Origin of the sequence: Nostoc sp. FACHB-152 (assembly GCF_014697475.1) — a bacterium.
In the GTDB taxonomy this organism is placed as follows: domain Bacteria; phylum Cyanobacteriota; class Cyanobacteriia; order Cyanobacteriales; family Nostocaceae; genus Nostoc_B.
Genome location: NZ_JACJRV010000044.1, coordinates 1 through 57,671, shown reverse-complemented (window position 1 = coordinate 57,671; position 57,671 = coordinate 1). Strand labels below are relative to the sequence as shown.

The window sequence follows — 57,671 nt, the reverse complement described above, 5'->3', positions numbered from 1 at the left end:
AGATATAATTAACTCCTGATCATCATCTAACCATTCTAAAGCAAAACCTGTTTTGCCACAAAAAGACGATACTCCTAGTAAAATTTTTAATAAACCTTGACTATTTTTAATATTATCAAAAATAAACTCCAATCTTTGTTTAACTTTTAAAGAATCTGCTTCCGCCTTAATAATTTGCTGAATCTGTTGTTGGAGCAATTTAGGTTGTAGTAAGTCTAATTGAATTTTTAAAATTTCTTCTGCTGCTTGAAATGTTGTCGGAATACTATCATGGGTAGCATCAATATTAAATTGTTTAACTAACTGAATATCACTTAATATATCCGCCGCGATCGCCTGAATCAAATCACCCCAATCAATCCAAACCTCTATTTTGGCTTGGATTTCTTCAAGGGTAATATCTACTGGTAATTGACCAAACTTTGCGGTGAGCAATCCTGGATAATCATACTTATACAGATAAACTGTAAAACCTCCCGAATTAAAAGGGTTGTGGGCTGTATCTCTACAAGCAAGTGTAGAAATAGGCGATTTTTCTAATTGGTTAGAGTTAACTTTTTGACTAATGGTTTCTTGGATATTACGTAATTTATCCTGAGCATTATTAATCATGGCAATTTGTTGCATGATGTCATGAGAATGCCCAATATTTAGCCTCAGAGTATTAACAATTTTTGGTAATTCATTTACCAGTGTTTCTAGATCAGCCATAAATATCCCTTGGGGATTTGCCGAAAGTTGAGATGAAACAATTAAAATGACTATGCTGCAAGGCTAGAGTTTAAATAAAACCTAATCTTGTCAGTGGTAGAAGCATCCTGATTAAAAAATCTGAGGAGCCATAAATTCATAGTTCCCGGATATTCAGCTTAAATAACAATTTCAGTTGAAAAGTTGGAAATAAATGCACAATTAATCACTAAAGTCAAATATGAATGAAACTGATTTAGCGTTTACCCCAGCAGTGGAGTTAGCGCAATTAATCCGTCGTCGGGAAGTGTCACCACTCCAGTTAGTGGAAATATATTTACAAAGAATTGAGCGGTTGAATCCTCAATTGGGAAGTTATTTTACGGTGACGGCAGAATTAGCGATCGCTGATGCCAAAGCAAAAACTGAAATGCTGGCAAAATCCGACCAACTGCCGCCTTTTTTTGGGGTGCCAATTTCGATTAAAGACCTGAATACGGTGGCGGGTGTACCCTGTACCTACGGCAACCCCGCGTTGTTAAATAACATTCCTGAATACGATGATGGGGTGGTAACGCGGATTAAACAGGCTGGATTCACTATTCTCGGCAAAACTGCAACTTCCGAAATTGGTTCTTTTCCCTACACAGAACCAACAGGCTTTCCTCCAGCCCGAAATCCTTGGAATTTAGAATATACCCCCGGCGGTTCTAGTGGTGGTGCCGCCGCCGCAGTCGCCGCCGGACTTTGTGCGATCGCCCAAGGTTCTGATGGTGGTGGTTCAATTCGCGGTCCCGCCGCTTGTTGCGGTTTGGTGGGAATCAAACCATCGCGGGGAAGAGTCACCAAAGCCCCAGTAGGCGATCGCTTGGGCGGAATTGCTGTCAACGGCCCTATTGCCAGGACTGTGGCTGATGCTGCGGCGATGTTAGACGCAATATCTGGTTACTTCACAGGCGATCCCTATTGGTTGCCTGATCCTGAACCGTCGTTTCTCGCCGCTACTCAAGAGAAAATTTCTGGTTTACGCATTGCCTTTAGCACTAACATTCCACCTTTAGGGACTGCGGATGCCAACTGTCAGCAAGGTGTATTGCAAACAGTCCAATTATTAGAACAGTTGGGTAACACCGTTGAAGAAAAATGCCCCGATTTTAGCGGGTTGGTGGAACCTTTTCAAATTGTTTGGCAAGCCGGGGTAGCTGCATCAGGAATTCCGGTGGAAGCATTACAGCCTCTAAATCGTTGGTTGTTAGCACGTACAGGTACGGTAGCTGAATACCTCCGGGCATTAGCGCAATTGCAGATTGTTTCCCGCCAAATTGTGGCATTTTTCGATAATTTCGATGTGTTGGTATTGCCAGTTTATTTACATTCGCCAATGCGGGTGGGTGAATGGGCGGCGTTGAGTCCAGAAGAAGCATTCCAAAATATTATGCGCTGGGTTGCCCCTTGCCCCGCCGCTAACGCTACTGGACTACCAGCGATCGCATTACCAATGGGTTTTGATAGTCACGGCGTACCTATCAGCGTGCAGCTAGTTGGTAAACCTGCGGCGGAAGCCACCTTAATTAGCCTCGCAGCGCAAATAGAAACAGCAAAACCTTGGATTCATCACCGCCCTGCTTTTGCTAGCTAATCATCGGGTAAAGATGAGGGTGTCAGGGTGTAGGAATTTTAAGAAGGTGCTTTCTCCCCTATCTTCTCTTACACCCCTATACCCCTACACTCTTAGTCCAAACTCCTGAAAATCAGTCCTCAATGTTAAGTTATCTTACAATTTCAAGGCAAAGAGCTTTGAAATTACCTCCAAAGAATTTTTCAGCCTGATCAAACGTCTCAGATCAGTTATGCACACGACATAAATAGCAGCCTCACGTATTATAAGAAAGGTATTTTAAGCATTTGAAAGATATAAATTATAAAAGTATCTATATTCGCTATATTGTCAAAATTAGTTTTAAAATGGCGTAAATCCAGATTTTATTCTAGCTTTATACATTGATCGGTTGCTCTCACAACAGGGGTTTTTACTAAGTATTTTTTCCTAATAAAACGGTAGTTTTGAGGGCAACAGTCTCCCAAAAAACACAAGAAATCCTGAAATCCATATAAATTAACGGTTTCATATATCCACTTCTGGCTGCTACACCTTAGAATGATTCATTGAAAAGTCGAGCCGATAGGATGTGTAGCGATTTTGAGTAGAAATACTCCTTAAGCATGACTTTTGTAATTCTGCAAACAGAGATTGGAGTAAAGATGCTACACGGTACATCTAGAAAAAATCTCAAATAAACCTGAAGGAGTTTATATGAACAAAGGTGAATTGGTCGATGCAGTGGCAGAAAAAGCTAGTGTGACCAAAAAGCAAGCAGATGCAGTATTAACTGCTGCTTTAGAAACCATTATTGAAGCGGTTTCCTCTGGCGATAAAGTCACATTGGTGGGGTTTGGTTCCTTTGAGTCACGGGAACGTAAAGCTCGTGAAGGTCGTAACCCCAAAACAAATGAGAAAATGGAAATTCCGGCAACCAAAGTGCCTGCTTTCTCTGCTGGTAAACTCTTTAGAGAAAGAGTGGCACCCCCAAAATCTTAAGTTTTGTTTTCGGGATTTTTATTTTGATGCAGCAACCAGCACACGGGGGAAATTTAGCCTGGGCAGCAGCACTGGCTGGCTGCCCTCGTGATGCTATTCTTGATTTTTCGGCTAGCATCAGTCCTTTAGGGCCACCGGATAGTGCGATCGCTGCGATTAAGTCCCAAATTGATAGTTTGAAGCACTATCCCCAGCCAGAATACCGTGAACTGAGACTCGCTCTCAGTCACTTCCATCAATTACCACCAGAGTGGATTCTGCCGGGTAATGGTTCAGCAGAATTATTAACTTTGGTGGGTAGGGAATTAGCAGCATTATCTGCAACAGTCTTGCTTACTCCAGCCTTTGGTGACTACTACCGAACCCTAGCGGCCTATAACGCTAAAGTCCTGGAGTTACCTATTAATTTCAGTCCTTTGTCATTTGTCAATAGTCATTTGTTAATCAACAATGACACGAGTCTGAATGTTGGCAGCCAACGTTTAGAAATTCAAGGACAAAGGACAAGTGACAAAGGACTACTTTTAAACAATCCACACAACCCAACAGGGAAATTATTTTCACGGCAGGAAATTTTACCACTGTTAGAAGAGTTTGCCTTGGTGGTGGTGGATGAAGCGTTTATGGATTTTTTACCACCTGATGAAGAACAAAGCTTAATTGGGGTGGTGCAGGAACATAAAAATTTAGTCGTATTGCGATCGCTCACAAAATTTTACAGTCTGCCGGGGCTGAGACTGGGATACGCGATCGCTCACCCTGATTACCTATCGCGGTGGCAGGCGTGGCGTGATCCTTGGCCTGTCAACAATCTGGCTGCGGCGGCTGCAATTGCAGTAATTAGCGATCGCAATTTTCAAAATCAAACCTGGCAATGGCTACCACCTACACGAAACCAACTGTTTCAAGGTTTAGCGGCCATTGACGGATTGCAGCCTTATACTAGTGCTGCGAACTTTTTACTGGTGGAAACACAACAGTCTAGTTCGCAGTTACAGCAAAAATTACTTCAACACCATCAGATTTTAATTCGGGATTGCCTGAGCTTTAAAGAATTAGGCGATCGCTTCTTTCGGGTGGCGGTGCGTTCTGTGTCTGATAACCAGCTTTTATTAAACGCACTGCAAACATTAGTCTAAAATTGATAGTTCGTAGTTTTGCTGCTTGTAGAGACGAGATGATGAACGTCTCTACAATTAACTAATGACAAATGACAAATGACTAATGACTATTGACTACGATGTCGTGATTATTGGCGGCAGCCTTGCCGGACGCTATGCTGCTTTAGCTGCAACCAAACTGTATGCCAAAGTTGCCTTAGTAGAACCACAAATAAATTACGGGTTTATTTATCATCAAACGTTTAGCGAAATCGCTAATATCTTAAAGTCTTTCAAAGATGCTGCTGGCTTTGGTATTCATACTTCTCATACCGATATTGCCGAAAAATGCCACGTATCTGTCGCATGGCAAGAGGCAATGCAATATGCTTACGGAGTTGCTGAAAATATTCATGAAATTAATTCCCCTGCTACACTAGCTGCACTTGGAGTTGATGTGATTGTTGGCCGGGGTGAATTTCAATCTAAACCAAATTTAGCATTTGCTGTTTATGACAACGACAGCAAATCTTCAGATTCCCAATCAAATTTTTCTTCGCAAACTAATATTCTCCGCTTGCTACGCGGAAGGACTTATTTACTAGCTAGTGGTTCCAGTCCAACAATTCCTAATATTGACGGCTTACAAGCCACTGGTTATCTCACCTTAAATAATATTTGGCAATATCTCACCCAACCCACAATCCCCCAAAATTGGGTAATTATTGGCGGTATTCCTCAAAGTATTGAAATAGCGCAAACTTTAGCCCGTTTAGGTTGTACTGTCACATTAGTAGTTAAATATCCTTATATTCTCCCCAATATTGATCCAGAAATTGCCCAGTTACTTCAAGCCCAATTAGAAGTTGATGGTGTGCGCGTTCTGGCTCAAACACTCACCACTCAAGTCAGACAAATTGATGATAAAAAGTGGATTCAAGCCGGAGATAAAGCTATTGAAACTGATGAAATTCTGGTTGCAACTGGACAAACACCAAATTTTGCATCTTTAAATTTGGCAGCCGTAGGTGTCAAATGGTATAAGCATCGCTTAGTAGTCAATAATAAACTGCAAACTACAAACAAACGCATTTATGCTTGTGGTGATGTGATTGGTGGTTATGAGTTCGCTAACATTGCTAATTATGAAGCCAGGATTGCGTTAAATAATGCTCTTTTCTTCCCCAGATTAAATGTTAATTATCAGCATATTCCTTGGGGAATATTTACTCACCCAATGTTGGCACGAGTGGGTTTAACGGAGGAGCAGGCAAACAAGTTTTATCACCATAAAGTTATAGTTTTACGACAGTATTTTAAATCTCTAACATCAGCCCAAATTCAAAGCGAAACTACAGGTATTTGTAAATTAATTGTGTTACGCAATGGTGATATTATTGGGGCTACTATTTTAGGAGCAACAACAGCAGAATTAATTAATTTAATTGCTTTCGCTATGGTACAAAAAATTAAAGTCAAAGATTTAGCGAATTTAGCTCCTGTCTATCCTAGCTTCTCAGAAATTTTGGTACAAACTGCACAAACATGGCATCAGCAAAGATTAAAGAGCAATTCAAATTTGCAAGATAGATTAGAAGGCTTCTTCCATGTTCGACGGAATTGGAATTTGTGAATATACCAGTATAGTAGGGTGCGTTGTTGTGCAGCGCAACGCACCATCGTAATATTATGCATATGGTGCGTTAGCCTACGGCATAACACGCCACTACATTTACTACGTTTACAACCGAATAATATCAACTACCTCAGTGCATAATCTGGTTGATATTCCACCAACTCAATTTCATTGCCATCCGGGTCATTGACATAAATTCTGTGTTTAGTTTCTGGTGCTGTGAGGGTGTAATATTCAATGCCTTCACTATCTAGCAATTTTTGCATAGCTTCGCCATTCTTAATTACAAAGCCAACGTGATTAATGCCAATACTTTCGTATGCTTGATGCACTCGATTTTGCTCTGAATAATCATTCAAAGTGAGATAAAATTGGTCATTACCAAAATGCATCCAACGGCTACCGTTGTATATACCTTCCGCACGCACATACCAGTCAGGAAACAAAGTTTGATAGAATTTCTGGCTGAGGTCAATATTTTTGCAACCAAGGTTCAGATGTTCAAAGCGAAGGAAGTTCATAATTCGCTCCTTTAATTTGAAATAGAATTAGTAGAAAAAACTAGAAATTAAGCGCAATACAAGTACACTCCTCAACACTGCTTTAACCTAAAGCAATATCTAAAAACATCATGACTACAAAGCCCAACATCACACCAAAGGTTCCTGCTTTTTCTAAACCTTGACGATGAGATTCAGGGATAATTTCATCACTTTTATCTAATCCTTTAGATAAATCATACTCGAAATGACTATGAGTTGCAAGTTACTGTGATCAAAAAATCATAGGCTATTTACACCCAGACTAACTCCGGAGACGAAAAATCAAGGGTTTAGACTAGGGCGCAGAGGTATATGGGTGTAGGGTGTGAGTGAGCGAAACCCTTACCAGCACCTGACTTCGGCTCATCTTGTCGCTGACTCTTCCAAATTTGATTATGGGTATCTATAGGCAAGAACCTGATTCTTGGAATTTCGCTTGGCTTTAAGCATGGCTTGATTTGCTCGACTCAGCAATTCCTTAACTGTGATCCCCGGCTCTGATACTGCTATTCCAAAAGACACGGTGATACTTTCTAAGGTTTGCTCACCATCTTTTAGTTCCATTTGAGAAACATCTACCCTAAGTTGCTCTACTCGTTCACGCAGCTTTTCTAGCGTTACATTAGGCATAACAATTACAAATTCGTCGCCTCCCCATCTACAAGGAATGTCAAAGGAACGAATTGAATTTAACAACAGTTTTCCTAATGCCTTGAGGACAATATTGGCAGTCAAATGCCCATAACGTGAGTTGTAAGATTTGAAGTTATCGATATCAAGAAAAACAAGCCCAAGAGATTGCCCTAAGCGTTGAGCCTCCGCTAACCTCTGCTCAGTTATAGTTTGCATATAGGTAGAATTGAATAGTTGGGTCAACCCATCTCGCAAGTTGTCATGGGTTAGCCGTTGTTTTATCAAGAGATTATTTAATGCAAAGGCTAAATATCTAGCAATTACCTCAGCAATTTGTTGTTGTTCTGAGTCTATTTCTTCAGGGGAATGGATATGTAAAAATCCCACTACTTCAACTTGTCCTAACAATGGGACACATAAATGTGCGCCGTTCACAGGCTGTCTTATGTGGTTGCAAACCAGTCCTGGGTGATGAGGCGATAACAAGTTTAATTTACCTCTCCGCAATGCCCAACAATCGGATTGAGAAAATATTTCTTTACTTTCTTTTTCGCCTCCCCAAAAACTCTTCGTCTCAACATAATGTTTGGAGTTAGCAATTATGTTGATACAACCACTCATATTAGAAAAAAGCTTAGAACAGGTTAAAGCAACCACTTGATATACTTCATCTTCAGACTCGCAGGTATACAGCATATTAGCCATGTCTGATAGATATGTAAGTTGCTGATTTTTAGAGTCTAATGTTAGAGTTTTTTGTTCTAGCTGCCGACTTAGATCCGCAATCACTCGCTGTGCTTCTACAGTTTCGGTAATATCTATGCTAATCCCACCGATGCGTCGCTCGCCTGTGGTAGGGTCGCTGAATGGAAATTTAAACGATAGCCAATAGTTTGGCTGTTCATTATTTGCTGTCTTTACCTCTTCAATCAACTTCAATGGGCGTAGAGTTTTCAAAACGATTTGATCATTTTCCATGACCAGTCGCCCTTGTTCTGGGTCTGGCAAGATTTCACTATCTTTTTTTCCTAACCATTCTTGTGGGCCGACCAAAAATTTAGACTGGATTTCTTGGTTGTAGTAAAGTATTCTCGATTGCTCATCTTTGATATAGGCTCCAAACGGGCCTTGATTTAAAAAGAGCTGTAACATTTGCTGGCTACGTTGAAGTTCGCGTGCATCTGCTTGAAATTTGGCAATTACTTCTATAATCTGAGAAGTAGTTGGCATCAACCACAGTAAGGTGGATAAAGAAACAAACGCCATGATGTCGATTACGCCTAAGTGCATTGAGGAAATGGGCGTATGTGACTCAAACATCATCAAAAAGTGATGAAATCCGCAAAAGAATATAAATGCACCTGATAAGAAAAAGGCTAACCAAAATTTAGAAGGAATGGTTGCCTTAGTTTTGCTAAATAAAGCTGCTATTACTATAGGAATACAAAAGTATGAAAATGCAGTGATGCCATGAGCAATTATAGAATTCCAGTAAGTAATTTCCATTTGCTATTTTATATATATAAAATTATTAAAAATAAATATATTATACTTACATAATTGGTTAATTACTTGACTCATCTATGTTTATTTATCATCAAATTTTGAACAAGGTTAAGCATATGCGGTGAAATAAAAGTATCTCACCAATTCGTCTTTGTTATATCTCTTGTTGTACTAAAAACCTATCTACACACAGATAGATTTTATTTTTATTAATATTTATAGATAAAGTTTAGCCAAAATAAGTTCCTGTGTAAGTATAGCGATATCTGCCAAGATAGGCTGGTAGAAAAGAAGTCACAACAATTAGTATTGCAGCTATGGCGGTAAATTTGTCTTCAATAATATTGATCTGACAGGGTGAAGAGTATTTTTTATAAAAAATCGTAGGCATAAACAGCCTACGATTTTTATGATTAGTCAGCAATAGTTTATATAACTTTACGAAGCCTATTTTTGGAGAAATGTTAATACTTTAATTATGCCGATGAACGAGAGTTGCACTAGCTTGATCTACAGGCATGAGTATGACTTCGTTAATATTTACATGGGGCGATCGCGTGGTGCAAAATAAGATGACATCAGCGATATCATCAGGCGTTAAGGGTTTTACGTCTTGATAAACCCGCTTGGCGCGTTCAGCGTCACCATGAAAACGCACTTCACTAAATTCTGTTTCCACCATTCCAGGATCAACGGAAGTGATACGTACTGGAGTCCCTAAAAGGTCTTGTTTCAAGCCTTCAGATATGGCTTTCACCGCCGCTTTGGTGGCACAGTAGACATTACCGCCAGGATAAGTTTGATGTCCGGCTATGGAACCAATATTTACCACATGACCGCGACCACGATTTACCATTCCGGGAACGACATAGCGGGTGAGGTAGAGTAAACCCTTGATATTGGTATCAATCATTTCTTCCCAGTCTTGAAAGTCGCCTTCGTGCAATTTATCTAAACCGCGACTCAAACCAGCGTTATTGATGAGAATGTCTATATTAGACCAGTCAGGAGGTAGGTTAGCAATAACAGATTCTACCGCAGGGCGATCGCGCACATCCAACTGTAACAAATGAGTTGCTGTCCCAAACTCTTTATTTAGATTATCTGCTAGCTGCTGCAACCGTTCTAGCCGTCGCGCTGCCAAAATCAACTTTGCACCAGCACCAGCAAAGACTTTAGCGCAAGCAGTACCAATTCCACTGCTTGCACCAGTAACCAAAACGATTTGATTTTGTAGGGAAATCATTGTTAGTCAAGAGTCAATAGTCCAGTGTTAATTGTCCAATAATTCTGAACTATTGATATAGCTCTTTGAATAGGAAGTAGGGAATGGTGAGTGGGGAGTAGGGGATAGGAAAAAAGCCCCCGTTCCCTTCTAACAAAATGAAGCATAAAGACTGAAATTTCATACTTCATACTAGCCTGCGGCAAGCCACCCAAAGGGTGTCTACATACTTCACACTTTATTTGACTACTTGCAAACGCTGAGTCACCATTGCCATACCTTCACCCCGAACAATCACTGCTGAAATCCAATGGCTACCAGGAGTTGAGGGGGCGCGTCCTACTTTAAATAATCCGCCGGAGTTGAGTAATTGTAATTCTACAGGTGAGGGATTGAGATATTTTTCAACTTTAACGGGTTCTTCTATGGCTGTTCCTAGCAGAAAATCATCCCCTAAAGGTTCTTTAACAATCGCATCAAAACTATACTGCTGTCCGACTTTCACTTGCTGGGGTAATTTCATATCAATTTGGGGTGGCTGTTTCCCAGAAGTAATGAGGGTGCGTTCCGATAAGATGTCTTGACGGACGATTTTTCCGCCTGTAACTCGTTGGCGGGATGTAATCGTAGCATTGAGCGCGTAACTATTAGTGTTAGCAGATGGCAAACTGGAAATATTTGTCACTGTTGTTGCAATGATGGCATTACCTTCAGATTTCCAATCTTGCAGCTTTGTACTATATCGCAGTTGCGGATATTGTTTCCAAAGTGTCACCAAAGCTTTCTCTAGATTTGGGCGGTTTAACCCATCCCCATTTGTAAAATTAGGGCTATAAAATTGGAGGACGGCTTTGGCATTGCCTTTACTAGCAGCTGTATCAATTTGCGTTAGTAAATTATTCAGGTCTGCGGGTGGATTTTGGGCTGGAGCAGCTTGCACACCGTGTAAACTACTAGTTAAGCCCAGTGTTAGCAGGCATAATAAGAGCCAACTGTTAGTGGCAAATTTTGGTTGCCGTTTTAATAATGCCGCAATAATGTTAGTCATTGGTAACAGTTTACTGATTTTATTCATGAGTGTGGGGAAATTGTTTTATCTTAATGAAGCTAGGCGCTAAACGGTAGAGGTTTGATGACAAACGCACCGATAAAATTACTTATAGCTGCCAGTGGTACTGGTGGACACTTGTTTCCAGCGATCGCACTGGCAGAAAAACTGCCAGACTATGAAATCGAATGGTTGGGTGTCCCAAATCGACTAGAAACGCAACTTGTTCCCAAACAGTATCCCTTGAATACTATTCCAGTTGAAGGGTTCCAGCAAGGGTTCGGTCTTGCATCTGTTCGGATTTTGGGTAAACTCATTGGTTCGATTATAGAAGTTAGACGACTTCTCAAACGGGGAAAATTTCAGGGTGTATTTACTACAGGCGGATATATTGCTGGGCCTGCGGTAATTGCGGCGCGTTCTTTAGGTTTACCTGTAGTTTTTCACGAATCTAATGCTTTACCAGGAAAAGTAACTCGGTTTTTTGGCCCTTGGTGCAATGCAATGGCGTTGGGGTTTGATGCGGCAACTAAGTATTTACCCCGTGCCAAATGTGTTTGCGTTGGTACACCAGTGCGATCGCAATTTTTAGATACGGAACCACCATCACTGGATTTATCGATTCCTGATGGTGTGCCGTTAATTGTAGTATTTGGTGGAAGTCAAGGTGCAGTTGCTATTAATAAACTAGTACGTCAGGCGGCGACAGCTTGGTTAGATGCTGGTGCTTATATCGTCCATTTAACAGGCGATCGCGATCCCGATGCCGGTATTTTTAAACATCCGCAATATATAGAGTTACCCTTTTATGACAATATGGCTGCACTGTTGCGACGTGCAGCTTTAGCAATTAGTCGTTCTGGTGCTGGTAGCTTAACAGAATTAGCGGTGTGTGGCACACCAGCAATTTTGATCCCTTACCCCTTTGCGGCGGAAGATCATCAATCTTATAACGCAGAGGTATTTACTAAAGTTGGTGCAGCAATTACTGATAAACAATCAGAGTTAACAGCCGAAATATTGCAAACTCAGGTTTTACAGTTGTTGCAAAATCCAACCGAGTTAACAAAAATGGGAGAAAATGCGAAAGCGATCGCAGTTCCTGATAGTGCTGATAAGTTAGCCTCTCTAGTAAGAGAAGTAATAGAAAGCTAAAATCCAAATGCAAAAAATTATTAACAGACGTGAAATTTCGCGTCTTTTTTTATATTTGATTAATTAGCCCACAATTTTATCTAGGCCTTTGTCTATGTAGATCACGTAATTGCTCTATTATGTAATCTTCTAGTTCTTGTTTTTCTCTGCTACTGGCCTTGCGTTGATATGTTCTGCCTGTTTCTTGAATAAACTTACGTTTTTCTAGTTGAGAACCTTTAGATTTACTTCCCCCTTGCTTGAGGTTGTTTTCTAATTCTTCCCAGGTTTGTTCGCCTATAGATTCACCAAGCTTTTGCAATGCTTGAGGTAGTAGTTGTTTTGCCTCTGTTTTAAAATCTTCTTCGGTTTCCAGAGCGTCTAAATCTACACTACTAAAATCAATAGTAATTGGAAATTTACTCATTAAATTTCTAATTGTAATAACTTACCAATTATTGCATAAAGACATAATTATTCAAGCTATAGCAATCCTACTTAATTTACCAACTAGTCGTGGAGGCAGGCAATAGGCAATAGATTTGTTTGGATATCCTACACGGTTTGCTATGTTAGTTTTTCACACGAAACCAATTTTATGCTAATCATGACCATTAAAATTGCAAAACCTTGATTTTGCTAAAAAATCAAGGTTTTTATCCCTTACTAATGAATTACAATCGCTATACATTTTTGATGCTCGAATAACTAGAGGCTGATATGGGCAAATTTGCTGAAGAAGATTTACCAGACATAATCAGCACATTAATCCTAGATAATTTTGAAGATGGCGGTTGAATCTACACAAAGATACAGTTAATATAATCATGTTTATGCGGATTATATTTGCGCCAAATCACGTATAAGCAAAGTTTTAGAATAAATGTAAGCAGTTAAATTGCTAGTCTCTTCATGATTAAGGGTTGTTTTGCTCTCAATCTGTCTTAACAATAGCTTGACTAAATCTGTATCATTGAGTCCCAGAAGCGTGCTGCTTTGAGTTTGCTCTACTACAGACCAGAACTGACGTAAGATTGTGGAATTGATCAGGTTGATGTTCATTACTCTGTTTCCTGTGGAGGAAAATGTATTAGGGTGTTTGAGAATCTAAAGAAAATATTAAATTAAAAAGACTAGTTAAAAACTCAAATATTACAAAAGCTTATTAAATGTATGTAGATTTATATGTTCGATTAACTTTATTAATGGAAACAAGGTCAGCTTTTGTCAGATTGCATGGTATATGGTGGTTTGAGTGCGATCGCCTGTTCCCAAAACTGTGATACTTTTCTTTACAAAGCCTCAGCCTGTATAGATTTTGAGAAATCCGAAATTACCAGGACTGCACTCGCAAAGCAGCCCATCAATACTATTTAGTTGTTTTCAACACCAGCAGGCTTCTCGTTGAGCAATTCTGAGTCTACTTCGGTTATTGTTTTGTTGAGGTAAACAGCGCGTTCATCGACAGCGCGTATCCACTCAACAGGAAACCAGTGGTGTTGTCCATCTGGAGAACTGTGCTTTGTTAATTTGAAATACTTATCCCCTTGAATAGAATCGATATTTCCAATGTGGGTGTCAGATACGCCTGCTAAACCACCAGGTCCTTCTGCATAGACTGGCATATTTTCGTAAATTTGTGATATGTCCATAATTAATTTCCTCATTAAATCCATCAAAAGTCTGACTCAATTTTTACTGAATTGCTTTTTTGCTGAGTAGACTAAGTTACACTCCAAGATACGTTGAATACTAAAGAATGTGCTTCGTTCTACAGACATATGAGATGGTTTTAAAAGTAAGCTTTAGGTAAGATATTTATGAAGTTAGAAGTTTTGTTTAACTTGAATTAACAAGCTTTTTATTAATAATACTGATCGCGTAGTAAATCTTAAAAATTATAGAACTTTAGCAATAAAAAATTTTAAAGGCTATTAACAGTTTACTATTTATTACCAAACTCAGATTTATATATGAGACAAACAAAAATTTTTTGGTTCATCTTGGAAATCTTACTTTGGGTAGTTTTTGGAGCCTTGATTGGCGGGTTGGGCGCATCAATTGTAAACTACACCTCGGTAATATCAGTTATTGGGTATAGGGCTGTTATTGTGTCTGTGGTTGGATTAGTGGTTAGTTTAATTGGGCTAGCGATCGCATCATTGGTTAGGTCTAAAAATATCATGAGGTGGGTAATATTGGGGTCAATTACTGGCTCAAGTATGGGATTTCAAACTGGAATTTTAATTGGTGGCTATCCTCAAAGAAGCCAAGCTGATTTATCTTTTATAACTTTTGCTTCGATTGGTTTAATCATCAGTGCGATATTAAGAATATTAATGGGAGTAGGGATTTGTAAATATCGCCAGCGTTGACTATAAATAATTGCTTACTTAGGAAAATTTCAAGCATTTATTTCTAGCTATACCTTACCCAAATGTCTGCAATTTCTTCATTACTAAAAAGCAGTGTACATCTGTACGCGCCTAGAGTCGATTCAAAAATCCTCCCTACTGCCTTCGCGGAAATTGTCAAAACCCTCTATATTAACGATCGCATCGTCATATGTCTTGAAGTTATGAAAAAATTCCTGAAATATTTCAGTTTAGGGCTAATATCTACACTTTTATCAGCCGCACCTAGTTTTGGAGCCGAGCGCATTAGCTTTTTTTATGCTCCATTCGGAGAATTTTCGTTATCTACCAAGTCCTTAGAGACTTTTGCTAAAGAAGGTAAAATTACTAGTGATTTAGAACTATATGCCAGAAGAGCTACGCCTGAACAACTAGCGCAACTACGGCAATTACTGCAACAGCGTTTTAATGTTACGCCTACTTTAGTATCCCAGTTTACTTATTCACCGATAGGTGAACAGGTGGTACGGCGTTTAGGAGAATTACTATTAACTGAAGCTCACCAAAATGGTTTTTATGCCCTGCGGGGTGCATTGATTATAGCTGCTAATGATCCCCAAGGATTAACTGTTGTCAATATAATACGTAGGTTTCCTTCTGCAACTATTCGCCTGAACTTTACAGAGGGAGTCAAAATAGTTAATAACCTATCAGAATTGCTCAAAGATAGGGATGCTGTGGTTGCATATTTGCGACAACAAGCACTCTTGGGAACTATAACGACTGCAAACATCGACTTTTCTCAAAAGCCAGATTTACGCCAGCCAGGAAAATTTAGTTTTGAAAAAGTCTATTTTGAGCTAAATGACGTTAAACGCTCTCGCCGTCTACCTGTAGATGTTTATATTCCACAAGCAAAAACCCAAGGCTCAAATAATCAGCCTGCGTCTCCTTTTCCTTTAATTGTAATTTCTCATGGTTTAGCTTCAGACCGCTATGCTTTGGCCTACCTAGCTCAACATTTAGCTTCCTATGGCTTTGCGGTTGCAGCTTTAGACCATCCTGGTAGTAATTCCCAACGCTTTCAACAATACTTTGCAGGTTTAGCAGGGCCACCAGAACCTAGAGAATTTATCGACCGACCTTTAGATGTTAAGTATGTACTTGATGAACTCCAACGTTTAGCAACCGTCAATGCTTCCCTCAAAGGAAAAATAAACTTTCAGCAAGTTGGCGCAATTGGACATTCCTTTGGTGGCTACACTGTTTTGACTTTAGCAGGAGCCAAACTTAACTTTGCTCAACTGCGTCGAGATTGTTATCCCAATAGATCCTTAAACTTGTCTCTATTGTTGCAATGTCAAGCATCTGAGTTAGCACCAAAAGATTATTCACTGCAAGACAGCCGAATTAAGGCTGTCATGGCTATTAATCCAATTAACAGTTCCGTATTAGGTCAAAGTGGCCTCAGCCAAATTAAAGTTCCTGCAATGTTGGTGACGGGTAGCCAAGATATTTTTGCCCCAGCCATCCCAGAACAGATTCGCCCCTTTACTTGGCTTACTGATACTAACAAGTATCTACTTTTAATTCAAAATGCTACACATTTTACGGCTCTGGAAGAATCTACTCCTTCAGGTAATGTGTTACCCGTACCGTCGGGATTGCTCGGACCTGAACCGACAGTAGCTTATTCTTATTTGAAAGCTTTTAGTGTGGCTTTTTTAGAAAGTAATTTACTTAACAATCCTGAATACCAGGTTTATTTGCAACCAGCTTATGCCCAATATGTTAGTCAAAACCCTTTAAATCTCAGCCTGCTAACTTCTCTAACTACAGAGCAATTTACACAAGCATTAAAAAATGATCCTAAACAGAAATAAAATAAACTTTAATAGTTTTTGGCTGAAGAATAAGCTGCGATTGATGGTTTCTAACTTCACACTTTCTTGACTAAAGTCAGAGTTAAATTCATTAGTATTTGACAGCAATTCTTCACTAATTTTTGCTATTGCCCTGATAGCTGGGCTTCCTGATGCGTCAATAGCCGCAATGATTACTATTTTTAATAAAATATCATTTTCATAGCGACATTTGGCAATTAAACTATTAGCCAGGCGACGAGTTTTTAGAGTTTTATTGCTCCCCATAAATTTAAGATAATCACTAGATTGCATTACCTGATTTATCTCTAATGTTTCTAAATATTTGAGATACCCTCGCCAATAGCTACCATCTTCAACTGAGTAACTATTCACTGTTTCTGGCCCAATATGAGAGTTCAATCCATCATTGAGGAGGTCATGATTCAAATCTTGAAAACTCATTGCCAAGTCTGTGAGGTAAGGAAGCAAACTTAGCCTCTGAATAGGGTCTATACCGCTATTTGTTAAAACCTGAAAAAATTTTAACTGTAAAAATTTATTTTCTTGGTTTTTAATATATTTTATAATGTCTTTCATTAGTTAATTTAATGTCTGCAAGTATAGCAGTCTTAAATCAAATTTAATTCAAACAAATCTATTTCCTCTTATGAGGAAGAAGTTTGTAAATCTAATAGGATTGCTATACTTAAGTATTTATTATTGCATATTGTTAATATAAAACTCTCTCAGGATAAATATCAACTATTTTTGCGTGTCTTTATATAATTTTTACACTGCTACTTAAGCATTTACGTAACTAAATAATGAACATCAAGTAACCAAATACAGCGTTTATCGGTTTACAGTACATTTAGATAGAGGCTAGGGGTTAGAGGCACTGAGGACTATACCTCATTGGGATGAAAACTGCTGTAAAACAAGATACCCTACTTCTTTGATAAGTCGGGTATCTAAGCAAACGCACTTTTTTCGATTAAAGTTGAGTACCCACTACTCAGTACTTTAGCTATAGGTGGCCTTGATTAACATTTAAACAAAACCAGAAATATCCTATCTAGGAAAATATATTGACAGCTAATAACAGCACTTTACTTAAAAGCGATCGCATCGTTGAAAATAGTGAAATACTAGTCACTAATACGATACAAATATTAGGATATCTGACAGTATCGCGCCAATAAAAATGGCATTTTTTGCCTCTATAGCAACCCGTGTAGGAGAGCCAAACACATTTGTTGCAAGAGTGCCTATTGCTTGCCTCCATGACTAGTTTGTAAATTAAGTAAAATTCTTAGATTCCTATCTATTGATTCAAATTAATCAGATTAAGAAGGACGGCTGGGAGTGTTCGTAATCTAAATCTAGTAAATCTACTGACGACAATCTAGCCGCAAATGTTCCTGAATCTGTATGGCTTTGATAAATCAGATATGGCGGGTGATTGATATATCCAACCGTCATTGATTGTCAAGAAGTGAAGATATTTATCTAGTAGTATTCATAAAACTTATTTTCCAAAATATTCCCTATATATATATAAACTTTGTTAACAACTATTAAGAAATTCTTATGAAAAAATGTGGCAGGTACTTGATTAAATTGTTAAGGTATGTGTAGCAAGCTTGCTAATTAACACTCTGAATATAAAAGAGGTAAAAAGTATTAGCCATATCCATACAGCCCATTGGTTGAAGTATGGATTTGCAATCTGGAATAAGAAACATCAATCTCATTTTTCAAGACTTAGTTTCCTCTAAGTTAAATGAGGAGCAATGAATTGTTTTACCTGCGGTAAACGAATAGCTGTAATTGTGTCTATCAACAAAAAAACCTGCGGTAAGACTTAAATTTTAGAGGTGAAAACCGATGAAGATTCAAGGTAACATTGCTCTAATTACAGGGGCATCTCGTGGTATTGGTAAAGCGATCGCTTTAGCTTTAGCACAACAGGGTATGAAAAGGCTAATCTTAATAGCACGCGACCATCAAAAGTTAGCCCAAGTCGCCCAAGAAATCGAAGCGATGGGTGCAGAAGCCGTAATCATGTCAGTAGATTTAACTCGCGCCACGGAAGTAAATATTGCTGTAGCGCAACTATGGCGCAATCATGGCCCAATTCATCTACTAGTAAACTGTGCAGGAGTTGCATATCAAACTTCATTCTTGCGTTCTAAACTTCCCCAAGTGCAAGAAGAACTCTCAGTAAATTTATTGGGGATGTATACCCTCACCAGTCTGATTGCCCGACGTATGGCTAGCCAAAGACAAGGAACAATTGTTAATGTCTCTAGCTTAATGGGGAAAGTCGCTGCACCGACGATGGCAACATATTCAGCTACAAAGTTTGCCATCTTAGGATTTACCCAAGCCTTGCGTCAAGAACTAGCCCAGTACAATATTCAAGTCCAAGCCTTATTACCTTCCCTCACCGACACAGATATGGTGCGGAACTTGCAACTATTCCGTTGGGTAATTCCCATGACACCCCAACAAGTAGCACAAGCATTAATTGCTGGACTGCAAAGTGATAGACCAGAAATTTTAGTCGGATGGCAAAGCCATTTAGCAGTGTGGTGTCAACGCCTTGCCCCTTGGTTGTTAGAGTTGATTTTAAAAATCGCCGCACCGCCAGGCCTAAACCAGCATCTGGCAGAAAAACCAAGTTTATTGAGCAGAATTAATCGTTTCTGTGATGTTGTGCTATTTAGAAATGTGATTCCGTTGGTATCTGCACGTAAGTCTTAAGAGATTCTGGGGGGCGATCGCCTACCGCAACAATAAAGATACAGTATGAGGGATGAAAAGTTTTATTCCTCATACTTTATGCAATCTTTTCCTGCTACCCTCCCACCAGAAATTATTGATGGCTTACCAAATATATCTGGATGGGAAAAAGAGGTTCTCTCGGTAGTCAACCACAATCAGCAGGTTTTTTTACCCTCAACCAATCTCAAGTTAGAGGATGTCAATGCAGTATTTGCGATCGCATTACATATGCACCAGCCAACCATCCCCGCAGGTTATGGTGGCGAACTGATCAGCAATCTGCAATATATGTTTGAACATCCCCACGAAGGCGATAACCACAACGCCGGGCCGTTTGCTTATTGCTATAGTCGCATGGGCGATTTCATTCCCGAATTAGTCAGCCAAGGCTGCAACCCCCGCATCATGTTAGATTACTCTGGCAATTTGTTGTGGGGATTGCGCCAAATGGGACGCAACGACATCCTCGACAACCTCAAACGTATTACTTGCGATCCTGCTTATCAGCCTTACGTCGAGTGGTTGGGAACTATGTGGAGTCATACTGTAGTCCCTTCCACACCAATACCCGATATTAAATTGCACATTATCGCTTGGCAACAACATTTTGCCGCGATTTTCGGTTGGGAAGCCTTGGCGCGAGTCAAAGGCTTTTCACCACCAGAAATGCACCTACCAAATCATCCTGATACTCTGTTTGAATTTGTCAAATCGCTTAAAGAATGCGGCTATCGCTGGTTGCTTGTACAAGAACATTCTGTAGAAACAATTAACGGCGAATCTCTCGCTGACAAACATCTACCACACCGTTTAATCGCTCGTAATTCCCAAGGTGAAACAATTAGTATTACAGCCTTAATTAAAACTCAAGGTTCAGATACAAAATTAGTTGCTCAAATGCAACCTTACTACGAAGCTAAAACTCTCTCAAAACAACAACTAAGGAATGTCTTAATTCCACCAATAGTCAGTCAAATTGGTGATGGTGAAAATGGCGGCGTAATGATGAATGAATTTCCCAGTGCTTTTAAACAAGCTTGGTGGGATATGGTAAATAATGGCGGTGGCAAATCCGGCGTTGTAGGGATGTGTGGCACAGAATATTTAGAGTTAATCGAAGCCGCAGGCTGCAACCCACAAGATTATCCTGCCTGTCAACCAATAGGCCAACATCAAATTTGGCAACGAGTTGCACCAGATAATTCTCAGCCGGAAGCTGTAGAAAAGGCTATCCAAGAATTAAAACAAATAAACCCTAACTTTCATATGGACGGAGCCTCATGGACTAATCATATCAGTTGGGTCAAAGGATATGAAAATGTGTTGTCTCCCATGAATCAACTTAGCAGTTTATTTCATGAAAAAGTAGATAAATTACTTCTATCTGATGCAACTAAAGCCATTACAAAACAATCTCAATACCGCCAAACATTACTCTATAACTTATTACTGCAAACTAGCTGTTTTCGTTATTGGGGACAAGGTACTTGGACAGACTATGCCAGAGAAATTTATCAACGAGGCGAAACTTTGTTACAAGCTAATTTCCTAAATTGTGTCTAGTAATTCAAAATCCAAACTACAGTATGGTGGGTATTATAATGTCCACCATTTAAAATTTTTTTAAGTAGATTCTAATTTCTACAATATTGGCCTTTATACCAACGGCAAAAGTATTTCAAATTCTGTCCCAACTCCTACCTGCGATCGGAAATTTAATTTACCGCCATGTCTAGCTGTAATAATGCGGTAACTAACCGCTAAACTCGTTTCAACATCAGCCCGTTTCTCTACAGAAAAAGATTCGATAATTTGCTTTTGTAATTTTTCAGACATTCCTAAGCCATTGTCAACAATGCTAATACAAACCCAGCGAGAATCTAAGGTATTGAGTTGAGTAGGTGCTTGAGAAATAACTGCTGTACTAATAACAATTATAGGTTTTTCACTGTGATGATTATATTCTTGCTGAAACTGCTGTCTTACTGCTTCATCTAGTAAACCATCTACAGAGTAACTTAAAATATTCATTAATACTTGATGAAATTGTCCTGTAAAGCAAGAGACTGGTGGAATTTTGCCGTACTTTTTAATAATCTCAATATCACCTTTTACCCGACTATTAAGTAATAAAACAATTCCATCTATACAAGCATTAATATCTACTGGCTTAGGATAAATTTCATCAATATGACAGAAATTTTGTAAACTAGTGACGAGTTTTTTCAATCTTTCTGCACCACTGCGGGCGCTTGCCAAAGCTTTTAATAAATCTTCTTCTAAAAAATCAAATTCAATTTCTTCTTTAAAATGATTAATTGTGGCTGACTCTTGAGGTAAATCTTGAGAGTAAGTAGATATTAACTTGAGTAAGTCTTGACTGTAATTAGATATATAAGTTAAGTTGCCCCAAATAAAACCTACGGGGTCTAAAATTTCATGGGCGATCCCATCAACTAAACGTCCTAGACGTGCCATTTTATCATTTTGAATCATTTGGGCTTGGCTGCGTTCGTAGCGTACCTGCGTTTCAATGCCACGAATTTGCCAAGCAGCGAGATTTAAGTCATGAATATCTAATAATTTATATGTATTAGCTGCTGTTTGGACTACGACAGGTTCCGCAAAAAGTTCTGGCGATCGCTTGAGGGTATGTTGCATGGCTGTTAAAATCGTCGTCGTTTCCGGTAGCAACAAAATTCCTGTTCGCGCGTAGCTATAAAGAATACCTAAGGTAGCTTTAGCAAATAACTCTTGCCCGTAAGGACGAATCAAAAATTCTGCTAGTCGCCGCCGTGAAATCATCCCTCTATATTCTCTGCCTTCCAGTAAAATCACTCCTGGTAACAGTGGATATTTTTCTAAATAATTCGCCACTTCTGCCCCAGAACAATTAATATTTACCCCAAATTCATACATGGGAAGTTCTTGGAGGTTTGACTCTAGGCTGAGGTCGCGATCGCTAGATATAGAGAAAACTGGCGGTGAGATGAGAGGAATAATTTCTTCTGACACTGGCAACCCTGATATATACAAAGGCTAACAAGCAATAAGCTGATATTTTATACCCTAACCATTTCTGCTTGCTTAATAGCGGCAGAAACAGAGATTAACTAACAATAACAAATCTGATTATTTTCCACGGCAGCTTTCACAATGCTTTAGAGTATTCTAAATAATCCTTTCTAAAAACTTACTAAAATAATTCCCAATTGGTATTGCAGTTGGCAAATTTTTATAGTAAAAATCAACTACATCTGATGCCCACTTTGCCAAAAATACAGCAAGCAACAGGTTTGAAAGTTTATTGGTACATAGCTTTTCTGGAAATTTGGATCTTATTCACTGCAATCTGCTGTAGTTTATTTAAATCATCTAAGCAACATAAAGCGATCCCCAAATGTTTAAAAAGTGTGAATCCTTTATGAAAATGCACTGAAATTAACCCGTTAATTTGTTAATTACAGTAAGTATAAACATCAGGTAATTAAACCTCACCTTAGCCTATGACCCCTAACCTAGAATTCGGAACAATTTCGGAAATTAGCCAATCTCAAACATAGGTGATATCAGTAAATGCACTCAGGTAAAATGACTATAATAAAACACAGGGAGGCTAATCAGCGATTAAGCAAGTCTAAGAGCTAAACATACAACAGATTTCAGCTAAACGAGGTACAAATTTTCTTCAACAAGCCTATATCAAAAGCCTTTCAACACTGTTCCCTGCTGTAATTCTGGTTATGTAAATGATATTTGATAGCCCATACATAATTTTGATCCCCCTGCTCGATAGAATGACTAGGCATAACCTCAAAACTTTAAACCGCTTTTGACTGCGACACCCATGAATCAACTGAGCAATGGTTTTACTATATTTCTGAGTCTGCTAGTCGAAGCGATGCCGTTTTTGCTGCTGGGGGTTTTATTCTCTAGTTTGCTGCTGTTTTTTGTTGATGAGCGCAAATTAGTCGAAAAAATGCCTACAAACCCACTATTGGGTGCTTTAGTTGGCAGTCTAGTTGGCTTTTTATTTCCGGTGTGTGAGTGTGGCAATGTGCCAGTAGCGCGGCGATTGCTGATTCAGGGCGTACCCACATCTGTAGCGATTGGTTTTTTACTAGCAGCACCAACGATTAACCCCATAGTAATTTGGGCAACTTGGACGGCGTTTCGCGATCAGCCAGAGATAGTAATTTTACGAGTCGTATTTTCCCTAACAATTGCTACCATTATTGGCTTTATCTTCAGTTTTCAAAAGGACTTGAGTCCGATAGTTCAACCGGCGATCGCTCGTTATATGAAGTTTAATCCACCAGCCAAAGTGGAACCTCAACGCCGGGGAAAACGTTACCAAATCCAACAGGAACCAACTACACCCAACTTGTTGCAATCGGGTACTTATATTTTGGGAGGTAAAGCAGGTATACCCACCCGTTTAGATGGCAATGTATCACCTGTAGATGATCCATTCGCCAACCCTAATAAACCATTGGCTGCTAAACTGCGGCTGTTGGTAGATAATACTGTCCAAGAATTGCGGGAACTGGGAGGAGTGATAGTGATTGGCAGTGCGATCGCAGCTGCAATCCAAGTTTTGGCCCCGCGCGATTTAATCCTCAGTCTCGGTGCTGGCCCTATTACTTCCATCATCGTCATGCTGGTTTTGGCAGCAGTCGTCTCGATTTGTTCTACAGTCGATTCCTTCTTCGCTTTGTCCTTTGCTTCAGCATTTAGTAGCGGCTCTTTGTTAGCATTTTTAGTATTTGGCCCAATGATCGACATCAAAAGCGTTGGGTTGATGTTATCTATTCTGAAACCCAGGGCAATTTTTTATCTCTTTGCCTTAGCCGCACAATTGACATTCCTGTTCACAATTTTTATTAACTTGCACGTTTTGTAAATTAGTCAATGGTCAATGGTCAAGGGTCAATAATTATTTCTTTAACCAACTCAGACTATTGACTTTAGACTTTTGACACTTGACTCTTAACCAATGGCTACTCAAACTCCTAAACCTAAACTTATTACTCAATTACTCCCTTGGCTGGATGTACTAGCAATCACAGCTTGGGGCATTTTGATGCTGAAATACTGGCTAACAGGCAAGCTAAACTTGTTGATTCACCCGAATTACTTTGGTTTGGTGGTGGTGGCTGGTATTTGCTTGATTATTGTCGGGTTATTCAAAATTCATGAACTTTGGCAGCGTCGTCGCCGTGATGTGATGCCAAATATCCAGCATATGACTTTGTTTCCGCCTGGTTGGGGTGGTGCTTTATTGTTGACGGCGGCAATTTTAGGTTTTATTATTACACCCCAAGTTTTTGCCAGTGATAAAGCACTAAATCGCGGTGTAAGTGATTTACTTGGAACCTCACGCATTAAGCCTCAAGCCTTTCGCGCTTCGATTCGTCCAGAAGAGCGATCGCTTGTAGACTGGGTAAGGACACTCAACGTTTATCCCGAACCAGACGCATATACAGGACAAAATGCCAAAGTTCAAGGATTTGTGATGCGTCCCCAAGATTTAAGCAAAGAATATTTATTCATAGCCCGATTTGTTCTCTCATGCTGTGCTGCGGATGCATATCCCGTAGGATTACCCGTGAAATTACCAGCAAATCAAGAACAATATCCCCCTGATACTTGGCTAGAAGTCGAAGGACAAATGGCTACCGAAACTCTTAACGGCAAACGTCAACTAACCATTGTGGCTAACTCTCTCAAAAAGATTCCGCAACCCCAAAATCCTTATAGTTATTAGTCAATAGTCAACAGTCCAAAGTCTATTGACCATTGACCCTTGACCCTTGACCCTTGACAAATGACTACTAAAACAATTATCCAACCACTAGACCGAGTAGCGATCGCTGTAATGCTGCTGCTGAGTTTGCTGATTGGCTTCATCATCTTCCAAGGTGATGTCGTTGCCCCCCGCGTCCGTGACTTTACCTGGAAAAATCAGCAAATTGGCGCAGAAGATATTGCTTTTAGCCTCACCTTTAGCCGTCCAATGGACACCAAAAGCGTTGAGGATAACTTAAAAATTGAGCCGCCTCTAGCAGGAAAAATCAGTTGGGCAGGCAGGCGGATGGTTTATACACTGTTAACACCTGCTCCCTATGGCACAAATTATAAAGTACAGCTACAACAAGCCAAAGATAAATTTGCTCAAAAAGAAGGTAAAAATAAACCTATACAGCCCTTTATTGGGAATTTTCGCACACGCGATCGCGTCATTCTGTATATAGGGGCAAACCCCGACGAGCAAGGGCAATTAGTTCTTTACAACTTAACCCAAGAACAAAAAAAGGTACTTACCCCCAAAGACATCACGGTAATGGACTTTAAACCATTTCCATATGGGGAAAAAATCTTATTTTCGGCCCGCTCTGCCACTAACGATGATTTACTTTCAGCCCAGATATACACCGTCACAACAGGAATTGCTGGAAAATCAGACACCAAACCAGAACCCGCAGGTAAAGTTGACCTGATTTTAGATAATAAAGACTACCAAAACCTAAAATTTGACTTATCCCCGGATGGAGAAACTATAGTCGTTCAACGCGGCAATAAAAATAATCCTGGTGACTTTGGGTTGTGGTATATGCCCACCACCTGGGATAAATCAGCAGCTAAACCCACTCCCCAACGCCTGCAAAGCCAACCAGGGGGAGATTTTATGATCACTCCTGATAGTAAAGCCGTTGCCGTAGCCCAAGGTCAGGGTGCTGCTATCTTGCCACTACAAGGTGATGCGAATAAACCCTTAGACTTTTTGCCCCAATTTGGTCTAGTGCAAGCTTTTTCTAAAGATGGCTCCCAAGCGGCAATGGTCAAATTTAATACAGATTACACCAGGGATTTATTTTTAGTTACCAATCAAGGTATCCAAAAACCTTTAGTAAAAACTACAGGTTCGATTATTAGTTGCCAATTTGATCCCGCCTCACCTACCCTGTATTGTTTGTTGACACAGTTAATCACAAAAGCAGAGTATGTAGAGCAACCTTACTTAGTGGCCATCGACCTGACAAGTGGACAGCAAAAACCCCTGCTAGTGCTACCTGTCGATCAGCGAAATGTCGAAATGAGCTTATCACCTGATGGACTAGGTTTGTTATTCGATCAAGTAGTAGCACATCCTGATAACGTACAAGCACCTGCAAATACCCTAAAAACAGATGATGGGGAAGCGATCGCAACTAGCAGTCTGTGGTTAATGCCACTGTTACCTATTGCTGATGCCGCAATCACCACAATCAGACCAGAAAAGCTCCCTCTAGTTGGCTTCTATCCTCGTTGGCTACCGTAATAGGAAGCAAGGGGGCTAGGGTGCAGGGGTGGAGGGGAGAAATCAAGAGCTATATTGCCATCTGCCCCTCTGCCCCTCCGCTTCTTATGTGATGTCTCATATCATGTCCGGCTAAATACAAGTGATTCGATACATCTGTGCAGACAATGCAAAACCTTCTCCTCTGCTCCCCAGCCCCTCTGCGTCCTTAATGATATGTCTTTTACCGAACACGATATCAAACCCCTGTTCCCTTACAAGCGAGGTGTTTGCTAAATTATATACAGCGCAGATATTTATCTAGCGCGTGAATTTTTGCCAGGCAGCTGTTACTACCAAATAATTGTTTATCTAAGTCAATTCAGATAAAACCCTTGTCAAGCATCTATGCTGAAGTCCGTACATTGTAACATTTAAACTATAAATCCTTGTCTAGCCTCAGGTTGACGGGTAATAAGTTCTTAATGTTATAACGTCATCAGTCCTAGATGCAAAATCGGAACATTGACTAATGACTGGTGACTCATGCTTGGGGAAAATTCAACTTGGTTTCTAAATTAAACACTGAGCAAACACAGTTGAGCGGCAATGCTCAATTTAGCATCGCTGATTATCTTTAGGCGGGTGGGTCAAGAGTGATGAATGAAGCTGACACCTCAAACAACAGGGCTGTAATGGAATCTCTCAATTCTGCTAACTCGCTACAACCAGAGCAGGCTAGCTGTCCTTTTTACTCAGTTGTGCCTTCTGAAAATCTGGCTATGAGGCAATTGCCACTCCTCAAACCCGCACCAGAGAAACAACCTGATCCGCAAAATCCTCAATCTCCTGAAAATGTTACCCAACAAGAGTGGGTAGCAGAACCAGACAGTAGGCAACAGGCAGTAATTGATGATGAATTTCAAAAACTGCTGGCATTGAATGAAGAACTGCGTTCAGCTAACAATGAGTTGTATGAGCAAGTAGAGCATCTCAAAGATGACTTAGCTGAGTCAGAAAAAGCATTGCAGTGGCAAAAAAGACGTTATAGCGTCACTGAATCAATGCTCAATCAGCAAGCGCAAGAATTAATTGCTGCCCAAGAGCAAATTCAGTCACTATTTCAACAGTTAGACACTGCGGCACAAACCATTCAACATCAAGATACTCTGATTGAGACGTATAAAGCACAGCTACAAATTAGTCAACAACGTCTTGCTCAATTAGAACGAGAATGTGCGTTATTACAAACTAACTATAATGAACAGTCTCAGCAAGTATTGCAGTCAGAAACTACTTGTCGAGAGTTACGTACTCGGTTGATGCGCCAACAACGCCAAACGCTGCAATTTAAAGCAGCTTTAGAAAAATGTCTAGAACCTCCGGCTGCCAAAGACGACTCCCCAGAAGAGACAGGTACTAACTCTTACAACAGCCCTACTAAGCAAAGCAGATTTTCGAGAAAAGCACGGTCTTTATTCCCTAACGTGCAACCAATTAGACCTTGGTCAGCAGAACCAGAATCTACTGCTGATAATATTGCCAATTCTTGGGGTGAACCTTCAACCCCACCTTCACCCAGCCATAGTAGCCCTGTGCCACCGACATCCTCACCTTGGGACTGGCCGACTCAGGAAGAAACACCCGACCCTGTTGAACCTGCTGCTACCTCAGAAATCGATGATGAGCCAACCACATTAGAAACTACTTCATCAGGAAGTTCAGCAAAACTAGATGAGCAAATAGATAGTCTCATCCAAATGTTTTTTGCCTCTCAGCCTGGAACTTCAACCTCTGCTACTAGTGAAATAAATGTCACCAGTAATGAAGCTGATGTACCCATTTGGGAGACTAGGAAGGAAAATGATGAACAATCAGAAATTCCTCTAGAACAGCAATTGGAAGTTTTAGTTACAGAAAATAATGATCTGATTACTGTGCAGAGTTCAGTAATAGAAGAGTCTACAATTTTACCGGAAAATAATTCGCCAATTTCTTTTACTTTGCCGTTGACCAAAAAGATGCCTGAAGATCCAGAAAATTATTGGTCAGAAACCGCAACCGAGAGTACTGAGGAATTATTAAACACAGAATTACCTCAACAGGAGACTGATGACTTGAGCAATGAGGCTCAATCACCGTCACCAGTGGTGTATCCTCAACGTCCGCCTAAGGGGCGTAAATCGTTGGCATCGGTGGAATTACCAAACTTTCGTCCCAATAGTCAAAATAATTCGTAATTCTTAATTGAGTTTGGTAGGGTGTGCGATCGCGTCAGTGTAATGCACAATCAGATATTTGCGGCGCGTTAGGACTAACGTCCATAACGCACCCTACTCAATTACGAATTAAGAATTACTGCTTCTGGGTTCACTGTTGACGTTTGATTTGACGATCGCGGTTTTCCTGTGGTAATGGCGTAGCGAATTGTTAATAATTGTAACCACAATGCCGGATTACGGGGTTCTAACCAAGGTTTAATTCGGCATAAAAAGCGGGGGAACCAGGAACTCAGCAAGGCACGAACTAACGCATAGCGACCAAAGTTAAGATAATTACCTACCCATCTAAATAAATCTCTAGGGCCAGCTAGTTCCCAAATCCACAACAGCAAGGCGGGGTTTTTGCGGGCGGCTTTTAGTGCCAAGCGGTTAAAGGTTAACCAATTACATCTATCTTTGATGAAGTTATCCGCAACCTCTGGCGGTTCATCGGCTAATAGCCCAAAGAAGGTATTCAGCATGGAGTTAATGCGCTGGGGAGCAATGAATTTTCCTGTCGGAACCATCATGCCTTTAGAAAATAGCCAAGTAACTGAAACATTACTTTGGTAAGCCCGAATTTTATTTAAGTGGCGGGAACTTAATAAATCATGTTTGAGTGCGGTATCCAATAGCGTTGTCAAACGTTCTAAGTTCCGCACCAACGAACCAAAACCCGTAAACACTAGGGGAGACTGAAGAGACGCAGCATCACCGATCGCAATTAATCTATCAAAGGCAACTTTGCGATCGCTACTACTTAAACTAAAATGCCCTGGTATGTAGCCAAATGTCGGTTTTTTCCACACCAGTTTATCCATATCGCAACGGCGGTACTCTGGCAGAATCGAGAAAAAGTCCTCATACATTTCCAAAATAGAACCAGGATTATCGGGGTGAACTTCGTGGTAATGAAATAAATAAATTGTTAGTTCCTCACCTGCACCGGGAAACAATTCCCAAATTAACTGTCTACCGCGCGAGATATCGCCGTGGCTGTACAGAACATCACCATATTGAGAATCCCAAACTTGTGGTTCAAATCCCCCATCAATAACTGCGCCCACCGTGGGACATACGCTATCAAAAGCACGACCGCCATTTAATTGCCATGCGATAGGAGAAGCGGTTCCCATTGCATCGACTAATAATCTTCCGGTGACTTGCTTTTGTTCTTGGGTTGGTAAATGCTTGAGTGTAATAACAACTTGGGAGTTGTCAATATCTGCACGTATAAACTCAGTTTCGTCCCAAATGTCGCCACCCGATGCACGCAGCTTTTGACCACATATTTGCAGCAATTTTTCGGAATCTAAAGCTACATTTAATACTGTGGGTGTGTGGAGAATAGGCGATCGTAATTTCGGCGGATTATTCCCATCAAAAAATTTATTAAATCCGTCTTTATATTCCCTAACAATAATACTTTCTAATTCTGTGGTTGTTAGCAATCCCAAATTTAGTAAGCTTTGTAATTCATCACGAGAAATATTCCATTCGCGGTTCATGCGTCCAAAAGGCAGACGTTCCACCAATAGCACTTTATAACCCAGTTTGGCCATAACTGCTGCATGAATTGCCCCTAGTGCGCCACCGATATAAATCAGGTCGTAATCTAATTTTGGATTTTGGGTTTTAGATCCTGGATTAGAAAAGATTACCTGACGCGGTGCTTTTGGATTAATAACACCTTCTCGCCAGCGTTGCTCCCACCAATAGGCACGTTTCAGGTCATATTCCCCATTGGGCATTTTCTGAAAGTATTTAACTGTAAGTGGGTAATATCCAGCTAGTGCTTCAAAAATGGATTTTTGGGATAAATCAATTGCTGGTGGTTTTGGGTATTGATGCGGAAACTGCCTTCTAATATCTATCTTGAGACGTAACAATATTTCCTTCTCGTGAGGGAAAGGCTGATCTGACCAACGGAAGACCTTTAAATAAGAGGTTCTCTGCACTGACCAGACAAAAATAGAAAGTTCCGTCGGTAATTTTTCGGAAATCAACTGGTCAGATGTTGTATAGTCTGTAGGTAATTTCAGGCACAAGCCGTCTGGAGTCAGTGATTTCTCCCCAAATCCTGGTTGAAAATCTACTTGCAACCAACGACGTACAACTGCCGTATCTGAAATTGGAACTTCTAAATAAAGGATTTCTTTCATGTGTTGCTGACTTCTCCGCTCAAAATACTCATTTCGACAGATTTCTTAATGGCGAAAGAATCGATACAATCCGCCCTACTACTCAAATAAAGACTCTGTAAAGAAATTTTAAAAAATTTTCAATTTTTTTTCATTTTGTAACTTTATAAACCCACGCCATGAATTATCCCATTCCAGACAGTCCTCAAGACATTCTTGCCTTACAACAAAAGCCAGTTGATGAAGAACTTGTTGCTTCTGCGATCGCAGGAGTAATTAAAATTGTCCGTTCTCAAGGTAAATCTTTAGAAGACTTAACAGCGCAAGTCCTTGAAGATGATCCCTTATTAGATCGTCAGCAAAGACGCTGGCTGAGTCAACTGCTGGCTCAAGCCTGGGAAAGTTTTACATAGAGGTTAGAGGTTAGAGGCTAGAGGCTAGAGGCTAGGGATTAGCATTCTGACACTTCCGCCTCAAAGGCTCAACGTTCCAGTAAAAAGACTGAAACTTCACCCTCAAAGGCTCAATGTTCACCCTTTGAGGCTCAACATTCGAGTAAAAAGGCTAAAATTTCACCCTTAAAGGCTCAACGTTCAAGCAAAAAGGCTGAAACTCCACCCTCAAAGGCTCAATATTCACCCTTTGAGGCTCAACGTTCAAGCAAAAAGGCTGAAACTTTACTCTCAAAGGCTCAAAAAATTAATGGTGTTAAATAACTCTTCAGTACACAAGATCCCTGACTTTTTTAAAAGTCGGGGATCTAAGCTTTCTAGTTTTCTGCTATTAGGCAACACTTTGAAAAATTTGTGCGACAGTTAAATTTAGTTCTGGGAAAGTTTGTGAGATGATCCGCTCATTATTTCGGAATTGCTGAACTTGGTATTCCTCATCAACTAACGAGTAAACCGAGATAGTGGGTTGTTTAGGATTGCCAATAAATCGCCTCCCGCCTAAAGCAGCATAATCGACAATCCAATATTCGGGGATACCTACCGCTTCATAATCAGCAGCTTTTTTTAAATAATCATCTCTCCAGTTGGTACTCACCACTTCAATTACTAAGGGAATTGATTGAGCAAAGCTGACAGTTGATTCTTTTTTCCACCGAGGCTCATTGACTAAATTAGGCTGATTTAATATCAGCACATCTGGTGAGTAAGCTGATTCACCTTCTAATGGTTTGACAAACGCTGTTTTGGGAATAAAGTAAGGCAGTTTTAAACGTTTATATTCTGTAACTATTTCTCCAACTAAAAATCCAATAAGCTGTTCATGGTCGCCTGTTGGTGGGGGCATCTCAACAATTACTCCGTCATGCAATTCATAGCGTCGCTGTGGGTTTTCTGGATACCAAGCGATAAATTCATCAAATGTAACTAGTTTACGTAAGGTTTGAGTCATCTGTTATTAGTTCCTTGTCTGACAGCATTTTTCAGTTGTGTACAGTACACGTTTTAAGGAGAGAGGCTAGAGACTAGGGACTAGGGGCTAGACTCATTTAGATGAGAGAGGCTGTATTACTTAGTGCGGAGTGCCGAGTGAAAACACTAGCCCCCAGTCTCTAGCCTTTAACCCCTAAACCTGTAATGCCGCCTCTGCTTGGGAATGTAATAACAAACCATATTCCAACCCCTCAACCACTGCTTGATAAGAAGCTGCCAAAATATTGGTTGAAACCCCAACAGTCGTCCAGCGTTGATGGCCGTTTCCTGACTCTACCAACGCTCTAGTTTTTGCCGCCGTTCCCGCGTGTCCGTCAAGAATTCGGACTTTATAATCGGTCAATTCAAAAGCGGCAAGTTGGGGATAAAAATTAACCAAAGCCTTGCGTAATGCTGCGTCTAAAGCTGCAACGGGGCCGTTACCTTCTGCCGCTTCTAAAATATTCTGACCGTTGACGGCGACTTTCACCGTGGCTAAAGCACTGCTGGCTTCCTTACCTTCCACTAAGTCACAGTGAACTTGAAAGCCTTGAACTTCAAAAAATTCTTGGCGCGCACCCAATGCTTCATACATCAACAGAGCAAAACTCGCTTCGGCGGCTTCAAATTGATAGCCTTGGCTTTCTAATTGCTTCAAGCGATGGAGAATTTGCCGTGCTTGGGGTGTTTGCTTATCTAATTCAATGCCAAAAGTCCGGGCTTTGGCGATGACATTACTGAGTCCTGATTGTTCAGAAATGACTATGCGCCGACGGTTTCCGACTTGTTCGGGCTGAATGTGTTCGTAAGTCAGAGGATTGCGTTCTACTGCTGAGACATGAACCCCGCCTTTGTGAGCAAAAGCAGAACGTCCCACAAAAGGTGCGTGTTCATTAGGAGCAAGATTTACTACTTCACTGACAAAGTGACTTGCTTCTGTGAGTTGAGTAAGCTGGTGTTCTCCAATACAGCTATAACCCAGCTTTAGCTGTAAGTTGGGAATCAAAGAACAAAGGTTGGCATTGCCGCAACGTTCACCATAACCATTAATTGTTCCTTGCACCATTGTTGCCCCAGCCATGACAGCAGCTAGGGCATTTGCTATTGCTAAATCTGAATCATTATGAGTATGAATGCCTATTTGGGGAATTGTTCTTTGTTCTAGGTCATTTGTCATTAGTTTTTGACAAATGATAAATGACAAATGACTATTGACTGTTGCTACACTTTCACTCACTTCATGAGGCAAAGTCCCGCCATTTGTATCACATAAAACTAACCATTCAGCCCCAGATGCGATCGCTGCTTCTAATGTCTGTAAAGCATACTCAGGGTTTTGCTTATAACCATCAAACCAATGTTCTGCATCATAAATCACGCGTCGCCCATGCGTGCGAAAATACTCGATAGTATCGCGGATCATTGCCAAATTTTCTTCTAAAGTTGTCTTTAGACTTTCTGTAACGTGTAAATCCCAAGATTTGCCAAAAATCGTCACCCAGCGAGAACCCGCAGTTAAAATTGCTTGTAGCATTGGTTCAGCCTCAGCAACCGTATTGGGACGACGCGTAGAACAAAATGCAACAATTTCTGCTTGTTTTAGCGGATCTTCTTGGAGTTGCCAGAAAAATTGAACATCCTTCGGGTTAGCACCAGGCCAACCACCTTCAATAAAAGGAATCCCTAGTTGGTCAAGTCTCTTGGCAATGCGTAACTTGTCTTCTATGGACACCGACAGCCCTTCGCATTGAGTGCCATCCCGGAGTGTAGTGTCATAAAGCCAAATTTGAGGAGAGGGATTTGTGGTCATAAGACAAGATCATGCGAGACAACTATAGAAGAAATGTGCCAATATACAACAAAAAGGCAGTTTGGTAATTCAAATATGCCCAAGGTACTAGCTCAAGGTCAAAAATCAGTGTGCTGGGCTATATGTTCTACGCCGCTTTCAGATTAGATTGGAGCATATAGAAACAATTTAGGGTCAAACTACAAAAAACTTTGCAGCAAAATGGGATTGACCTCTCAAACGACAATGCTAAATTCTGCACTATTCTTAGCAAGGCGGTGATGGTGCTGGTGCGGTCGAAACAAGATAATGGATTGAGGGCTAATTAGCGTCACAAAGACAGCGATCGCTTTCTTTTCATTCTCATACAATAGACCTGCGTTTAGCCCGTCAAACAGAATATTTTACAGATTATTAGGTCAGGGCTATCGAAGAGTTTGGAAATCAAAAGGTTAGGTTTAAAAGGAGCAAAACAGTATGGGTAGATGGACACCGCTTATTCTGATGGGTGGAGGCTTGGCAATATTATTGGGTACATTGCTAGGTATTAACTTTCCAATGGGACAACAACAAACAGCCAGTAATAATACTCCAGGCGGCAAAACATCACGAGTTCTCCCAGCCAATATTAATGTTAATAGCACTGCTCCCAGTAGTCGCAGCGCAAGCGAAGACAGAGCCAGCACTACCCAAGAAAATAATACTACCCCTGAAGCTAGGGGCGGCAGAAGTGTCAGGCAAGAAAATCTAAGTCCAGCTGAGCGCAATACATCTGAGCGTAGAACCAGCGTTGCTCAAAATACCACTCCCAGCGAGTCATTTTCAACTCCTGACAATACAGATACAACCACTAGAGAAGTACAGTCAACAGAAAGTCAATCAAGTGATACATCTGTTAATGATAACGAGTCGGCTAGAGAGCCAATTCGGGCTTTGTGGTAGGAACGAAGGCAGGAGGCAGGGGGCAGGAGGCAGGAGTAAATTTATAACTCAGAACTTCTCACTCCTAACTCAGTTAAAATTAGTCATTGGTTACAAGTTATTAGCTATAAGTTATGTAGTTGTGTACTAATGATCAATGGCTAATAACCAATGACTAATGACTAATGACTAGTGACATTTTAATTATTGGTGGCGGTGTTATTGGCTTGGCGATCGCCGTCGAACTCAAACTGCGCGGGACAAATGTCACCGTGCTTTGTCGTGATTTCCAGGCTGCTGCTACCCATGCTGCTGCGGGGATGTTAGCACCAGATGCAGAAATTATCCAAGATCAGGCAACGCGGGAGTTATGCTGGCGATCGCGTGCCTTATATCCAGAATGGACAAGTAAACTAGAAGATTTAACTGGTGTAAGTACTGGTTACTGGGCTTGTGGAATTTTGGCTCCTGTTTATCAACAACCCACATCTCCTACGCCGCATGAATCACCAGCTTACTGGTTAGATCAGCCAGCTATTCATCAATATCAGCCAGGATTAGGAAATGATGTCGTCGGTGGCTGGTGGTATCCAGAAGATGCTCAAGTTGATAATCGCGCATTAGCACAAGCACTGTGGACAGCAGCTAAATCTCTGGGCGTTGAATTCAAAGATCACATCACAGTAGAAGGAATAATCCAAAAGCAAGGGCAAGTAATTGGTGTCCAAACAAACACAGGCTTAATTCGTGCCAATCACTATGTTTTAGCGGCTGGTGCTTGGTCAAACCAATTGTTACCTCTGCCCGTGAGTCCTCGCAAAGGGCAAATGCTGAGTCTCCGATTACCCGATTCTGTCCCGGAATTACCTCTCAGACGAGTTTTATTTGGGGAAAATATTTACATCGTGCCGAGGCGGAATCGCTCAATTATTTTGGGTGCGACTAGTGAAGATGTCGGTTTTACTCCCCATAACACCCCAGCCGGGATTCAAGCTTTACTTCAACAAGCCATCCGCCTCTACCCGCAATTGCAGGATTATTCTATTCAGGAATTTTGGTGGGGTTTTCGCCCAGCTACCCCTGATGAACTACCGATTTTAGGAACTAGCCATTGTGAAAACTTGACTTTGGCTACTGGTCATTATCGGAATGGCATTTTACTCGCGCCTGTCACAGCAGAAATCATTGCGAATTTAATCTGCGAACAAAAATCTGATTCTTTGCTGCCAAATTTCCATTATTCTCGCTTTCATACCAAGCAATCTACCGCCCCTATGCTCACTCACTCTGCCAATTTCACCAACGGCCATCGTTCAATATCACCACTCCCCATTCCCAACTCCCCACTCCCCGACTCACCACTCATCATTGCTGGCAAAACCTTCCAATCTCGCTTGATGACGGGAACAGGGAAGTACCGCAGTATCGAAGAAATGCAGCAAAGCATAGTTGCTAGTGGCTGTCAAATTGTTACCGTAGCAGTGAGGCGGGTGCAAGCTAAAACCCCTGGTCATGAAGGTTTAGCAGAAGCACTAGACTGGTCAAAAATTTGGATGTTGCCAAATACTGCTGGTTGTCAAACTGCCGAAGAAGCGATTCGGGTTGCTCGTTTAGGACGAGAAATGGCGAAACTGTTGGGGCAGGAAGATAATAACTTTGTCAAATTAGAAGTTATACCAGATTCAAAATATTTACTACCCGATCCGATTGGGACGCTGCAAGCTGCCGAACAACTGGTGAAAGAAGGGTTTGCTGTATTGCCATATATCAATGCTGACCCGATGTTAGCCAAGCGTTTAGAAGATGTTGGCTGTGCCACAGTTATGCCTTTAGCATCACCCATCGGTTCAGGACAAGGTTTAAAAACAACTGCCAATATTCAAATAATTATTGAAAACGCTAATGTGCCAGTCGTGGTTGATGCTGGTATTGGTTCCCCCTCAGAAGCCTCTCAGGCGATGGAACTAGGTGCAGATGCCTTGTTGATTAATAGTGCGATCGCTCTAGCGCAAAATCCACCTGCAATGGCTTATGCTATGAATTTAGCAACAGTCGCCGGACGTTTGGCATACCTAGCCGGTAGAATGCCCATCAAGTCCTACGCTAGTGCTAGTTCGCCTGTAACTGGGACAATTCACACTTAACAGTTAATGGTCAACACTCAACAGTTATAGTAGTGGACAGGTAACAGGTGACAGGGTTAAAAGTCTTTTGCTGTCTAGATTGTATCCTTGTACCAGTGTCCTAATAAAAGTGGTTATTGCTATAACTGTTGACTAAATGTAAACATTTGTCGCTGATAGAGAGAGCAGACAAGACCAATTTCTGTAACATTAGATAATAAATGTTCAGAATTGAGAATAAGGAACTACTTCATGCCCTATACAAATGAAGAAGGCGGTCGTCTTAACAATTTTGCTCAGGAACCAAAGGTTTATCGGGCAGAGCCTCCTACAGCCGCGCAGAAGCGTAACTATATCATCCTAGGGGTAGCCGCCACTGTTTTGGTTGGCGGCTTAATTTTTGTCGCCTTCTCCGTTTCTAATTTCAGTTAGCAAGAACTGTTTACGAAAATTGAATTTTCTTGTGGTGTTGCAGGTTCCCCTCTTCAGGGAACCTGTTTTTTGTATATAAATTAACAAGTTTAATAAGTATATTTGTGCAGCTATCGTTATATTATATTGGCAATACTTATCCTTAATATTGTTTGAGTGCTATATATTTTAATTCTGGTTAATAACTCCTTAAAGATAAAAATAAGAGTTAATTTTGCCAATGTAAACATAGTGGTAGTTAAGTAGTTTAGTTCATAATAAAATGCCTCAAATCACGGTAGTTTAGTAACAGCCTTAGCTTATCTATGATTTGCATAATCAAAATTTATCAACTTAATATCAAGCTACTACAGACCAAATAGTATGCTATTATAAAGTCGATATCGAAAATTGCTAAAAAATATTTAATAAACTTTAGACCAACATTCTCTGATATCAAAACTACGAAAAAAAATTTTATTGTTATCTAATTAAAAATTTTAAGCTGCCTAAAAAACAAATATTAAAAGTCTTTAGTTTTACGGTTCAAGACGTGAAATTTTTCCATTCTAAACACACAGGCAGAAGTTTTTTGCCATTGTTGGTGTACGCGATTAATTAACAAGAATTTGATAATTCCAGTGTATTAACTAAGAGAATCCACAATATGCCTTGGCAACTATCCTCTCAAATTCCGATTAATCCTGTCCATGCTGCTGTGGGAAAAACAGGTAAGGTATTGTTCTTTGCTGGTTCTGGTAATGATCCGAGTCCAGCAGCATATGAGAATTCCCCGGAAGGGGCTAGGCTTTGGGATCCTCAAAGCGGAGATTTCACCGCTCCCACGATTCCACGCGATAGAAATGGCAACCCGATTGACATTTTCTGTGCAGGCCATGCATTTCGACATGACGGAAGATTGTTGGTGGCAGGTGGCACGCTACAATATGATCCATTTTATGGTATAATAGATGTCTTTTTATTTGATTTTACTGGCAATAACGGCGACGGAAGTTGGACAAGAGTGTCATCAATGAATAGAGGCCGTTGGTATCCTACCGTATTAACGCTTGGTAATGGTAGAGTTTTGGCTCTCTCAGGTTTAGATATAAACGGTAACCTCGATCGCAACCCAGAAATATATAGTGCTTTTACTGGGTGGAGCATTTTTACACAACAAACCAGTAATTTAAGTTTATATGTACATTTAATATTGTTGAGTAGTGGAAAAATTTTTTATACAGGGGCGCAAGTGGGGGTTAATAATGGCGTATTACCACGTATTTTGACTTTACCCGCAACATTTGATGAGGCGATCGCCGAACAGCCAGTCTCTGGATTAGAAGTTCCAGAATATGGCAACCAAGCCGCCAGCTTATTGCTCCCACCAGCGCAAGACCAAAAGGTGATGATTATCGGCGGTGGTGATATAGGTGTAGCAACAAACAGAGTTAATATTATAGACTTCAAGGATAGTAATCCTACTTATACAACAGCACCATATCTCAATTATGCCAGAATGCACCATAATGCTGTGATCTTGCCTGACCGCACGGTATTTGTGTGTAATGGTAGCGGTAAGGAAGAAGATATAGGAGAATCCACACTCCCAGCAGAAATTTACAATCCACAGACGAATACCTGGACGGTGGTAGAGACACCCATTGTTAACGGCCGCGTCTATCATTCAATCGCGGTGTTGCTACCAGATGGCAAAGTAGTTGTAGCAGGGGGAAATCCTCAGCGTGGTGTTTACGAAAATCGCATAGAAATTTATAGTCCGGCTTACATATCGCAGCCAAGACCTTCAATTATTAGTGCGCCAGCGACAGCAAAATATAGAGCGACAATCATCATCGAAACAGATCAACCTGCAAGGAACATTAAATGGGTGCATTTAATTAAACCAATGGCTCCTACTCATGGTCTAGATACAGAACAACGGCTTGTAGATCTGCCGATTAATTCTAGGAGTGGCAATTCTCTCAGCGTCTATGTAACAAAAAATCGCAATCTGGTGGTGCCTGGCTACTATATGCTATTTATCGTCGATAACAATAATGTTCCTTCGGTGGCAAGTTGGATTCAAATAACCTAATGCTTTATAGCCCAATACGGTTCGGTTAAAGGGGAAAGGCGAAGGGGGAAAAGGGAAGAAAAAACCTTGAACCCAAACCCAGTAACCTTTTCCCCAAACCAATTCTGAGTTCAAAATGCTTATCCGAACCGTATTGCTTGATAGCCGAATTGCTAGTAAGAAAGCCAATTGCATGGTGAGCAAGTGCTGTGAGAGGATTAGACCAAACCATGCTGCTGATAAAAAGCTTTGCTGACTTGAACGCGCCCCCATAAGGGATGTATACTTTGTTAGGCTGTTTAGCCTCCATGAGCGTGAATGATCCGGCACACACAGATAATTTTGTTTGGAATCGGCAAGTATATCACCGTTTAAAACTTGCCCTAAGTTTAGGGTTAAGAAGACAGCTGTTTTTAGCAGTATGTGACGATTTACAGTTGCGAAATCAAGTAGCAGCGCGTTTACACTCTACTTTAGCTTATCCAGTTGGGCAAGTGCTTTATCAGCCCCAAGATGGGCAAGAAGCCAGCAGCACTTCAGCCTATCCACGATTAGTCACTTTGCGGTTGAACCTCAACGAGCCTAATCCGATATCCCAGATCAATCAATGGTTGGCTAATTATCCTCCGCCAATTGTTGGCGCATCCAAAGACAACCCCGGACGACCTTTGCCAGTCCCGACATTTCAAATTGTGGGTGTAGAACAGCTAACTAAACAGCCAGTAGCAGTTCAACGTTTATTTCTGCACCATCTACGCCTCACCGAAGAATCTTTATCGAGCGAAGAAAAGAGCGGTTTTCTAGAGTCTAGTGTTCTGTTGTGGATATCGCGCCCTTGGTTGTCTGCTATTCAGCAGTCAGCACCACAGTTTTGGCGTTGGCGAACTGGTGTGTTTACCTTTGCTGGAGAACCAACACCAGCGCGCAATTTAAATTATCCAGAACGCTTTCCTAGTTCCCGAAATCTAGATTTCGGGAAACTAGAGGGATCTAGTTTCAACGAATCAGCTATTGAAGCAAAACCCAAAGCAGCAACGACAACAGACGCAAAATTAGAGGAAAATACTGTGGTTTCTCTAGAAAGCCCAGTAAAGCCAGTAAATAGAGTGTTGGCAATTCCCCCGCCACCGCCAGGATTCTTGAAAACAGAGACGAAATTAGCAGATCCTAGTCAAGCTAGTGAGGTAACTAGCCCATCGCTGTCGTCGTTGTCGCATATTAACAAGGAGTTAAGCGAGCTAGTAATAGCAACTATTAATACTAAGATTTCTCAAGAGGAGGATGACTGGCAACCGCAACAATTGCTGTTAGAGATTGAAGAACTACACCTCAAGCAAGCTGCAAAGCAGGATTTAGCAGTAGCGTATCATCAGCTAGGAAACACATATCGCCTGCGGATTGAACAAGGACATTCAACCCTAGAAAACCTGATGGTAGCAATTCTTGCATATCAGGAAGCGATCGCCTACGATGAAGCATCACCAGAATTGCCAGATATTCTCAATGATTTAGGCACACTCTACTGGATGCTATACCGCACACCACCTAATGTGGAGGCGGGACAAAATTACATTGAACAAGGAATCGAATTTTATCAGCTGGCGTTGAAGATGATTTCACCGCAGACTCATCCAGAAACTTATGCCCGTGTGCAGAATAATCTGGGAACAGCTTATGGTGATCTAGCTAAGTTTTCTAACCCGGCGGAAAATTGGCAACAAGCCGTTGCAGCTTATACAGAAGCATTGCATTACCGCAGTGCCGACATGGATACATTAAAGTATGCAGCTTGCCAAAATAATTTAGGTACAGCTTACTGGCATCTGGGACAATATAATCAACCAGTGGTGCATCTAAAAAAAGCGATCGCCGCCTATAACCAAGCCCTCGCTCACTACAATCCCGAACAGGAACCTCTGAAATATGGCATGATTCAAAACAACATCGGTACTGCTTACTGGAATTTGGCGCAATACGAACAACCAGCCGATAATCTTCAGCAAGCTATTGATGTCTACTGCGAAGCATTGAAATATCGCACAGCCGCTAACGTTCCTAGTGCTTGCGCTGCTACGCAAAATAATCTGGCTACAGCTTACTGGCATTTAGCAAACTTGCCGCAAACCACGAAAGACAGCAAGCAAAAGTTATTAAAATTATCCATTATTGCTTATGAAGAAGCCATTGCCTTGGCACATTCTCTAAGTGGAGTTCCTTTAAGTTTTGATTTATTTGCGGCTCATAATAACTTAGGGTTAGCCCATTATCAGTTAGTTACAGATAGTTCATTTAATGGCGATAAACCGACGCGATCGCACCACTTAGAAGTAGCATTAGATCATCATTTACAAGCCTTGAACGGATTAAATAAACAACCAGAGGCTTATCAAATGACCTTTGCTTATGTAGTAAAAACAATCCGCGCCTTCCACAACGAATTAGGCATCCACGGGCAAAATATCGCTTTATCAAAAGTTCCTGGTCATTTGCTACCCGAAATTTTATCAAAGCTTTAAAAGAGTTTACCCTAATGCTTCCATTCATCCCATTTCTCTTCAATTTTTTTGATAACTTGCTCTTTGTCTATATATTGAGATAAACGCTTCCAAGCACGCTTGATCTCTTCCTTTTGGGTTATTGTTAACTTCCAAGAAAGTGGTGCTGTATATTTTTTATCAATATCAATAGGAAAGGTAATAGCAAAATCCGCAATGTCTACTTTGTCTCGCCATTTTTCCTGTAATAATTTAACACTCACGGTATTGTTATCAGTCTGAGTAGAACTGCGAACATTTAATAATGCTTGTAATGAACCAATAACTTCCATTATCCACCCTGGCGCACTTGGCACCTGATCACTAGCTACAGGTTCGGGAAAAGCATTGACCCGCAAAAATATAACTTTGTTAATTTCACAACTTTTTGCTGTTAAGAATTCATCGAGTAATTGTACATTAGTACAGACTCCAAAATTATCAAAATAGCCACCATCAGCAACATGAAAATTTTGCTGTGTTTTGGGATTGTCGGGACGGCAAACAGGAGATACATAAGGAAAAGTTGCTGACAGTCTAGCAGATGTAGCTATGTTAATATCAAAATCAGGATAAAGTTTCTTAAAACTAATAGACTTAGATTGAATATTATCTTGCAGAGTAATCGGGCTAATAGAATTAGCTGGATTATCTTCTTCTAGAGTAATAGGACTGATTAAAAAACGCCGACCGTCTTCTACTAAAGTCGCATTAAAAATAGGAATTGGTAGTTTTCCTTGTTGCACCTTGATTCGCCAAGAGGCTAAAGAAGCTTTTTTATGTTTTAGTTCTCCTCTCCAATCTTCTTCAATTGCTGTACCTCTATCTTCCATTTTAGGTACTAAAAAAGGTAAACCAATAAAGCGTAATAAATCTGGATAAGTTAGTCCCCAACCAACAGCATCTAAACTATCTTTAACCGCACTGTCAAATATACTTGACAAATCTTTTTCTTCTGGATAACCATGTTCACCAAAGCGGTCTAAATAGTACATAGTTCCGATTGAACCACCAGAAACTGCGCTTATCCAACCAATTGCTTGGGTAAAATTAATGCCTAATTTACTTTGTTCTTGTAACCCAGCTAAAACTCTACTTATCCATCCCGCAGCTTGAATACCCCCACCACTAGCACAAACAACCACTAAAGTTTTAATTTCATTGTCGGCTTGATATGTTTTAATACGGTTACAGACTATATCTTTCCAATCTTCTTGTTTTATTGCATCACTAGGCTCATCATTGAGTACGTAATAATGATCTACGCCTAAAAACAAGTATCCAGAAATTGAAATAATTAAAAATAGCAGAAGTACGGGAATACGTGAGTAATCAAGAAAGAAAGACATTCCACTTAATAACAACACTAATACTGTCAGAATCAGCGTGACATAAAATAGTGCTGGAGCCTCAAAACGATTAGAATCTGCTTGAGGTTTAAGGATAAAATAACAAGCAATATAAACACCAAGCATTACTAACAAAAATGCAGTTACAGCAATTTGTCCTGGTGCTAAGTTATTACTATGATCTATATAACCATTGCGTACAGGCTCAGGTAACAGATAGATTAAATTTAATAGAATCTGCTTTGGTAAAGGATGAGATTCTAAAATATATTGCACAAAGTTGCTGATAGTTAACAGCAATGCGGCGATACTTACCCCTAAAAAAGTTCCTATCAAAATAGGAACATGGTGGTTTTTGATAGAATTTGGATGTTGATTTTCTTTCTTAGTTAAAATAATGCTTGTAATAGAAATAGGAAGACTTAATATAATACCGTTTATATAAAGTAGCCATTCTGGCAAAGCTTGTTTTTGTTGGACTTCAAATCGCAGATAAGCATTAGTTAAAATGACGTTATAAACCAATATTGTCGCCATTCCAGCTAATGTCGAACCAACAATCACTAAAATTAACTGTCCAATTAACTGTCCCTTAACATTTGTACGAAGTACAAAAAGATTTTTCAGCGTGCTTGGTAATAGTTTAACTGCAATCAACGGGAAGAAGACGAGTATTAAGCCCACAATAATAGGCATTCTTAAAAAGAAGATATATTGCCATTTATCGTAAAAATTTGTTAATAAAAGCCCAAGTACTGTAAATAACAATGACAATACAATTCCCTTTGTGCGTCTATCTATGTTCAGCATAAAACTCATGCATAAATAAAAGGTCAGCATGATATATTCATGACATAATCTTCAAAATAAAAACAATCTTGAGTTAGAAATTTAAACTAAAGATTTTTTAAGTTCCTAGGTAGCCAAACATAAAATGTAGAGTGGGTTATGCCGGAAGCTAACGCAACGTTCTAAATATAGCAATTGTATTTGATTTCACTGCTGGTTGCTTGAGACAAGCAGTAGAGAGTAAATTTGTTTATATATTATTTAAGAATCTTAATATAAAGATGGTGCGTTGCGCTATGCGACAACACACCCTACTTGTTCAAATATTAGATATATGTTCTATAGAAATGATGCTAATAATAATGTATTCAGCAATTTACTCTGCGCTCGAATCGCCCCATTCTTTAATAGCTGAAAATATCGAGGAGTAATCATCATTAGCGTAGGACATTTTCATGGCTGTATACAAGATGTGTCGCACTGATTCAATACTGCTGAGATCTAAACCTAAGGCCTTTGCTTCTGAGATAAACAAATCTGTATCTTTGAGCAAATGTTTTGTCGGAAAATTGGGATTAGCATAATTTTCTTCCAACATTCGTTGCAACTTTGTGTCAAAGGTAGGTGCATAAAGCGAACTTTCGCGGAGAACTTGCATAAAGGATTCTATATTGACACCTTGACGTTGCAAAAAGGCCAGACTAAGAGCAAAGCTAGTGGTAAGAGATGCAATTAATTGGTTCAGGGCTAATTTTAACGCTGCTGCACTGCCTACAGGGCCTATAAGTAAAGGTTCTGGGCCAAATTTTTGTAGTAGTTGTAAATGACTTTGATATTGTTTTGGTTCTGCACCTACCATCACAATTAACTTGCCAGCTTTTGCTTCTGGGATGCTACCTAATACGGGTGCTTCTATATATTCGCCGCCACCGCCAACTACAGCATCTCGAATTTCTTGGCTTTGGGTGGGTGTAATGGTTCCCATTTGGATGATAGTGCGTCCTTCTAGGGTGCGCCAAGCGGTATCTGAGAGCAAGACTTGATAAATGGCTGCGGCGTTAGTGAGCATTAAAATAATGCAGTCAGCAGCACGAATAGCTTGACGGGGTTGCGTCGCAATTTCTGCGCCAGCTGCTTGTAATGGTGCTAGTTTTTCTGGGGTGCGGTTGTAGGCAACTACTTGTATATTGGCTGCTAACAACCTTTGCGCCATTGGTTGTCCCATCAGTCCAGTTCCCAGAAATGCCACCTTCATTGTTCACTTTCCTTTGTACAGCTGAGGCGAAGCCTTTGATAGACATCGCGTTTCCATCGTTTGATTGTAATTTAAGGGCGAAGAATGATTTGAGGTTTAAGATGCTATCTCAGATATCAAGTTCGCCCAAGAGTTGAGAATTTAGCCACCTGCGGCAAAAGTCACCATAATGACAACAGACAGTAAAATACCAGGTGTTAGCAGCATTACTAGCATTAACAGGTCATGAGTACTCATAATTATGATTTTCCTAACAATGGATTTCGCAGTAATCAATAGTTATAGTTATGCTAGTCCAAATAACCCTGATGCCGCAGGCTTATAGATAGTTTTAACTTTTCACCCTACTTTTACTTTGGCACAGTTAGCCCTTTGAGGGGATGCGAAATTTCTTGATTTTGGAGTCCTTTGCTTTGAACTAAAACTCCAAAACCACCTAGTCCTGTGGAGTCTAACAGTTGGTGGAGTGACTCGCGGCGTTGCAACAACTGGGAAATCGAAATTTCTTGATAAGAGAGAGAGGCAATTCTATCTCCCAAACCTAACGCCATCAAAAATAAACCCTGTTGTGTAAACCCAACTGTAGTTAAACCGCATTTTTCACCCTGACGCTCTAAGGCGGTAAAGTCAACATGGGCAGTAATATCTTGTCGCCCAATATTAATATAAGGGTTGTCATGGTAGCGATGCTGATAGTAGCACTGTAACGTGCCTTGCGATCGCCGGGGGTTATAGTAGCGGCTAGCAGGATAGCCATAATCAATTGTTACCACATACCCGCGCTGTAAGCGGTCTGCTACTATACTCAACCAACTCATAGCCGCTAAATTAATTTCGCTGCGGTAGCCATCTGGGTAATTTCTCGATAAATCAATACCGATTAAATCAAAATATTGCTTTAGTTGTGACGTAGAAGGTTCTGCCGCTAATTCTCCAAATTGAATTGACTCTTTCCCTTTTCCAGCAGCAGGTTCGGGATTTATGTTATCCAGTGTAGTCACATAAATTTCTCGCAGTTCCCCAGCTTCTAAAATAAACTGATGCACTGGCAAAGCATCCACCAATTCGTTAGAAAAAAAACAGCCTGTAATTGAGTTACTGGGTATCTCCTCTAAATTGCACCAACGCACTGTAAAATTTTGTAACCGTTGCTGTTGTTCTTGTCTCAACCCTGGAGACTTCTCGACTATGACATACTCCAGTGCTGCTAAAAAACCTGGGTAGTGCAGTTGATAGTGGTCAAGAATATGCAGTGCGAGTAAGCCTTGTCCTGCACCCATTTCTACTAAAGAAAACGGTCTTGGCTGTCCTAAAATCTCCCACATTTGGACAAATTGTTCTGCTAGTAACTCCCCGAAATCAGCCCCAAGACTAACAGAAGTGAAAAAATCACCGCCTTTAAATCCAATGTTCACAGCTTTGCTGGAATAGTAGCCGTGTTCAGGGTGATATAGTGCCATATCCATATATTCTGCAAAGGTAATTCGCCTTTGGGGACTAGTAGCGATACGCTCAGATATGGCTATACACAGCGCAGAGTTAGAATTCATAAGCAATTTTTACTAACTTTTAAACCTTAATTTGTGCATAACTCCTGATGTGTATGTTGCGGCACAAAGTGCAACATTTCTTGCTTTAGTAATTTTTAAACTATTAACCGATAAAACAAATGAGGTAAACCAGCGTGGATAATATCACGCTCGTATTGAAATCCTAGCTTTTCCATAACTCGTTTTGAAGCGAGATTAGTTGTTAAAGTAAAGCAAACAATATCTTGCAAGCCAAGTAAATCAAAACCAATTCGCAAAATTTTTTCGCCCATCTCAGTTGCTAATCCTTGACCCCAAAACTTAGCCATAAGAGCGTAAGCTAATTCTACTTCATTTTTTCCTTCAACAAGAGTTGTTCGCAATCCGGCACGACCGACAAACTGCTTATTTATTTTGTCTAGAAATACCCATAATCCATATCCATACTGCTCCCAATGATGCACATTATTTAAGATAAATAAGCGTGTTTCATCATCTGAACGAATACCACCTAAAGTTGCCATAACTTGTTTGTTTTGATGCATCCGATCAAGGTCATTTAAGTGAATAAATCTTAGACGTTCAGCAAATAAGCGTTTGGTATAAAATGTTTCAATTATTTGCATTGACTTAATTTTGTAGTCAGAGGTTTTGGATGATTTAAAAACAATTTATCACTGATTTTTATTAAGTAATAATTGTTTAGTTTTAATATAAGTATCTTTTGATTAACAACGTAACTTTTGCTTCTTCGTATTATCTGGTGGCGAGAAAAAATAGAAAAATTCGCATTTTGTGTATGAGTAATATATTCTCGCTCGCTGAACAACAAGATCCCCGATTGTTTTAAATAATTGGGGATCTTGTTGTTCTGGAATGATTTCAGGTTTCTATCGATTGATTTGTTGAACAGCAAGCTTCTACTTATCGCTCAACATTGATACGCTATTATTTCAAGTATTATAAGACACACTAATGATTGGCGATAGTAAAATTTGGCGTAAGTATACTAGTGCTATTACTTAATCATTAATGTATTAATGTAACGAATGGTTGAATAATATTATTTTCTTCACAAGTTCCTCATATTTGGTAAGTATCCTCGTAAGTATAGTCAGTTGTTTGAATACCACAAGTTGACCAAATAGCTGCCTTAATTTTTAAAACCGCTTATATCACTGATTTTTGAAAAATATGAATTACTGTCCTTGCTGTTCTGAAATACTTTTACAACACATACGTGGTTCTGAGATTACTTGGTTTTGTCGCCACTGCTGGCAAGATATGCCTGTGTTAACTTGTAATCTTTCTCAGGGTTCGGGTTTGCTAACACAAGCAATCAGAGAAGATTTACCTATCAAACGTAAAGTTAGAGAAATTATTCCAGCTACTAGAGAAAATGTTCCGGCTATAAGCTATATCAGCCAACGCCAAAAAATAACTGGCTGGATAGGAGCTTCTTGAAAGAACAAGGCACGAACAAGAATATAGATAAATGCTGGAATAATTATGAATACGCGAAATATTGGCAGGCTGACTAAGATATAGAACTATAACTAGAAGCCTGCTAATTTTTTAATCAACTATCAGCACTAATTTATCAAGGACAGCAGGAGGCAGTGGTTTGACTTCGCTCACCAACTGGGCAGGAGGTAGGAGGAAAACTTCGCAAAAATAACAAATGAGTTCGCAAAAATAACAAATGAGTTCGCAAAAATAACAAATGAGTTCGCAAAAATAACAAATGAGTTCGCAAAAATAACAAATGCGATCGCCGAAATAACAAATGAGTTCGCAAAAATAACAAATGCGATCGCCGAAATAACAAATGTGATCGCCGAAATAACAAATGAGTTCGCAAAAGCAGTAATTGTGAGCTTGCCACTTGCTACAACAGGGCGGCAGATTTGCAACGCAATGAATTCCCAGCCTACACGTAAACCCCTACACTACAGTAGGGGTTTTAAAATGCGACAACGCTGACTAAAGTGATTATAAAGATTGATTAAGATAACGGCATACTGAAAAACATGATTGAGATGTTAGCTGAAAGCTGGACTGCTATTAAAACAAATTTACACATTAATTGGTGGTTGATAAACGCTTGCTTGCAGTTTACTGCTTGGGCAATTTTTTCTCTTTTGCTGGCTGAGGTACTCAGAGACAGCTATCATGCGTTGTGTCACCAAGTGGGTTGGCTGGCTAAATGGCACAATAAGCATCACATGGCGTATCGCCGAGATTTATCAATAGTTTCGCTTAAGGTTTACCAGGAATCTCAGCTTTACCATGACATTGTAGAGTCGATTCTTTTGTTGGTTATCCTGACGGTAGTTGCTTTAGTAGGTCATCAATGGGGATTATGGTTAGGTGTGGCCTATGCTGTCACCTTCTTGTATGGTGCATCGGTGCGATATTTTCAAGGGAAAATTGAGACAGACTTTAACCACTTACCCGGCCCTTTAGAAATCATTCCTTCCGTTTGGTGGGTGAATCGTGCTTACCATTGGCGACATCATTTTGATGATGTCAACGCTTACTATAGTGGTGTGTTTCCGCTTGTAGATAAAATTTTGGGTACAGGACTTTCTCTCAAAGGTAAAACCGTTGCTTTGACTGGCGCATCTGGAAGTTTGGGAACAGCATTAACAGCAGAACTTCTCAAACACAATGCTAAGGTTATAGCTTTAACTACTAATCCTGAGAAACTCTCAGTACAACCTGGGGTAACGGTGTTTCCTTGGGAGTTAGGTAATGAGTCGCAACTACGGGATAAATTAGAAAAAGTAGATATTTTGATTATTAATCACGGGATTAATGTTTATGGCGATCGCACTTCACAAGGCATAAACACTTCCTATGAAGTCAATACCTTTTCTGCATTGCGGTTGATGGATGTATTTTCATCAACTGTGACAGGGCCACAAGACAAAGCAACTAAAGAAATCTGGGTAAATACTTCCGAGGCTGAGGTATCACCAGCCCTCAGTCCGCTTTATGAACTGAGCAAACGCACATTAGGCGATATTATTACCCTCAAACGCTTAGAAGGAAACTGCATCATTCGCAAATTAATCCTCGGCCCGTTTAAAAGCCAACTTAATCCTTATGGGGTGATGTCAGCACCGCAAGTGGCGCGCGCTATTCTGTTTTTAGCCCAGCGAGACTTCCGCAATATTATCGTAGCCATCAATCCTTTGACTTATTTACTGTTCCCGATTAAGGAAACTAGTACCGGGCTGTACTACCGGATTTTTAGCAAGCCAAGTCAGACTCAATCTTAAAAAAAGTATGGGTGTAGACTTGTGAAGGTCTACACCCAATTTCTAGTCAAGGATATTTTAACTACCGAGGTTGTGAAGGATAAGTTCGTTCTCTTTATCCTTCAAGCTACAATTAGCGACAACGAATTGTAGCTTCCTGGGAGTCCATAACTGTTAAGGTGACTTGGGGCTGAGAACCACGCCATTTTTCTCCATCGAATACACCACCTCTATTATCTAATCCAGCACTGTACATTTGCTGTACAGTAAGAAAACTTGGGCGATTGTATCTATAATCACCGCGTGTTTCGGAGCGGGAATATGCTTCTAGAGTATAGAAGCGAACTCTAGCGATGCAAGAGGCTTGGTCTTCTCCCGGACGACGATCAGATGAAACAGGCTTACCATCGGGGCCAAACCAAACACCACCCACTAAGTTGTAACCTTGGTTAACAGGAACCTGAGTTCCTGATTGCTGTGGCATTCCATTCATTCCAGGCATTCCATTCATTCCAGGCATTCCAGTCATTCCAGGCATTCCAGTCATTCCAGGCATTCCAGTCATTCCAGTCATTCCAGTCATTCCAGGCATTCCAGTCATTCCAGGCATTCCAGTCATTCCAGGCATTCCAGGCATTCCAGTCATTCCAGGCATTCCAGTCATTCCAGGCATTCCAGGCATTCCAGGCATTCCAGGCATTCCAGTTGGTACGTTGATAGTATTGGTTTGTTGAGGTTGAGGCGACTGTGGACAACCAAATGGTGTACATGCTTGTCCCATTGGTGCTTGTGGGCAACCAAAAGGATTACATTCTGCAACAGTGGATTGGGAACATCCGAATGGATTGCAAGCTGCAAATACAGGTTCACCTGCAATATTAATACAAGTAGCCACAGATGAAACAAATCCAACTGCTCCAAGAGCTTTTAAGAGCTTCATAAGCTTATTATTCTAAAAATACCGTAAATTACTCAGTTATTAGCCAGATAAAGTGATTGCTTTGCTCGTTAAGGCATCGCTGTTTTTATATCCCCTCTAAGAATTTAGGGAGATAAATTACACTTGTCCAACACTATATTTTTTGGTATAAAGTATGACATCCGTAAAATATCGTAAAAAGTCAAATATTTTGAATAAATTGACGAAAACTTTTTAATAAACAATACTTTTGCTAAAATAAGAGCCTATAACAATTTTGACAAAACTAGCAAAATCATCAAGATCTGAGCGTTTAGATTACAACGTAGTTTGAAACTCAAACCCTTTATATTGCAGGCAATACTTTAAAAAACGCGGGAAACCTTAAAGGAGTTTTGATGAATTATTGTTTTTGCCAAGCATCCGAGAAAAGGGGTTAATACATCAACTCACCTTCGTACCCTGGCACAGGTATTAATTTAAGAGAAACTTAAAATACAAGCAATACGAGAGTTTATTTTGAGGCTTGATATGAATAAATTTTCATATGAATTGGCATTAATAAATAATGACTCATACAATTAGATGAATGGATACAACACGCGTGCAGGTTAATTGCGTAAAAATTCTGAAAGTTTTAGCAGATGAGACGCGTCTAAGAGTATTGGAAATATTGATGGATGAAGGCCCTAAGTATGTAGGGGAAATCAATGCCATTTTAAATTTAGAACAAAGTCTACTGTCTCATCATTTACAAGTTCTACGTAGAGCAAAGTTAGTAGTTCAACAGCGCGATGGTAAAGCAATTCTTTATAGTTTGGCTCCAGAGGTAGAGGTAACGACAAATAAGGCTCTTAACCTCGGCTGTTGCATTCTCTCGTTTATCTAGCTTTTTTACGAACCGCAGAGGCGCAGAGGACGCACAGCGAAGAGTTAAAGAGGGGTTTTGACAAATGAAACATTCACAAATTTGGATGATAGTTGCAGGGTTGGTTGGCTGCTTGTGGCTACAAGGTTGTGCTTCACCAAACAACGCTGCAAGTAGCAAGACAACTCAACTACAGGGAAAACTTATATTAACTGGCTCTAGTACGGTAGCACCCTTAGCGGCAGAAATTGGGAAACGTTTTGAATCTCAGCATCAGGGTGTGCGAATAGATGTACAGTCGGGTGGTTCTTCTCGTGGAATTGCGGATGCACGCCAAGGTGTGGCGGATATTGGTATGGTTTCGCGGGAGTTGAAACCAGAGGAAAAGGATTTAAGGAGCTTTACTATTGCTCGTGATGGTGTGACAGTAATTGTTCACAAAGATAATCCTGTGCCAGCTCTAAGCAATCAGCAAGTTGTCAATATTTATACTGGCAAAGTGAATAATTGGCAGCAGGTGGGAGGTAAGCCAGGAACGATTACTGTTGTGAATAAAGCGGAAGGACGTTCAACTTTAGAGTTATTCACTCATTACTTCAAATTGAAAAACACCGATATTAAAGCTCAAATAGTAATTGGTGACAATGAACAGGGAATTAAAACTCTAGAAGGAAATCCCAATGCGATCGCTTATGTTTCTATTGGTGCAGCAGAATATAGTGTAGCGAATAAAGTACCGATTAAGTTGCTTCCTGTTAATGGTGTAGCAGCCATAACTGCAAATGTGCAGAATGGTACTTTTCCGATTTCCCGCCCGTTAAACTTGGTAATGAAAACTGCACCCCAAGGACTAGCAAAAGAATTTCTTGACTTCGCGCAATCACAACAGGTAAATGATATTGTTCAAAAGCAAAACTTTGTCGTGGTTTCAAAATGATGGCTGGTTAGTTTGGATATTGCGCTTTTTGGCAATCATAGCAGGCGCGATCGCTCTATTAATCGTCGGATTTTTGATTTTAGAATCCTTACCAGTTATCAAAGATGTTGGGATCAAGCACTTTTTTACTGATTCCTCTTGGAACCCCACCGCCGGACTCTATAACCTCGTGCCAATGTTGTGGGGTACACTCCTAGTAGTGTTTAGTTCTGTGCTGATTGCCACACCTATAGGCATTTTATCTGCCCTATTTTGCCAATTTTACGCTCCATCGCTTCTAGCTTCTCTTTATCGTCGTTTAATTGAATTACTCGCAGGTATACCTTCCGTAGTCTACGGCTTTTGGGGATTGGTAGTGTTAGTTCCCCTGATCGCTAAAAATCATCCCCCTGGACAAAGTTTACTCGCAGGTATTGCCATTCTGACAATCATGATTATGCCAACAGCTGCTTTGGTAGCTGATGCAAGTTTGGCAAAAGTTCCCGCTTCTTACCTGCAAGGCGCGGCGGCTTTGGGATTATCTCGTTGGGCGACTATCCGCCAAATTGTATTTCCGGCAGCAAAATCGGGATTGTTCACTGGCATAATTTTAGAAACAGGCCGCGCCATTGGTGAAACTATGGCAGTTCTCATGGTATGCGGCAATGTAGTGCAGACCCCTAAAGGGATATTTGACCCAATTCGCACTCTCACAGCGAATATTGCCTTAGAAATGGCTTATGCCACAGGGGATCATCGTTCAGCCTTATTTGTCAGTGGTTTGGTATTGATGGGATTGATTGTGCTGTTAGTGGCTGTGGCTGAAGTTATCAGCCAGGGGAAAATTTATGGTTAGAAAAGATTGGCTAGCAACCATCATTGTTTGGGCAAACGCTGCCTTGGTGACAGGTGTTTTTGGGTGGATACTTAGTAATATTTTTTGGCATGGAATTGGGCATTTTTCCTGGACGTTTCTGACAACTGCACCCCTAAACGCTGGTAGAGAAGGCGGAATTGCCCCTATTCTCGTGTCTACCTTGCTAATTATGCTGGTGTGTATGGGGGTTTCCCTACCAATTGGCGTGGGGACAGCAATATTATTGGCAGAATTCACCCCTACTGACAGTTTTTTTGGTGGCTTGGTACGTCGCAGTTTAGATGTGTTGGCGGGTATCCCTTCCATCGTGTTTGGATTATTTGGCAATGTCTTTTTCTGCAAAGTTTTGGGCTTAGGATTTTCGATTCTCTCAGGCGGGTTAACCTTAGCTTGTATGGTGCTACCTATCCTGATTCGCTCTACAGAAGAAGGGTTTCGGGCTGTATCTAACGAGTATAGAGTGGGAGGCGCAGCCTTGGGCTTTTCACGGATGGCGACGTTATGGAATTTATTATTACCTGCGGCAGTCCCAGGTTTAATTGTGGGATTGGTACTTAGTATTGGTCGTGCGATCGCCGAAACAGCTGCTTTAATTTTTACTAGTGGTTATGTAGATAGAATGCCGGAATCATTATTAGATTCTGGACGCGCCCTTTCGATTCATATTTATGATTTGTCGCTGAACGTATCAGGCGGAGATGCCAATGCTTACGCCTCTGCTTTGGTATTGCTGCTAATGCTGTTGTTAATTAATGGCACGGCAGCATGGATGGCTGAAAAATGGTTACATAGGAGAATTATTACTTGATGAAACTGCCGGAATCTCAAGCCTTGATTCAAACAAGAAACCTGACTTTACAGTACGGGAGAAAAACAGCCTTTGCTCATGTCAATCTTGATATTTATGCTGGGGAAATTATGGCTTTGGTGGGGCCTTCTGGTTGTGGCAAAACCAGCTTTTTAAGTTGTTTGAATCGGCTGACAGATTTAATTCCGCAGTGTCGAGTTACAGGGGAAATTCGCCTTGGTAATTGGGATGTGCTGCATCCGAAGATAGATGCGATCGCACTACGGCGCAGAGTTGGTATGATATTTCAAAAGCCTAATCCTTTTCCTTTATCTATTTGGAAAAACTTAGAGTTACCATTGCGCGAACATGGTATCCGTGACCGAAACGAAATTGACGCAATTATCGAAACTACTCTGCAAGATGTTGGACTGTGGGATGAGGTGAAAGACCGATTGCAGACATCTGCATTGGCCTTATCTGGAGGACAGCAGCAACGTCTGTGTATTGCTAGGGCTTTGGGTTTGAAACCAGAAGTTTTATTATTAGATGAACCTTGTAGCGCCCTCGATCCGATTTCTGGTGGCGTGGTTGAAGATTTAATTGCCAGCTTGCGATCGCGTTATACACTACTGATAGTGACTCATAATCTAGCGCAAGCCAAACGCATCGCCGATAAAGTCGCTCTATTTTGGGTACAAGATGGCATAGGACTTCTGATTGAGTCAGGTTCCGTAGAGCAAATTTTTGAGTCTCCCCAACATACACTAACTGCCGCTTATGTGATGGGTATCAGGGGGTAGTAGGGTAACTTCGGGAGCAGGGGAGCTAATTTGCAATCATCATCATTTTAATAGGGAGTGAAGGAGCTGCGTCGGCAGCTCCTTCGCTCGCCTTTTGGTAAACTATTTAATTTGACGTGAGTCTACAACGAAGGCAAGTTGCAGACTCACATTAATTTGACCCACTAGTACACTAATACTTCATAGTAAGGCAGACTAATCTCTTGTCCTCCCCAACCAATGTTGCAATTCTCACCAACCACTTTCCCCGGATGTAAACCCTCATTGTAAAAAGCTCGGCATATATAGAGAGGGCTACCATCATTTTCATACCCAGCGAGAATAGCATCTGATGGCACTGAGCCATAAGATTCTGATACCCAGTCAACTCCCCCTACTGTATTGGCTGCTTCCTCATCATTGATATTCGTGAAAAAAAGTTGGTCATTGGTATCTATGCTTTCCAACATAATGCTCTCCAAAAATTTAGTTGACGATTTGATTAAATTGAGTATTTAGGCATTAGTTTGGATGCCTAAGTCAAAGACTCACCTCGCTGAGGAGGTTACAAAACCTTGTATGAAACTTTAATTTCACACGCCTCCTCAGCAATTTGGTACTTGACCAGCACACCTATAAATTTCCATTTAAAAGGGATTAAGGTTGAGATAATCCTCATTTATTTTTGAAACTATGGCGGCAGATAAATTTGCTGCCGTATTAGCATCGTGGCAATTGTTCATGAAGTAATTGAACGTGAGTTCGATGAACCTCTCCCCAACCCCTCTGTCTTGAAAAGTTTTGCGCCGGGAAACCCGGACGCGCAACGCCAGTTGCTTTAAGCCGGGAAACCCGTCCAACGCACTGGCTCAACTTTTCGCTCCGACGCGGAGAGGGGCAAAATCTTGCTAGTTTTAAATGAAAAAATCATATTTTCAAAGCCTCTCCACCTGTGGGGGAGAGGTTTGGAGAGGGGTTCTTGATATCTGTCGAACTCACGTTAATTGAAGGTTGTCGTAACTATAATTACCGTCTTTGGAATGCGGAATTTTATAGTCCACTTCCATCAAGTCTTCATGTTGAAAGCAAAAATAGTCAACAGAAGTAAACTTTCCTTTTTGCATTTTTAAGAGTATTGCCACTCTTGTTAGGGCTTCAGGATGTTTACCAAGATTAGAACTAAAGTACACCTAGCCATTATCAAACGGGCTACACTTTCTTTGCACTTGTATGGGTTTTACACAGCGAGTCTGACTGCGCTTAAGTAATATCAAAAATATTATGACCGCATATTAGATGTATGAATCATATAATTTACAATTATTGATAATTAACTACTTTGTTCCTTTATTTATATGACACTTCTTGCCAGAAGTAAGTGAGCAAGAAAATTCCTAAAGTATGTAACGAAAGCTTAATCAGAGCAACTACAATTATGAAATTTCTGGCTTCCAAACTGTGTTCTTATGCACAGATGCTTTCCTATGTAAAATTATTAACTATTTTTCTATTAAATAGCAAACAGATGTATTTTATATAGCTAGATAATGCCTATCGCTTCTCAAAATTTCGGCAATACAACTGAAGATTTAACTTCGATTATTTGGTTTAAATCAGTTTCTATCATCTGAGCAGAAATTATATGAATCTTAAACTTGCTAAATCAGGTTTGTTGTTACTGTGCTTAGTCTGTGCGTTGAGCATAACTCTACTATTCGGAAATCTACCTGGGAACGCTCATGAATCTCCTCAGCAACCAAGTACCACTCCAAATTCTGGTTCAAGGACAAATTCCGTAATCCAGTGGAACGGCTTAATCGAAACCTTTCCCGTATTGACACTTGAATCACCATTGCCAGGGGTATACCCTGGTACAATACTACCGGGATTTCGTTTCCCAGATTTGGGGCAACAACACGTAGAAGTAGGTACTTCAGTCACCTATAATTCCAATAATTCCAATCCACCAACTTCCGGGCCACACTACCCATACCCAGCAGCTTGGGGCATTTATGTATATCCACCAGCCGACGAATTTTTAGTACACAATTTAGAACACGGCGGCGTGATTATTAGCTATAATCCTCAGCAAATTAAAGGTCAAGAGTTGGTTCAATTACGGCAGCAGGCTTGCTCTTTGAGCAAATTTAACCCACGTATTAGACATCTCCAAAATAGTATCATTCTGTGATAAAAGAACATCAGAAAGCTTTTTTTACACAGAAAAATGTGCGACATACTGAACCACATTGAACAGAATC

At 40.5% G+C, this 57,671-nt stretch carries 50 protein-coding genes (1 of these 50 running past the window's edge); 27 read left to right on the top strand and 23 right to left on the bottom strand.

What is annotated here, in order from left to right; all coding sequences use genetic code 11:
- Positions 1–711: the 5' end (the start) of a hypothetical protein gene (locus tag H6G76_RS23415; protein WP_190706269.1), read on the bottom strand. The gene continues 765 nt to the left of window position 1, outside the view; the window shows 711 of its 1,476 coding nt (coding positions 1–711); the start codon lies at positions 709–711; its stop codon lies beyond the left edge, outside the window.
- 220 nt (positions 712–931) lie between these two features.
- Between H6G76_RS23415 and H6G76_RS23410 the strand changes: the two genes are divergently transcribed.
- From H6G76_RS23410 to H6G76_RS23395, 4 genes are all read left to right on the top strand, one after another.
- Entirely contained in the window at positions 932–2,329 is a 1,398-nt protein-coding gene (locus H6G76_RS23410) for an amidase (RefSeq protein ID WP_190706267.1), read from the top strand.
- A gap of 675 nt (positions 2,330–3,004) precedes the next feature.
- Positions 3,005–3,289 (top strand): HU family DNA-binding protein, encoded by a 285-nt coding sequence (locus H6G76_RS23405; RefSeq protein WP_015111786.1) that lies wholly within the window; start codon positions 3,005–3,007, stop codon positions 3,287–3,289.
- 26 nt (positions 3,290–3,315) lie between these two features.
- Entirely contained in the window at positions 3,316–4,428 is a 1,113-nt protein-coding gene (gene cobD / locus H6G76_RS23400) for a threonine-phosphate decarboxylase CobD (RefSeq protein ID WP_190706264.1), read from the top strand.
- A gap of 85 nt (positions 4,429–4,513) precedes the next feature.
- Positions 4,514–6,022, top strand: a complete 1,509-nt coding sequence (locus H6G76_RS23395; protein ID WP_190706262.1) for an NAD(P)/FAD-dependent oxidoreductase — start codon at positions 4,514–4,516, stop codon at positions 6,020–6,022.
- Between the two features lie 128 nt (positions 6,023–6,150).
- On the opposite strand, the gene H6G76_RS23390 is transcribed toward H6G76_RS23395, so the two are convergent.
- The 5 genes from H6G76_RS23390 to H6G76_RS23370 form a co-directional block, all read right to left on the bottom strand.
- Positions 6,151–6,546 (bottom strand): VOC family protein, encoded by a 396-nt coding sequence (locus H6G76_RS23390; RefSeq protein ID WP_190706259.1) that lies wholly within the window; start codon positions 6,544–6,546, stop codon positions 6,151–6,153.
- 414 nt (positions 6,547–6,960) lie between these two features.
- The gene (locus H6G76_RS23385; protein ID WP_190706256.1) at positions 6,961–8,706 is read right to left on the bottom strand and encodes a diguanylate cyclase; all 1,746 of its coding nucleotides are present in this window, start codon (positions 8,704–8,706) and stop codon (positions 6,961–6,963) included.
- 229 nt (positions 8,707–8,935) lie between these two features.
- A complete protein-coding gene (locus tag H6G76_RS23380) occupies positions 8,936–9,097 on the bottom strand; it encodes a hypothetical protein (RefSeq protein ID WP_190706247.1) in 162 nt (53 codons plus the stop codon).
- A gap of 81 nt (positions 9,098–9,178) precedes the next feature.
- On the bottom strand, positions 9,179–9,952 hold the full coding sequence (locus tag H6G76_RS23375) for an SDR family oxidoreductase (RefSeq protein ID WP_190706244.1): 774 nt from the start codon (positions 9,950–9,952) through the stop codon (positions 9,179–9,181).
- 217 nt (positions 9,953–10,169) lie between these two features.
- Complete coding sequence (locus H6G76_RS23370) at positions 10,170–10,979, bottom strand: nuclear transport factor 2 family protein (RefSeq protein WP_190706241.1); 810 nt, start codon at positions 10,977–10,979, stop codon at positions 10,170–10,172.
- An 84-nt stretch (positions 10,980–11,063) separates the two neighbouring features.
- Between H6G76_RS23370 and murG the strand changes: the two genes are divergently transcribed.
- Positions 11,064–12,134: an undecaprenyldiphospho-muramoylpentapeptide beta-N-acetylglucosaminyltransferase gene (gene murG / locus H6G76_RS23365; RefSeq protein ID WP_190706238.1), complete on the top strand. Its 1,071-nt coding sequence runs from the start codon at positions 11,064–11,066 to the stop codon at positions 12,132–12,134.
- Positions 12,135–12,210: 76 nt separating this feature from the next.
- Here the strand turns inward: murG and H6G76_RS23360 are convergent, their stop codons facing one another.
- The 3 genes from H6G76_RS23360 to H6G76_RS23350 all read right to left on the bottom strand — a co-directional run bounded on the left by H6G76_RS23360 (position 12,211) and on the right by H6G76_RS23350 (position 13,765).
- Positions 12,211–12,540, bottom strand: a complete 330-nt coding sequence (locus H6G76_RS23360; protein ID WP_190706236.1) for a hypothetical protein — start codon at positions 12,538–12,540, stop codon at positions 12,211–12,213.
- A gap of 413 nt (positions 12,541–12,953) precedes the next feature.
- Positions 12,954–13,175 (bottom strand): hypothetical protein, encoded by a 222-nt coding sequence (locus H6G76_RS23355; protein WP_190706233.1) that lies wholly within the window; start codon positions 13,173–13,175, stop codon positions 12,954–12,956.
- Positions 13,176–13,486: 311 nt separating this feature from the next.
- On the bottom strand, positions 13,487–13,765 hold the full coding sequence (locus H6G76_RS23350; RefSeq protein ID WP_190706230.1) for a DUF2171 domain-containing protein: 279 nt from the start codon (positions 13,763–13,765) through the stop codon (positions 13,487–13,489).
- Between the two features lie 321 nt (positions 13,766–14,086).
- On the opposite strand from H6G76_RS23350, the gene H6G76_RS23345 reads away from it, so the two are divergent.
- Both H6G76_RS23345 and H6G76_RS23340 read left to right on the top strand, forming a co-directional pair.
- A complete protein-coding gene (locus H6G76_RS23345; protein ID WP_190706227.1) occupies positions 14,087–14,488 on the top strand; it encodes a hypothetical protein in 402 nt (133 codons plus the stop codon).
- Between the two features lie 203 nt (positions 14,489–14,691).
- The gene (locus H6G76_RS23340; RefSeq protein ID WP_190706287.1) at positions 14,692–16,350 is read left to right on the top strand and encodes an alpha/beta hydrolase; all 1,659 of its coding nucleotides are present in this window, start codon (positions 14,692–14,694) and stop codon (positions 16,348–16,350) included.
- Here H6G76_RS23340 and H6G76_RS23335 read toward each other — a convergent pair.
- Both H6G76_RS23335 and H6G76_RS23330 read right to left on the bottom strand, forming a co-directional pair.
- Positions 16,324–16,929, bottom strand: a complete 606-nt coding sequence (locus H6G76_RS23335; RefSeq protein WP_190706224.1) for a hypothetical protein — start codon at positions 16,927–16,929, stop codon at positions 16,324–16,326. The two genes, H6G76_RS23340 and H6G76_RS23335, sit on opposite strands and share 27 nt — an antisense overlap.
- Before the next feature lie 744 nt (positions 16,930–17,673).
- Positions 17,674–17,814: a hypothetical protein gene (locus H6G76_RS23330; protein WP_190706221.1), complete on the bottom strand. Its 141-nt coding sequence runs from the start codon at positions 17,812–17,814 to the stop codon at positions 17,674–17,676.
- A 405-nt stretch (positions 17,815–18,219) separates the two neighbouring features.
- Between H6G76_RS23330 and H6G76_RS23325 the strand changes: the two genes are divergently transcribed.
- Together H6G76_RS23325 and H6G76_RS23320 are read left to right on the top strand one after the other, a co-directional pair.
- Positions 18,220–19,098 (top strand): SDR family oxidoreductase, encoded by an 879-nt coding sequence (locus H6G76_RS23325; RefSeq protein ID WP_190706218.1) that lies wholly within the window; start codon positions 18,220–18,222, stop codon positions 19,096–19,098.
- A 78-nt stretch (positions 19,099–19,176) separates the two neighbouring features.
- Positions 19,177–20,682 carry a glycosyl hydrolase family 57 gene (locus H6G76_RS23320; protein WP_190706215.1) on the top strand — a complete coding sequence of 502 codons (1,506 nt, stop codon included), beginning with the start codon at positions 19,177–19,179 and terminating at the stop codon, positions 20,680–20,682.
- Positions 20,683–20,775: 93 nt separating this feature from the next.
- Here the strand turns inward: H6G76_RS23320 and H6G76_RS23315 are convergent, their stop codons facing one another.
- On the bottom strand, positions 20,776–22,134 hold the full coding sequence (locus tag H6G76_RS23315; protein WP_190706212.1) for a sensor histidine kinase: 1,359 nt from the start codon (positions 22,132–22,134) through the stop codon (positions 20,776–20,778).
- An 832-nt stretch (positions 22,135–22,966) separates the two neighbouring features.
- Here H6G76_RS23315 and H6G76_RS23310 point away from each other — a divergent pair.
- The 4 genes from H6G76_RS23310 (at position 22,967) to H6G76_RS23295 (ending at position 28,638) form a co-directional block, all read left to right on the top strand.
- Entirely contained in the window at positions 22,967–24,022 is a 1,056-nt protein-coding gene (locus H6G76_RS23310) for a permease (protein WP_190706285.1), read from the top strand.
- Between the two features lie 93 nt (positions 24,023–24,115).
- On the top strand, positions 24,116–24,886 hold the full coding sequence (locus H6G76_RS23305; RefSeq protein WP_190706209.1) for a TIGR03943 family putative permease subunit: 771 nt from the start codon (positions 24,116–24,118) through the stop codon (positions 24,884–24,886).
- 60 nt (positions 24,887–24,946) lie between these two features.
- On the top strand, positions 24,947–26,440 hold the full coding sequence (locus tag H6G76_RS23300) for an Ig-like domain-containing protein (protein ID WP_190706206.1): 1,494 nt from the start codon (positions 24,947–24,949) through the stop codon (positions 26,438–26,440).
- A 653-nt stretch (positions 26,441–27,093) separates the two neighbouring features.
- Entirely contained in the window at positions 27,094–28,638 is a 1,545-nt protein-coding gene (locus H6G76_RS23295) for a hypothetical protein (protein WP_242056495.1), read from the top strand.
- 101 nt (positions 28,639–28,739) lie between these two features.
- Here H6G76_RS23295 and H6G76_RS23290 read toward each other — a convergent pair whose 3' ends face one another.
- Complete coding sequence (locus H6G76_RS23290; protein WP_190706201.1) at positions 28,740–30,821, bottom strand: NAD(P)/FAD-dependent oxidoreductase; 2,082 nt, start codon at positions 30,819–30,821, stop codon at positions 28,740–28,742.
- Between the two features lie 158 nt (positions 30,822–30,979).
- Between H6G76_RS23290 and H6G76_RS23285 the strand changes: the two genes are divergently transcribed.
- Positions 30,980–31,213: a hypothetical protein gene (locus tag H6G76_RS23285; RefSeq protein ID WP_062287777.1), complete on the top strand. Its 234-nt coding sequence runs from the start codon at positions 30,980–30,982 to the stop codon at positions 31,211–31,213.
- A gap of 370 nt (positions 31,214–31,583) precedes the next feature.
- Here the strand turns inward: H6G76_RS23285 and H6G76_RS23280 are convergent, their stop codons facing one another.
- Together H6G76_RS23280 and cimA are read right to left on the bottom strand one after the other, a co-directional pair.
- Positions 31,584–32,201 (bottom strand): Uma2 family endonuclease, encoded by a 618-nt coding sequence (locus H6G76_RS23280; protein WP_190706198.1) that lies wholly within the window; start codon positions 32,199–32,201, stop codon positions 31,584–31,586.
- A 174-nt stretch (positions 32,202–32,375) separates the two neighbouring features.
- Entirely contained in the window at positions 32,376–34,031 is a 1,656-nt protein-coding gene (gene cimA, locus H6G76_RS23275; RefSeq protein WP_190706195.1) for a citramalate synthase, read from the bottom strand.
- 456 nt (positions 34,032–34,487) lie between these two features.
- On the opposite strand from cimA, the gene H6G76_RS23270 reads away from it, so the two are divergent.
- From H6G76_RS23270 to H6G76_RS23250, 5 genes are all read left to right on the top strand, one after another.
- Positions 34,488–34,952, top strand: coding sequence for a hypothetical protein (locus H6G76_RS23270; protein WP_190706193.1), 465 nt, complete (start codon positions 34,488–34,490; stop codon positions 34,950–34,952).
- A gap of 164 nt (positions 34,953–35,116) precedes the next feature.
- On the top strand, positions 35,117–37,075 hold the full coding sequence (thiO, locus tag H6G76_RS23265; protein ID WP_190706191.1) for a glycine oxidase ThiO: 1,959 nt from the start codon (positions 35,117–35,119) through the stop codon (positions 37,073–37,075).
- A gap of 231 nt (positions 37,076–37,306) precedes the next feature.
- Positions 37,307–37,486 carry a photosystem II assembly protein Psb34 gene (gene psb34, locus H6G76_RS23260; protein WP_190706189.1) on the top strand — a complete coding sequence of 60 codons (180 nt, stop codon included), beginning with the start codon at positions 37,307–37,309 and terminating at the stop codon, positions 37,484–37,486.
- A 646-nt stretch (positions 37,487–38,132) separates the two neighbouring features.
- On the top strand, positions 38,133–39,563 hold the full coding sequence (locus tag H6G76_RS23255) for a galactose oxidase early set domain-containing protein (protein WP_190706187.1): 1,431 nt from the start codon (positions 38,133–38,135) through the stop codon (positions 39,561–39,563).
- Positions 39,564–39,850: 287 nt separating this feature from the next.
- Positions 39,851–42,058 (top strand): tetratricopeptide repeat protein, encoded by a 2,208-nt coding sequence (locus H6G76_RS23250; RefSeq protein WP_190706185.1) that lies wholly within the window; start codon positions 39,851–39,853, stop codon positions 42,056–42,058.
- Between the two features lie 11 nt (positions 42,059–42,069).
- Here the strand turns inward: H6G76_RS23250 and H6G76_RS23245 are convergent, their stop codons facing one another.
- The 4 genes from H6G76_RS23245 to H6G76_RS23230 form a co-directional block, all read right to left on the bottom strand.
- Complete coding sequence (locus H6G76_RS23245; protein WP_190706183.1) at positions 42,070–44,235, bottom strand: patatin-like phospholipase family protein; 2,166 nt, start codon at positions 44,233–44,235, stop codon at positions 42,070–42,072.
- A gap of 355 nt (positions 44,236–44,590) precedes the next feature.
- The gene (locus H6G76_RS23240) at positions 44,591–45,469 is read right to left on the bottom strand and encodes an NAD(P)-dependent oxidoreductase (RefSeq protein ID WP_190706181.1); all 879 of its coding nucleotides are present in this window, start codon (positions 45,467–45,469) and stop codon (positions 44,591–44,593) included.
- Positions 45,470–45,819: 350 nt separating this feature from the next.
- Positions 45,820–47,019, bottom strand: coding sequence for a class I SAM-dependent methyltransferase (locus H6G76_RS23235; protein ID WP_190706178.1), 1,200 nt, complete (start codon positions 47,017–47,019; stop codon positions 45,820–45,822).
- A gap of 95 nt (positions 47,020–47,114) precedes the next feature.
- Positions 47,115–47,624 carry a GNAT family N-acetyltransferase gene (locus H6G76_RS23230; RefSeq protein ID WP_190706175.1) on the bottom strand — a complete coding sequence of 170 codons (510 nt, stop codon included), beginning with the start codon at positions 47,622–47,624 and terminating at the stop codon, positions 47,115–47,117.
- Between the two features lie 568 nt (positions 47,625–48,192).
- Here H6G76_RS23230 and H6G76_RS23225 point away from each other — a divergent pair.
- Positions 48,193–48,462, top strand: a complete 270-nt coding sequence (locus H6G76_RS23225; protein WP_190706290.1) for a hypothetical protein — start codon at positions 48,193–48,195, stop codon at positions 48,460–48,462.
- A 136-nt stretch (positions 48,463–48,598) separates the two neighbouring features.
- Here the strand turns inward: H6G76_RS23225 and H6G76_RS23220 are convergent, their stop codons facing one another.
- Positions 48,599–48,883, bottom strand: coding sequence for a hypothetical protein (locus tag H6G76_RS23220; RefSeq protein ID WP_190706172.1), 285 nt, complete (start codon positions 48,881–48,883; stop codon positions 48,599–48,601).
- 145 nt (positions 48,884–49,028) lie between these two features.
- On the opposite strand from H6G76_RS23220, the gene H6G76_RS23215 reads away from it, so the two are divergent.
- Positions 49,029–50,282 (top strand): bifunctional sterol desaturase/short chain dehydrogenase, encoded by a 1,254-nt coding sequence (locus H6G76_RS23215; protein WP_190706169.1) that lies wholly within the window; start codon positions 49,029–49,031, stop codon positions 50,280–50,282.
- Between the two features lie 112 nt (positions 50,283–50,394).
- Here the strand turns inward: H6G76_RS23215 and H6G76_RS23210 are convergent, their stop codons facing one another.
- On the bottom strand, positions 50,395–51,201 hold the full coding sequence (locus H6G76_RS23210) for a hypothetical protein (protein WP_190706166.1): 807 nt from the start codon (positions 51,199–51,201) through the stop codon (positions 50,395–50,397).
- A gap of 568 nt (positions 51,202–51,769) precedes the next feature.
- Between H6G76_RS23210 and H6G76_RS23205 the strand changes: the two genes are divergently transcribed.
- From H6G76_RS23205 to H6G76_RS23185, 5 genes are all read left to right on the top strand, one after another.
- On the top strand, positions 51,770–52,069 hold the full coding sequence (locus tag H6G76_RS23205; RefSeq protein WP_190706163.1) for a helix-turn-helix transcriptional regulator: 300 nt from the start codon (positions 51,770–51,772) through the stop codon (positions 52,067–52,069).
- Between the two features lie 64 nt (positions 52,070–52,133).
- Positions 52,134–52,985 (top strand): phosphate ABC transporter substrate-binding protein, encoded by an 852-nt coding sequence (locus H6G76_RS23200; protein WP_199337497.1) that lies wholly within the window; start codon positions 52,134–52,136, stop codon positions 52,983–52,985.
- Complete coding sequence (gene pstC / locus H6G76_RS23195; RefSeq protein WP_190706160.1) at positions 52,942–53,820, top strand: phosphate ABC transporter permease subunit PstC; 879 nt, start codon at positions 52,942–52,944, stop codon at positions 53,818–53,820. The genes H6G76_RS23200 and pstC overlap by 44 nt, the downstream gene beginning before the upstream one ends.
- Positions 53,813–54,649: a phosphate ABC transporter permease PstA gene (pstA, locus tag H6G76_RS23190; RefSeq protein WP_190706157.1), complete on the top strand. Its 837-nt coding sequence runs from the start codon at positions 53,813–53,815 to the stop codon at positions 54,647–54,649. Before pstC ends, pstA begins: the two co-directional genes overlap by 8 nt.
- On the top strand, positions 54,649–55,431 hold the full coding sequence (locus H6G76_RS23185) for a phosphate ABC transporter ATP-binding protein (RefSeq protein WP_190706282.1): 783 nt from the start codon (positions 54,649–54,651) through the stop codon (positions 55,429–55,431). The genes pstA and H6G76_RS23185 overlap by 1 nt, the downstream gene beginning before the upstream one ends.
- Positions 55,432–55,595: 164 nt before the next feature.
- Here the strand turns inward: H6G76_RS23185 and H6G76_RS23180 are convergent, their stop codons facing one another.
- Together H6G76_RS23180 and H6G76_RS38285 are read right to left on the bottom strand one after the other, a co-directional pair.
- Positions 55,596–55,880 (bottom strand): DM9 repeat-containing protein, encoded by a 285-nt coding sequence (locus H6G76_RS23180; RefSeq protein ID WP_190706154.1) that lies wholly within the window; start codon positions 55,878–55,880, stop codon positions 55,596–55,598.
- Between the two features lie 525 nt (positions 55,881–56,405).
- Positions 56,406–56,477 (bottom strand): HNH endonuclease, encoded by a 72-nt coding sequence (locus H6G76_RS38285; RefSeq protein ID WP_397333702.1) that lies wholly within the window; start codon positions 56,475–56,477, stop codon positions 56,406–56,408.
- Positions 56,478–57,052: 575 nt separating this feature from the next.
- Between H6G76_RS38285 and H6G76_RS23175 the strand changes: the two genes are divergently transcribed.
- Positions 57,053–57,601 carry a DUF3105 domain-containing protein gene (locus H6G76_RS23175; protein WP_190706151.1) on the top strand — a complete coding sequence of 183 codons (549 nt, stop codon included), beginning with the start codon at positions 57,053–57,055 and terminating at the stop codon, positions 57,599–57,601.
- The last annotated feature ends 70 nt before the right edge of the window (positions 57,602–57,671 follow it).

Coding starts and splice junctions, on each gene's coding strand:
- pstA (WP_190706157.1), top strand. CDS start 53,813: ATGGTTAGAAAAGATTGGCTAGCAACCATCATTGTTTGGGCAAACGCT.
- murG (WP_190706238.1), top strand. CDS start 11,064: ATGACAAACGCACCGATAAAATTACTTATAGCTGCCAGTGGTACTGGT.
- H6G76_RS23335 (WP_190706224.1), bottom strand. CDS start 16,929: ATGAAAGACATTATAAAATATATTAAAAACCAAGAAAATAAATTTTTA.
- H6G76_RS23250 (WP_190706185.1), top strand. CDS start 39,851: ATGAGCGTGAATGATCCGGCACACACAGATAATTTTGTTTGGAATCGG.
- H6G76_RS23405 (WP_015111786.1), top strand. CDS start 3,005: ATGAACAAAGGTGAATTGGTCGATGCAGTGGCAGAAAAAGCTAGTGTG.
- pstC (WP_190706160.1), top strand. CDS start 52,942: ATGATATTGTTCAAAAGCAAAACTTTGTCGTGGTTTCAAAATGATGGC.
- H6G76_RS23355 (WP_190706233.1), bottom strand. CDS start 13,175: ATGAACATCAACCTGATCAATTCCACAATCTTACGTCAGTTCTGGTCT.
- H6G76_RS23230 (WP_190706175.1), bottom strand. CDS start 47,624: ATGCAAATAATTGAAACATTTTATACCAAACGCTTATTTGCTGAACGT.
- H6G76_RS23320 (WP_190706215.1), top strand. CDS start 19,177: ATGCAATCTTTTCCTGCTACCCTCCCACCAGAAATTATTGATGGCTTA.
- H6G76_RS23235 (WP_190706178.1), bottom strand. CDS start 47,019: ATGAATTCTAACTCTGCGCTGTGTATAGCCATATCTGAGCGTATCGCT.
- H6G76_RS23305 (WP_190706209.1), top strand. CDS start 24,116: ATGGCTACTCAAACTCCTAAACCTAAACTTATTACTCAATTACTCCCT.
- H6G76_RS23180 (WP_190706154.1), bottom strand. CDS start 55,880: ATGTTGGAAAGCATAGATACCAATGACCAACTTTTTTTCACGAATATC.
- cimA (WP_190706195.1), bottom strand. CDS start 34,031: ATGACCACAAATCCCTCTCCTCAAATTTGGCTTTATGACACTACACTC.
- cobD (WP_190706264.1), top strand. CDS start 3,316: ATGCAGCAACCAGCACACGGGGGAAATTTAGCCTGGGCAGCAGCACTG.
- H6G76_RS23345 (WP_190706227.1), top strand. CDS start 14,087: ATGAGACAAACAAAAATTTTTTGGTTCATCTTGGAAATCTTACTTTGG.
- H6G76_RS23270 (WP_190706193.1), top strand. CDS start 34,488: ATGGGTAGATGGACACCGCTTATTCTGATGGGTGGAGGCTTGGCAATA.
- H6G76_RS23360 (WP_190706236.1), bottom strand. CDS start 12,540: ATGAGTAAATTTCCAATTACTATTGATTTTAGTAGTGTAGATTTAGAC.
- psb34 (WP_190706189.1), top strand. CDS start 37,307: ATGCCCTATACAAATGAAGAAGGCGGTCGTCTTAACAATTTTGCTCAG.
- H6G76_RS23395 (WP_190706262.1), top strand. CDS start 4,514: ATGACTATTGACTACGATGTCGTGATTATTGGCGGCAGCCTTGCCGGA.
- H6G76_RS23385 (WP_190706256.1), bottom strand. CDS start 8,706: ATGGAAATTACTTACTGGAATTCTATAATTGCTCATGGCATCACTGCA.
- H6G76_RS23175 (WP_190706151.1), top strand. CDS start 57,053: ATGAATCTTAAACTTGCTAAATCAGGTTTGTTGTTACTGTGCTTAGTC.
- H6G76_RS23390 (WP_190706259.1), bottom strand. CDS start 6,546: ATGAACTTCCTTCGCTTTGAACATCTGAACCTTGGTTGCAAAAATATT.
- H6G76_RS23185 (WP_190706282.1), top strand. CDS start 54,649: ATGAAACTGCCGGAATCTCAAGCCTTGATTCAAACAAGAAACCTGACT.
- H6G76_RS23245 (WP_190706183.1), bottom strand. CDS start 44,235: ATGCTGAACATAGATAGACGCACAAAGGGAATTGTATTGTCATTGTTA.
- H6G76_RS23255 (WP_190706187.1), top strand. CDS start 38,133: ATGCCTTGGCAACTATCCTCTCAAATTCCGATTAATCCTGTCCATGCT.
- H6G76_RS23200 (WP_199337497.1), top strand. CDS start 52,134: ATGAAACATTCACAAATTTGGATGATAGTTGCAGGGTTGGTTGGCTGC.
- H6G76_RS23205 (WP_190706163.1), top strand. CDS start 51,770: ATGGATACAACACGCGTGCAGGTTAATTGCGTAAAAATTCTGAAAGTT.
- H6G76_RS23370 (WP_190706241.1), bottom strand. CDS start 10,979: ATGACTAACATTATTGCGGCATTATTAAAACGGCAACCAAAATTTGCC.
- H6G76_RS23410 (WP_190706267.1), top strand. CDS start 932: ATGAATGAAACTGATTTAGCGTTTACCCCAGCAGTGGAGTTAGCGCAA.
- H6G76_RS23325 (WP_190706218.1), top strand. CDS start 18,220: ATGAAGATTCAAGGTAACATTGCTCTAATTACAGGGGCATCTCGTGGT.
- H6G76_RS23290 (WP_190706201.1), bottom strand. CDS start 30,821: ATGAAAGAAATCCTTTATTTAGAAGTTCCAATTTCAGATACGGCAGTT.
- H6G76_RS23380 (WP_190706247.1), bottom strand. CDS start 9,097: ATGCCTACGATTTTTTATAAAAAATACTCTTCACCCTGTCAGATCAAT.
- H6G76_RS23375 (WP_190706244.1), bottom strand. CDS start 9,952: ATGATTTCCCTACAAAATCAAATCGTTTTGGTTACTGGTGCAAGCAGT.
- H6G76_RS23280 (WP_190706198.1), bottom strand. CDS start 32,201: ATGACTCAAACCTTACGTAAACTAGTTACATTTGATGAATTTATCGCT.
- H6G76_RS23350 (WP_190706230.1), bottom strand. CDS start 13,765: ATGGACATATCACAAATTTACGAAAATATGCCAGTCTATGCAGAAGGA.
- H6G76_RS23210 (WP_190706166.1), bottom strand. CDS start 51,201: ATGAAGCTCTTAAAAGCTCTTGGAGCAGTTGGATTTGTTTCATCTGTG.
- H6G76_RS23295 (WP_242056495.1), top strand. CDS start 27,094: ATGGAATCTCTCAATTCTGCTAACTCGCTACAACCAGAGCAGGCTAGC.
- H6G76_RS23240 (WP_190706181.1), bottom strand. CDS start 45,469: ATGAAGGTGGCATTTCTGGGAACTGGACTGATGGGACAACCAATGGCG.
- H6G76_RS23340 (WP_190706287.1), top strand. CDS start 14,692: ATGAAAAAATTCCTGAAATATTTCAGTTTAGGGCTAATATCTACACTT.
- H6G76_RS23285 (WP_062287777.1), top strand. CDS start 30,980: ATGAATTATCCCATTCCAGACAGTCCTCAAGACATTCTTGCCTTACAA.
- H6G76_RS23215 (WP_190706169.1), top strand. CDS start 49,029: ATGATTGAGATGTTAGCTGAAAGCTGGACTGCTATTAAAACAAATTTA.
- H6G76_RS23330 (WP_190706221.1), bottom strand. CDS start 17,814: ATGACGGTTGGATATATCAATCACCCGCCATATCTGATTTATCAAAGC.
- thiO (WP_190706191.1), top strand. CDS start 35,117: ATGACTAGTGACATTTTAATTATTGGTGGCGGTGTTATTGGCTTGGCG.
- H6G76_RS23310 (WP_190706285.1), top strand. CDS start 22,967: ATGAATCAACTGAGCAATGGTTTTACTATATTTCTGAGTCTGCTAGTC.
- H6G76_RS23300 (WP_190706206.1), top strand. CDS start 24,947: ATGACTACTAAAACAATTATCCAACCACTAGACCGAGTAGCGATCGCT.
- H6G76_RS23225 (WP_190706290.1), top strand. CDS start 48,193: ATGAATTACTGTCCTTGCTGTTCTGAAATACTTTTACAACACATACGT.